Below are 56,205 nucleotides of genomic sequence, written 5' to 3'. Positions count from 1 at the left end.
GAATTCTTTGGCGGCAGTTTTTGCCACTTCGGCATCGACAGCGGCCAGGAACGCAGGCATCGCTTCGAGGATGGTGACTTCGGCGCCTAGACGCTTCCACACACTTCCAAGTTCCAGGCCGATCACGCCGGCACCGATCACCGCCATGCGCTTGGGGACTTCGGTGAAGTCCAGCGCGCCGACGTTGTCGACGATGCTTTCGCCATCGAATTTGGCGAACGGCAGTTCGATCGAATCCGACCCGGCGGCCAAGATCACGTTGGTGCCCTTGAGCGCGATTTCTTCGCCTTCGTGTTGCTTGACCTTGACGATGTTGCCCGGTTGCAACTGCGCGAAGCCGTAGAACGGGGTGATCTTGTTCGCCTTGAACAACATGGCGATGCCGCCAGTGAACTGTTTGACGATCTTATCCTTGCGCCCGACCATCGCTTCGACGTCGATTTTGGCGTCCTTGAAGCTGATGCCGTGCTCGCCGAACAGATGTCCCATGTTCCAGAACTGGCGCGATGAATCCAGCAGCGCCTTGGACGGGATGCAGCCCACCCGCAAGCAGGTGCCCCCCAGGGCCGGCTTGCCGTCCTTGCCCAGCGCCGCGTCGATGCAGGCGGTTTTCAGGCCCAACTGCGCGGCACGGATGGCTGCGTGATAACCGGCAGGACCGGCACCGATGACGACGACGTCGAAATGTTGTTCAGACATGTTGCGCGAGTCCTGTGTTGTACGCGAGTCGGGAGTCGGAGGCGGCAACACGCCGACGCACTGCCGGCATGTTGCCTCTCTTCGCGTGTTTGGCTAGCCGAGTTCCGCGTCCCGAGTCTCCCGCGTCCCAGCCACTGGAGGTTACAGGCCGAACAGCATCCGGCCCGGGTTTTCCAGTTGATTCTTGATGTCCACCAGGAACTGCACCGAATCCTTGCCGTCGATGATGCGGTGGTCGTAGGACAGCGCCAGATACATCATCGGCGCGATCACGACCTGGCCGTTCTCGGCGATCGGACGTTCCTTGATCGCATGCATGCCCAGGATCGCGCTCTGTGGCGGGTTGATGATCGGGGTCGACAGCAGCGAGCCGAAGGTGCCGCCATTGGTCACGGTGAAGGTGCCGCCCTGCAGTTCTTCCAGGCTCAGCTTGCCGTCGCGCGCTTTCTTGGCGTAGTCGGCGATGCCTTGTTCGATGTCGGCAAAGGACAGGCGCTCGACATTGCGCAGCACCGGCGTCACCAGACCCTTGTCGGTGGACACGGCGATGGAGATGTCGCTGTAACCGTGGTAGATGATGTCCTCGCCATCGATCGAGGCGTTGACCAGCGGGAAGCGCTGCAGCGCGTTGGCCGCGGCCTTGACGAAGAAGCTCATGAAGCCGAGCTTGATGCCGTGGACCTTCTGGAACTCGTCCTGCAGTTCCTTGCGCGCGGCCGAGACCTTGGCCAGGTTGACCTCGTTGAAGGTGGTCAGCATCGCGGTCGAATTCTTCGACTGCATCAGGCGTTCGGCGATGCGCTTGCGCACGCGGGTCATCGGTACGCGTTCTTCCGGACGCGCGCCGGATGCTTTGCCGGCACCGCCGTTCTTGGCGTAATTGAGAATATCTTCCTTGGTCACTGCACCGCGGCGGCCGGTACCTTCGACCTGTGCCGGGTCCACGCCCTGGGTGATCGCGCTGAAGCGCGCGCCCGGCGGCAGGCTGGACACGTCGCCGGAGGCTTTCGGCGTTTCCACCTTGGCCGCCTTGGGCGGCTCCGCGGCGGCGGCCTTGGGCGCACTCGGTGTCGGTGTGGCGGTGTCCTTGGCTGCGGCCGGGGCCGCAGCGGCGCTTGCGCCTTCCTCGATGATCGCCAAGACCTGCGAACTGGTCACGCTGGCGCCGGTCTCGAACTTGATCTCCTTCAACACGCCATCGACGGGCGAGGGGACTTCCAGCACGACCTTGTCGGTTTCCAGGTCCACCAGGTTCTCGTCGCGCTTGACCGCGTCGCCGGCTTTCTTGTGCCAGCTGGCGATGGTGGCATCGGATACGGATTCGGGCAGTACCGGAACTTTGACTTCGGTGGCCATTGCAGGAGCGTCCTAGTGGTGTCTTTTTGAAATGTGAGAGGAGGTTTATTCAGCGACTTGGTCGTTGAACGGATTCAATAGCGCATCGGCGACCAGCTTCAGCTGCTCCTCCTGGTGCTCGGCAAAATGGCCGGCAGCGGGAGAGGGCGAACGCGGCCGACCGGTGTAGTGCAGGCTTTGCCCGTCGGCCAGACAGGCTTGCAGATGATGCTTGATCTGATACCAGGCGCCTTGGTTCTGCGGTTCTTCCTGGCACCAGACCAGGTCGGTGGCATTGCCGTAACGCTTCAACTCGGCCGCCAGCAGTGCGCGCGGGAACGGATACAACTGCTCCACGCGCAGGATGGCGACATCCTCTTGGCCGCGCTTGAGTTGATCTTCGAGCAGGTCGTAGTACACCTTGCCCGAGCAAGCGATGACTCGCTTGACCTTCTTCGGCTCGGCCTTGGCGTCGGGAATCAAATGCTGGAACTCGCCGTCGGCCAGTTCCTTCAGACTCGAGACCGCCAGCTTGTGGCGCAGCAGCGACTTGGGCGTCATCACCACCAGCGGCTTGCGCGTGGACATGCGCATCTGCCGGCGGATCATGTGGAATGCCTGCGCCGGAGTGGTGGGCACGCAGACCAGCATGTTCTCCAGGGCACACAGTTGCAGGAAGCGCTCCAGGCGCGCGGAGCTGTGCTCTGGACCCTGGCCTTCGTATCCGTGCGGCAGGAACAGCGACAGGCCAGCGATACGTCCCCACTTGGCTTCGCCGGCGGCGATGAACTGGTCGATCACCACCTGCGCGCCGTTGGCGAAGTCGCCGAACTGCGCTTCCCAGATGCACAAGGTATTCGGGTCGGTCGTGGAGTAACCGTACTCGAAGCCCATCACCGCTTCCTCGCTGAGCAGCGAGTCGATCACGGTGGCGTCTTCCGGGTTCTCCACCAACTGACGCAGCGGCAGGTAGTAGCTGTCGTTCTTCTGGTCGTGCAGGATCGCGTGACGGTGGAAGAACGTGCCACGGCCGGCGTCCTGGCCGACCAGGCGTAGCTTATGGCCTTCTCCGAGCAGGGTGGCGTAGGCCAGATTTTCGGCGAAGCCCCAGTCGCCCGGCAGCTCGCCGTTGGCCATCTTCACCCGGTCCTCGTAGATCTTGGCGACGCGCGGATGCAGTTCCACACTGTCGGGGATGGTGGTGATGATCTTGGCCAACTGGTCCAACGTCTTGCGCTTGACCGTGGTGTTCACCTTGTCCGATAGCTTGCCGGACAGGTACTTGGACCAATCGATGGCGAATTCGTCCTGTTTGCGAGTCGCCAGTTCGGTGGTGTACTCGCCCGAGTCGAGCTTGTTGCGGTACGCATCGACCAGCGCCTGTGCTTCACCGGCCTGGAGGACGCCTTCGCTTTCCAACTGCGCGGCGTACAGTTCGCGGGTGGTCTTGTGCTTGCGGATGGTCTGGTACATCACCGGCTGGGTCGCCGCCGGTTCGTCGGCCTCGTTGTGGCCCCAACGGCGGTAGCAGACCAGGTCGATGACCACGTCCTTTTTGAACTTTTGCCGGAAGTCGTAAGCGATATCGGCCACGAACGCCACCGCGTCCGGATCGTCGCCATTCACATGGAACACTGGCGCGCCGATCATCTTCGCCACGTCGGTGCAGTACAGCGTGGAGCGTGCATCGTCGCGGGCGCTGGTGGTGAAACCGATCTGGTTGTTGATCACGATGTGGACGGTGCCGCCGACCGCGAAGCCGCGCGCCTGCGACATCTGGAACAGTTCCATGACCACGCCTTGACCCGCGAACGCGGCATCGCCGTGGATGATCACCGGCAGCACCGATTTGCGCGTGGCATCGCCGTAGCGCTCCTGGCGTGAACGCACGCTGCCGGCCACCACCGGGTCGACGATTTCCAGGTGCGAGGGGTTGAAGGCCAGCGCCAGATGCACCGACTTGCCGTCACCCACCGCCACATCGGCGGAGAAGCCCATGTGATACTTCACGTCACCGGTATGGGCACGGTCGTCGTGAGCGTGTTCGAACTTGCCTTCGAACTCGTCGAACAGTTTGCGCGGGTTCTTGCCCAGTGTATTGACCAGCACGTTCAGGCGGCCGCGGTGGGCCATGCCGATCACGATGTCCTTGACCGCGTCGCCGCCGCCGCGTTGCACCAGCACGTCCATCAGCGGGATCAGCGCGTCGCCGCCTTCCAGCGAGAAGCGCTTCTGGCCCACGTACTTGGTATGCAGGTAGCGCTCCAGGCCCTCGGCGGCGGTGATCCGCTCCAGGATCCGGCGACGACTGGCGACGTCGGCGGCGATCTGGCCACCGACGTTCTCCAGGCGTTGGTAGATCCACTGGCGCTGTTCGAACTCGGAGATGTGCATGAATTCGCTGCCGATCGACCCGGTGTAGGTCGCCTTCAGCCGTGCCAGCAGATCGCGCAGTTTCATCCGCGGCTGTCCGCCCAGGCCGCCGGTGCTGAACTCGCTGCCCAGGTCGCTTTCCGACAGGCTGTGGAACGGCAAGCCCAGGTCTGGCGGATTGATCGGTGGGGTCAGGCCCAGGGGGTCCAGACGCGCGCCGAGGTGGCCGCGCGAGCGGTAGGCGGTGATCAGGCGGCCGACGTGGCGCTCGCGCTCGTCCCCGCTCTGGCTGGTGCCGCTGTTGACGGCCTGGCGCGCGGCGCTGGCGATGTGGGCGATGACCGCAGAATGGGGAACGTCACCGGCATCGCGGCCTTGGAAGCCGTCGAAGTAGGTTTTCCACTTGGGGTCGATGCTGTCGGGAGAGACCAGGTATTGCTCATACAGGTCTTCGATATAGGCGGCATTGCCGGCGGCGAGTTGCGATGACTGCGCAAACTGCTTGAGTAGATTGTCCACGATGGTGGGGTCAGCTCGTTTTTGATGGGTGCTTAGTAGGAGCCGCGGACACGAGGCCGCGCGCGGGTGTAATCAAACGTAAAAATTATACTCTCATGAACCACCCAGGGTGTGCATTGGCTGGCCGTCGGTCGGATGCTGGTTCATGCTTGGCTCCTTTCCGGTGTCGGTGCGCGGGTCTTACCAGCCCAACGCACGCAGTTCGGTGCAGACCCGTGCACGCTCCCAGACCGGTGCGAACGCGCTGCGCAGCTGACGTGCGCGACCATCGCCGATCAGGTCGGCCTCCCCCTCGTAGCGGTGGCCGAGCGGACGAAAGTAATAGCCGCCGGCCTCGTTGACGAGGTAGGCGGTGGCGTCGTTGCGGTCCACCGGATCGGTCACCGCGCGGAACTGGAACACGCTCGGGAGTCGCTGCGCCATCGCCAGCAGTGGCGCGCTGGCGCGTTGCGCGGTGGCTGCATCGTGCAGGAGCACGCAGACCTGCTTGGCATGCGGCGCGACGGCGAAACGGCGCAGTTGCGCCAGGACTTGCGGGATGTCCAGCAGGCCAGGGTCCAGTGCACGGCTGTGGATCAGCACCTGTCGCCGGGCCTGGGCGAGGATCCCGGTGCAGGCCGCGATGGCCCCAGCCACGTCTTCCACCGCGCTGGCGCCGAGCTGCCAGCGTAGCCGCTGGTCGCCGTTGTGGTCGTGATCGGCCAACGGCTGTGGCAGAAAGCCATGGCGTGCATAGAAGGCCAGGGCCGTCGGCGGCGTCAGCAGCTCCAGTTGTGTCCATTGCCGGCGTTGCGCTTCTTGCAGCAGAGCTTGTAGGAGCGCGCTACCGACGCCGCGGCCACGCCAGGACGGCAGTACCGCCATCGCGCCGACGCGTCGATCGGCACCAAGCCGCGCGCTGCCAATTGGCTGTCCGTCGTCGTTGCGCGCCAGCAGGTGGTAGCCCAACGCATCGACGGCGGCATCCGTCGGGTCCTCGATACATCCGGCCTGGGCGCGCAGCGCGCGCAGTTCTGCGCCCTGCCGGGCGGGGTCCAGGACATCCAGACGGAAAGAGGGCGTGGGCATCGGGGGTCAGTGCTCGCTGTCGTCCTCGTCCTGGGTATCCAATGTCTGGTAGAAACCGTTTTCGATCAGTTGCAGCAGGGTTTTCCGACCGGTTACCGACAGCGCTGCGTAATCGGTTGAGTCGAAGTGTTCGGCTGCCGCCAGACGCTTGGCGTCCTGGATCGGCAGCGCGAATTCCATTCCGTTGCAGAATAGGACGGCGCCACGGCTGGCCCGGCGCCAAGCCAGCCTCGCCCATGGATGCCGCTGCAGGATCGTGCCCTGCGCGAGTGCCGCGGCAGTCTCCTCGGCCGATGGCTGATTGTGCGTTGGCAGGATCTCGCCGCCCGCACGGTAGGTGGTGATGAAGCGGCCGAACCAGGCGCCGAGGCGGTCCGGATCGTTCATCCGCAGTGCGTTCAATGCCTCGACCACTCGGCCCATCGCCGCCGCGTCGATCTCGTAGGGATCGGTCGGTGCCTTCAGGTCCTCGTCGTGGTAGCGCAGTGCTTCGTCGGCATCGTCGATCAGCGTGTCGAGATAATCAGCGATCAGTTCGGCCGAGGAGGGCGCGCGCATGCCCACCGAGAACGTCAGGCAGGCGTCCTCGGCGACGCCATGGTGCGGCACCATCGGCGGCAGGTAGAGCATGTCGCCTGGTTCCAGCACCCAGTCGTGGGTCGGGGTGAATTGGCGCAGCAGCTTCAGTTCCACATCGTCGCGAAACTCGGTGGGCGGCGGTGCGCGCCCCATCGCGGCGCTGGCGTCGATCTGCCAGCGGCGCCGGCCATGCGCCTGCAGCAGGAAGACGTCGTAGTGGTCCACATGGGCACCGACCGAACCGCCGCGCGCGGCGAAGCTGACCATCACGTCGTCCACGCGCCAGCGCGGCAGGAAACTGAACTGCGCAAGCAGGGCGCGGATATCCGGGTCCCATTTGTCCACATCCTGTACCAGCAAGGTCCAGTCGTGATCGGGCATGCCGGGGAATTCGTGTTCCTGGAACGGTCCGTTGCGCACGCTCCAGCGGTCGCTCGCGCGCTCGTGCACCACCAAGCGCGATAGCGCGGCTTCCTCGCAGGCCAGCCCGGCCAGATCCTCCGGCTCGATCGGTGAGACGAAGTCGGGGAAGGCATTGCGGATCAACAGCGGACGTTTTTGCCAGTAGTCGCGCAGGAAAGTCGCGGCGGACATGCCCAGCGGATGTTGCCGGGTGGCATGGCGTTCGATCGGGAGCGAGGCGGTTTTTTTCATGATGGCATTCGGCAGGGGAAAGGCGGCGAGGGAGCCGACGATGACGCATTGTCGCCCAATCGACGCACGCCGCGTCGCGCATGCTCAAGCAGGTGCAGCGAATCTGCTGGAGCTTGAGCGATGGGATGCGAAACATGGCCGATGCGGCGCATCGCGGGGCGCAGCGTCGCGATTTCGGCCTAGTCGATGTCGTGGTCGTATGCCGGCAATGCGCGCCCGTGCATGGAGCCGATGGTCTTATCGAGACAGCGTCATGTCAGTGAATCGGGGCCATCGCCAGGCGCGATGTCTGGCCTGTCCTAGCGTCTCATTGGCCGGCGATGCGATTGTCGCTACCGTCATTGTCGATCACCGCGGTGCCGCTGTCTTGGACGATTTGGTTGTGGTTGCCGTGCAATGCGATCTTGTCGATTACGGTCGCATGCAGTTGATTTTCGTCCCCGAATACTTCCAGTGTGGCGATGTGCTGCATCTGCAGGTTACCGATGCGTCCGAGCAACATCACCCGTTTGGCATCGCCATGCATGGTGACCTGGGCGTTGTCGCCGAGTACACGCAGTGCGTCTGCTTGTTCGATCTGCAAGCTGTCGTTGCGGCCGAACAGGGTCACTTTGTTGCAATGCCCGCGCAGCACCAGATCCGCATCCGGGCCGACGATGTTGAGATCATGGCCGTCGCAGTCGATGTCGCCGTTGAGCGCGCTGACCATATTGATCGTAAGTTGCTCATCGCGTGCATCGTTGTCCATGTCCTTGGTTGTCTGCGCCGAGGAGGTGTTGTTCAGGGAGGCGGTGTCGCCGGCAGTCGATGGCGCCTGCTGCACGCAGCCAGCCAGCGCAAGGAGCGGGAGATGCCACAATGGAGTGCGTTTCATCACTTGGCGCCTGAGTTTGTTTCGGGATGCCGGTGCCTGATCGCCTATTGTCCAGGTGCTATCGGCTGGCTCAAATCGAGCGCGCCAGGGGTTCTGCCAAGCCGATGTAGCTGGCCGGTGTCAGTGCGCGCAGGCGCTGCTTGGCGTCCTCGGGCAGATCCAAGTTCTCCACGAAGGCGCGCATCGAGTCGGCGGTGATGCCCTGACCGCGGGTCAGCGCCTTCAATTGTTCGTAGGGATTGGGCAGGCCGTGGCGGCGCATGAGCGTTTGCACGGCTTCGGCCAGCACTTCCCAGGCGGCATCCAGATCGTCTTGCAGGCGCTGCGGATTCACCGTCAGTTTGCCCAGCCCCTTGGTCAGCGAGTCTAGTGCGACCTGGGTATGACCGAAGGCGGTGCCGAGTGCGCGCAACACGGTGGAGTCGGTCAGGTCGCGCTGCCAACGGCTGATCGGCAGCTTGGCCGAAAAATGTTCGAAAAGCGCGTTGGCGATGCCGAAGTTGCCCTCCGCGTTCTCGAAATCGATCGGGTTGACCTTATGCGGCATGGTCGAGGAGCCGACTTCGCCTTCCTTCAATTTCTGCTTGAAATAGCCCAGCGAAATGTAACCCCAGATGTCGCGGGCCAGGTCGATCAGCACCGTGTTGGCGCGGCGGGTGGCATCGCTCAGTTCGGCGACATTGTCATGCGGCTCGATTTGGGTGGTATAGGGGTTGAACACCAGGCCGAGGCTCTCGACGAAGCGCTGTGCGAAGCCCGGCCAGTGCACGTCCGGGTAGCTGACCGCGTGCGCGTTGTAGTTGCCGACCGCGCCGTTGATCTTGCCAGTCAGTTCCACTGCGGCGATCTGCTTGCGCTGGCGTTCCAGGCGCGCGACGACATTGGCCACTTCCTTGCCCAGGGTGGTGGGCGAGGCGGTCTGGCCGTGGGTACGCGAGAGCATCGGCTGCGCGGCCTGGGCATGGGCCAGTGCGCGCAGCGAGGCGATCACTCTGTCGAGCGTCGGCAGTAGCACGTCGCGTCGGGCCTGCTCCAGCATCACCCCGTAGCTGAGGTTGTTGATGTCCTCGCTGGTGCAGGCGAAATGGACGAATTCCAGCGCCGGGCCGAGCTCGGCGTCGTCCTTGAGCTGCTCCTTGATGAAGTATTCCACCGCCTTGACGTCATGGTTGGTGGTGCGCTCTATCTGCTTGACCCGCGCGGCGTGTTCGACGCTGAAGCGCTCGGCCAGGGCGCGCAGTCGCTGCGCGGCGGCCGGCGAGAACGCGGCCAGTTCGACCACGCCCGGTTCGGCACCCAACGCCAGCAGCCATTCGATTTCCACTTTCACTCTTGCCTTGATCAGACCATATTCGGAGAAGATCGGTCGCAGGGCATCGACCTTGCCGGCATAGCGGCCATCGAGCGGGGACAAGGCGAGCAGGGCGGAATCGGACATGGCTGGGCGTGGGGTGGTGACGGCTGGGCCGCCATTCTACGTTGCTGCGATTGCTGTCGGCGTTGCGGGTCGGCATGGGATTGGTGGCGATGTCGCTGCCCAGCATGTCCTGGGCCAGATGGGTGGGAGCGAAGTGGCCATCAGGCGGGAGGGCGGGTCGCCCTGGCCGCTGCCGCGACGTGCCTCAGAGCGTATTGTGTGGGGGTGTCAGCGGCGTATTGCGTTACCCCTCATCACTGAATCCGGAGATTGCGCATGAGCGAAAAGTATCGCGTCGAACACGACAGCATGGGCGAACTACAGGTCCCCATCGATGCCCTGTGGGGCGCGCAGACCCAGCGTGCGGTGCGGAATTTTCCGATTTCCGGGCGGCCGATGCCGCGCGGTTTCATTCGCGCGCTGGGATTGATCAAGGCCGCCGCCGCTGGCGTCAATGCCGAACTGGAGCTGCTGCCCAAGGCGCTCGCCAAGGCGATCCAGGCCGCCGCACTGGAGGTGGCCGAGGGCCGCCACGACGCGCATTTCCCGATCGATATCTACCAGACCGGCTCGGGGACCTCGTCGAACATGAACGCCAACGAGGTCATTGCCACGCTGGCTTCGCGTGCGCGCAAGTCCGCTGCCAAGGCCACATCGGCGGTGCATCCCAATGACCACGTCAACCTTGGTCAGAGTTCTAACGACGTGGTGCCCACCGCGATTCGCGTGTCGGCGTTGCTGGCCGCGCAGGAGCACTTGTTGCCGGCGCTCAAACACCTGCGCAAGGTCATCGACAAGCGCGCCAGGCAGTTGCAGCACGTGGTCAAGACCGGACGCACGCATCTGATGGATGCGATGCCGCTGACCTTTGCTCAGGAATTCGGCGCCTGGTCGGCGCAATTGGCATCGGCGCAGGAGCGGGTGAGCGATAGCCTCAAGCGGCTGCGCCGGTTGCCGCTGGGCGGCACCGCGATTGGCACTGGCATCAATGCCGATCCGCGCTTCGGCGGTAAGGTTGCCAAAGCGCTGTCGACGCTGACCGGGTGCAAGTTCGAAAGCGCCGACAACAAGTTCGAAGGATTGGCTGCGCAGGACGATGCGGTGGAATTGTCCGGCCAACTCAATGCGCTGGCGGTGGCGCTCATCAAGATCGCCAATGACCTGCGCTGGATGAATGCCGGGCCGCTGGCAGGCCTCGGCGAGATCGAGCTGCCTGCGCTACAGCCGGGCAGTTCGATCATGCCGGGCAAGGTCAACCCGGTGATTCCCGAGGCCACGGTGATGGTGTGCGCGCAGGTCATCGGCCACCATACCGCGATCACCGTCGCCGGGCAGACCGGCAACTTCCAGTTGAACGTGACCTTGCCGCTGATCGCGGCCAATCTGTTGGAATCGATCCACTTGCTGAGCAATGTGTCGCGGCGATTGGCCGACAGCGCCATCGCCGGCCTGCGCGTGCGCGAGGAGCGGGTGCGCGAGGCGCTGGAGCGTAATCCGATCCTGGTCACTGCACTGAATCCGATCATCGGTTACGAGAAGGCGGCGGCAATCGCCAAGCGCGCCTACAAGGAAAACCGTCCGGTGCTGGACGTGGCTGCACAGGACAGTGGCCTGGGCAAGGATGCACTGCGCCGTTTGCTGGATCCGGCAGCACTGACAGAAGGTGGTATTCATGCCGGTGCGAGCGGGAGCGGTTGAGTCGCGTGTGCGTTGACGAACGCGGTTAGCCGGTGTCGCCGGATTCAGTGCCGCTCGGCCTGAAGGTTGTCGAAGCTCTCGCGATACGCTTGCAGCGGCGGAATGTCGCGCAAGAGTGTCTCCTGCAACGCGTGGATTTCCGGTGTGGACGGGAAGCCCACCGAGCGCATGTTCGGATCCGCCGGTGCGCTTTCCAGGGTGCGCTGGCGTTGCATCTGCAATTGCATGAACAACTGCTGCAACTGAGCGCGTTGTGCCTCGGGTAATGGCAGTTGGATATCGTCGACGCGCAAGCTGCCATCGGGGCCGATGCTGGCGTTGGCGGCCGGTGCGCGGCGTAGCATCACGGTCATGCTGTCCACCGCCACGCGCGGCTTGCTGCGCTCGGCGCGCGCGGATGCGGCCTCGCCACCGTGTCCGCCACAGGCGGCCAGCAGCAGAGATAGCGAAAACAGACAAAGCCAGGCGAGCGGTGTTTTCTTCATTGGTCGGCGATGGTGCGGGAAAGTGTCGCCTATCTTAGAGGGTGCTAAGCCAGATGCGTTGTTCTTCAGCGCCGTGCAGAGGGTTTTGCTTTGGCGCCAAGGCAAACCGGTGGGCTGGCATCGTGATGCTGATGGCCAGCCCGGTGCCGATTACTTGTTCGCATCCTTGCAGCGTTGGATGTCGCTTTGCTGCAAATGGGCATACGGACGGAACTGCGGCAGTTTCTCTGCGAGTAGATTTTGCACCGTTTTGAGTGCCCCGATCTGACCACAGATTTGCATGGTTGCCTGTTTCACCTGCTCGGCCTGGGCAGTGATGCTATCGCCGGTGTGGCCGGCATTGCCGCTGAAGACGTTGGATACCGCCTCGCCAGCTGCCTTGACTCCCAGTGCCGCGCCTTGCTTGCCGACCTCCATGCCCTGTTTGCCGAGCGCTTGGATTTGCCCTCGATACGCCATCAGCAGCGCACTCTGCTCGGGGTTAAGCGCGACGTGTTTGCCGTCGATCGACAAGCTGCCGTCGTGGCCGATGATGGCCGGTGGTTGGCCTGGGGCATTGAGCATGATGTCGCCGTCTGAGGTCATCGTGCTTTGCACGTCATTGCGATCTGCGTCTGTGTTGTCGACCGGGGTCGAGGGATGGCAGGCGGACAGCATCAGTAAGCAGGCCAGCACGATGGCGGACATAGGTAGTGAGGAGGAGTGCTGCATTAGTCGTGTTCTCGTATGGTGTGGAGCGTGGTGCATAGGGGCGCTAGATTAACGTGGTTTGGGCAAGTGGACGCTGCCGCTTACTCCGCGCTGGTGGATGTCGCCGCTGCCGGTTCGTTGCACGCTCAGATTGCCGCCGATGTTGTCGACGCTCACATTTCCAGAGCCGATGCTATGGAGCGCGACATTGCCAGTGACATCATTCAACCTTACGTCGCCTGGGCCGACGCTGTCGATCTGCACATTGCCATGTACGCCATGTACGCTCAGCTCGCCCGAGCCGACGTTGCCAATCCTGACGTCGCCGACGACCTGATTGACCGTGCTGTTGCCCGAATTGAGCGTCGGCATGGTCAGGCTGCCGATGCCGTGCAACTCCACGTCCCCCGATCCAACAGTGACGGTGACGGGGCCATTGATGGCGTGCGCATGTAGGTCGCCGGAGCCGACCCTGGCTTCGAGCGATGCAACGCTGCCGATGTCGGCATTGCCGGAACCCAGGCGCAGTTGCACTTGCAGATTCGCGGGAACGCTGCCGGCCATGTTCAGATAGGCATAGCGGTTGCCCTGGTTGATGCCGTGAATCTTGCCTTCATGCTGCAGGTTCACCACCAGCGTGTCGCCATCGCGCCGTTGATGTACGGTGAGTTCCTTCAGCATGTCCGCATCGGAAGCACAGGCGCTGCCGCGCAATTCGGAGATGCCGTTGGCATTACCGGTGAGCTTGATGGCGTTTTGTTGTACGTCCAACAGGACCGACTTGATGCCGTCCAGTTTTAGCTTCAGTTCGCGCGGTTCGGAATACTTGCACTCCTCGGCCATGGCCACGGCGGGCACCAGCAGCGCGCACAGGACGAAGGTCTTGCGCATGGCGGAACTCCTTGTTGATCAAAAAGCACAGACGGGGCAGAGCAGCGCTCAGGCTTCGTCGCGCCAGCGACGCAGATAGATCGCGGCACCGATGAAGGCGACGCCGATCACGGCACCGATCCAGATATCGGGTTGCTGGAAGATGCGCCAAGCGCCACTGAGCTGGATCGTGTTGGCCAGGTCCTGTGCACTGTCGATTTGCGTCGGCGGCGCGCTTTCGCGCAGCACCGGCAGCCAGGTTCCGGGCATCACGCTCAGCAGGCCGCGGTAGATCACCGTGTACCAGATCAGGTTGTTGTTCAAATGCAGCATCGGCAGGATGTTCATCATGCTGGCGGTGACGCAGCTGAGGATCGGGATCAGCACCGCCCACAGGAACGGCTTGGAACGTGCCCAGGCCGAACAGAACATCAGCCAGCCGATTGTCGGCAGCGACCACATCGCGTAGATCGGCAGGTTGGACAGCACGCCGCCGATGATCTGCAGTGGATGCGAATGGGTGAAGACCGCGCCGCTTTGTTGGACGCCGTTGAACGACATGGTCAAGGCGGTGACCAGCCACAGCAGCAGACCAAACAGCAGGCCGATTCCCAGCGCCAGGATCGGTGCCAGCACTAGCGCCCACGCGACCTTGGACAGCACCGTGCTCAGGTCCGACACCGGCAGCGATTTCCAGAACAGCACGCTACGGTCGCGGCGGTCATCGTACAGCGTGCCCAATGCGTAGAAGAACACCACGAAAGCCATCACGATACAGGCTAGTAGCACGCCTGCCAGCATGGTGCCGTCGCCGATCTTGCCGATGATTTCGTTGGCATTTTCCGCAGCATCTCTCCAATGGATGTCGTTGCTGCCGCGATCATGGCCTGCCACGCTGCCGACCATTGCCAGCAGCGCGTACAGCGCGGCGATGATGCCGCCGGTGATGACCGGCGCCCATAGAAAGCCGCCGCGATGTTCCCAAAATTCGCGCTTGAGTAGCCACTTGAACGTGGACATGGACGTGATGGTCTTGACTGGAGCATTCATGCGTAGGTGCCTTTCATGATGGCGACGAACAGATCGGCCAGGCCGGGGGTGCGGGTTTCGCCGAGTGCGACGAGGTCTGTTTGCGCCACGCCGTCGTACAGGAAAACCGATTTGCCGAACGGCAGGCTGCGCTCGTCGATGGGGTGCAATGCACGTGCCTGCTCGCTGCGTTCGGCCGGAACCAGCAGTTCGGTGTAGCGCGTGGCGATGTGTTCCATCTCGGCGCTGAGTACGATGCGACCGTCGCGGATGAACAGCACGTCGGTGAGGATGTGTTCGACTTCTTCCACCTGATGGGTGGTGATGATGATGGTCTTTTCCGCGTCGAAGTAGTCTTCCAGCAGGCGCTGGTAGAACTCTTTGCGATACAAGACGTCCAGCCCCAAGGTTGGTTCATCCAGCACCAGCAAGCGCGCGTCGATGGACATCACCAGCGCCAGGTGCAATTGCACGATCATGCCCTTGGACATTTCGCGCACGCGCAGTTTGGGCGAGAGTTTGGTGTTGGCGAGGAAACGCTCGCATTTGCCACGGTCGAAGCGTGGATGCACGCCGGCGACGAAGTCGATCGCCTCGCGCACCCGCATCCAGCGTGGCAGCACCGCGACGTCGGCGATGAAGCACACCTGGTTCATCAGCGCGTCGCGCTGCTTGCGTGGATCCAGGCCGAGCACGCGCAGTTCGCCTTCCACTGAGCACAGGCCGAGCATTGCCTTCAATGCGGTGGTCTTGCCGGCGCCGTTGGGGCCGATCAGGCCAATGATGCGTCCGGGTTGGATGACGAAGGAGGTCTGTGCCAGTGCTGGCGCGTTGTTGTAGGTCTTGCGTAATCCTTGTGCGAAGACGACGGGTTCGGATGCGGCGACAGCGGCGTTCATGGTGTTCTTCCCTCTGACAAAAGGTCTTCTAACGTCAGGCCAAGACGCTGGATGCGTTCCAGTATCAAGGGCCAATCTTCGGTGAGAAAGCGTTCGCGTTCGCTGCCGCGCAGCTTCTGTGCCGCTGCCTCGGTCATGAACATGCCCAGCCCGCGGCGCTTTTCGACCAGGGCATCGTCGGCCAATTCCTGGTAGGCGCGCGAGACGGTGATCGGGTTGAGCTTGTACTCGGCGGCGACCTGGCGCACCGAGGGCAGCGCGTCACCGGGTTTGATGAGGCCGTCGAGCATCATCGCGATGACCTTGTCTTTTAGCTGCCGGTAGATTGGAGCGCCGTCGCTCCAGTGGATATCGCTCATGCTTAGCTCCGTGAGTGCAGTGCGCGTGCGAAGGAGAAATAAGGCATCGACAGCGAGGTACGTAGCTGTCTGCTCGTCGGTGTGGTGACGGCCGGGGCCTCGTCGGCGTTGTCGGTACGAAGGGGGCTGCCGCCATCAGCTGGCAGCCGTCCCAGGCTGTGCAGGGTGCCGATCCCGCCAGCCAGGAGCACAGCGCCGACGATCAGTGTGGCCGGGAAGTGGTGCCGGAGACGTTCGTTGCGCATCGCTTCTGTACTGTTTGTGTGGTGTTGTATTAAACTATAGCACTATGGCGCGACATGTCAACCCACCTCATCTCAACCTTCGGTATGGTCGCAGCTGTCTTCCATCTCCTCATACTCTGATGGTGTTCTGATGAAAGCTCCCAAGCGATTGTTTTTCATGGTGATTATGGCTGCTGCCGGTGTCGTCGGTAGCGCCTGGGCGGCCTCTTTGCTGGATGTGGATTACCGTCCGCTGGCCGGCAAGGACACGATTAATCTGAACAAAACCTATGGCGGCAAGGTGTTGTTGGTGGTCAATACTGCGAGCAAATGCGGCTATACCCCGCAATACGAAGGCCTGGAGAAGTTGCAGCAGCGCTACGCGGCACAGGGCTTCAGCGTGCTGGGTTTCCCGTCCAACGACTTCATGGGGCAGGAGCCGGGATCGGAAAAGCAGATTCAGGAGTTCTGCACGCTGACGTATGGGGTCAAGTTTCCGATGTTCGAGAAAGTGCATGTGGTCGGTGCCGAGGCCACGCCGTTGTACCGGCAATTGACCCAAGCCACCGGCGTTGCGCCAGGCTGGAACTTCCACAAATATTTGATCGCCCGCGATGGGCACGTGGTGGCGCAGTTCCCGAGTAAGGTCAAGCCGGACGATCCGGCATTACGCAGCGCCATCGAGCGCGAACTGAAAGCGCAATCGGGTTCACATTGAATGCGAAGCAACATCTCTGCCGCGCGTGCGACAATGCGGCTCTTGCGCCATCCTGGCGCGTGCAATTCACTTCTAGGAAAGTAAGCGAATGAAGATGGCAATACGCGGCGCCGCGGCGTCACTGATGATGGGGATGGTGGTGTTGATGGGGAATGCGTTCGCGGAAGGGCCGGCGGTCAACAAGGCAGCGGCACTGACCAGTGAGAAACAAAAAGTCAGTTATGCGATCGGCATGGATGTCGCGCGTTCGTTCGAGCCGATTGCCCAGGATATCGACCTGAATGCGTTGCAGCGTGCGATCGAGAATGCGTTCAAGGGCGGCAAGCCGTTGCTGTCGGACGAGCAGACCAAGGCGACCGACACGGCGCTGCGCACCCAGTTGGCCGCGCGTAGCGGTCAGCCATTGCCTGGCGTGGCGCCGGGTAGTAAGCCGCCGCAGGTGTCCAAGGAGAATGTCGGGCTGATGCTGGGCGACCGTGCGGTCGGCCCGTCGCTGGCGCGCATCCAGAGCGATATCGACCTGCCGACGCTGATGGGGGCGGTGCGCACTGTCTTTGCCAAGGGCGAGACGGTCATGACCCAGGAGCAGTCGGCAGCCATTCTGCAGGCCTTCGGCACCTCCAAGCAGGCCGCGATGGCCACGGAGAATCGCGAGAAGGGCAATGCTTTCCTGGCGCATAACAAGACCCAGAAAGGCGTGATCACCACGCCGTCGGGGCTGCAGTACATGGTGTTGCGTCAGGGCAGCGGCGAGCGGCCGATGCCGACCAGCAAAGTGCGGGTGAACTACGAAGGCAAGCTGCTGGATGGCACCGTCTTCGATAGTTCCTACAAGAACGGCCAGCCGGCCGAGTTCATGCTGAACCAGGTGGTTCCGGGCTGGAGCGAGGGCGTTGCGCTGATGCCGGTCGGCTCCAAGTACCGCTTCTGGATTCCTTCCAACCTTGGCTATGGCCCCAAGGGGACGCCGGGTGGTCCGATCGGTCCGGATGCAACGTTGACTTTCGACGTGGAACTGCTGAGCATCCTTAAGTAAGCGAAAGGACATTGCGTGCGTGTCGCGATATTCGGAACCGGCTATGTCGGCCTCGTCACCGGAACCTGTCTGGCCGAGGTCGGCCACCATGTGGTCTGTGTCGACATCGACCAAGCCAAGGTAGATGCGCTCAACGCGGGCTTGGTTCCGATCTATGAGCCTGGCCTCTCGCCGATGGTCAGGGCCAATCACGCCGCACGCAGACTGTCGTTCACCACCGATGCGGCAAGCGCCATCGCGCATGGGGACATCGTGTTCATCGCCGTCGGCACGCCGCCGGACGAGGATGGAAGTGCCGATCTGCAGTACGTGCTGGCGGTGGCGCGTACCATCGGCCAGCACATCCAGGTGCCGACCATCGTGGTCAATAAATCCACGGTCCCGGTCGGCACCGCCGACACGGTGCGCGAGGCTATTGCTGCGGAGTTGCAGGCGCGTGGCGTGGCGGTCGAGTTCGATGTGGTGTCCAACCCGGAGTTCCTCAAGGAAGGCGACGCGCTCGCCGACTGCATGCGCCCGGACCGCATCGTGATCGGTAGCAGCAAGTCGACCTCGGCGAGCCGCTTGCGCCGTCTCTATGCGCCGTTCAACCGCAACCACGACCGTATCGTGGAGATGGACGTGCGCTCGGCAGAACTGACGAAGTACGCGGCCAATGCGATGCTGGCGACCAAGATCAGTTTCATGAACGAGATCGCCAACATTGCCGAGCGGGTCGGTGCCGACGTGGAGCGAGTGCGCCAGGGCATCGGTTCGGATCCGCGCATCGGCTGGCACTTCATCTATCCGGGTGCCGGCTATGGTGGCTCGTGTTTTCCCAAGGACGTGCAGGCGCTGGCGCGCACCGCGCAGCAGCATGGCCACACGGCAAAATTGCTGGAGGCGGTGGAGGCGGTCAACGAGGCCCAGAAGGGCCACTTGTACGCATTGATCCAGCGCCATTACGGTACCGCGCAGGGCGTGGCCGGTAAGACCTTTGCGGTGTGGGGACTGGCGTTCAAGCCCAATACCGACGATATGCGCGCCGCCTCCAGTCGTCGATTGCTGGCGCAGTTGTGGCAGGCTGGTGCCAGTGTGCGCGCCTACGATCCTGAGGCGACCGAGGAGGCCAAGCGTATCTTCGGCGAACGTGCCGATCTGACCTTCTGCCGCGATGCTTTCCAGGCCCTGGAAGGTGCCGATGCGTTGGTGGTGGTCACCGAATGGAAGCAGTTTCGTAGTCCCGATTTCATGCGGATGAAGGAAATGATCGCCGACGCAGTGGTGTTCGACGGCCGTAATCTCTACGATCCGCAGGAAATGGAGGGTTTCGGCTTGGCTTATTACGGTATCGGCCGTGGACGTTCGATCCATGCAGCATGATGTCTTTACCCAGGAGAGGCTGTTGGAAAACCGTCTGATCGAATTGGAGACGCGCCTTTCCTTCCAGGAACAGGCGTTATTCGAATTGAGCGATGCGTTGGCCGAGGCGCGTGCCGAAAGCCAGCGTAACGCGGCGTTGCTGCGTCATTTGCTTGAAGATTTGGGCAAAGTGCGCAGCACGCTATATGCCGATTCCTCCGATGAACCGCCGCCGCCGCATTACTGATCCCCCCGAATCGATCCGATCCCGTCCCGATGAGCGATACCCTCCGCGACCAATTGCTTGGCCTGGGTTTTAAGCCCGCGCCCAAACCCGAACGCCAGGCTCCGTCTGCCGCAACGCCGTCGTCACGTGGGCGGTCGGGGCAGCGACCGGTGCCTGCCGGAGGGCGCGGCGAACGTGCGTCCGGTGCGGCACCCGCCACCGGCAAGCCCGGCAGTAAGCCGGGGCGGCCGCATGCTGGCGGCAAGGTACACGCGCTCAGCCAGCCATCGCGTCGTCGCGAGGACATCGATCTGGCCAAGGCCTATGCGATTCGCGCCCAGCGTGAGAAGGACGAGCGCATCGAGGCGGAGCGGCGCAAGCAGGAAGAAGCGCGGCTGCGTCGCGAGGCCCGGGCCAGGCTCGACGAGCTGCTCAAGGGTCAGGCCCTGAATCAGGCCGAGGCCGAGATCGCCCGGCATTTCCCTTATGGCGGCAAGATCAAGCGCATCTACGTCACCGCCGATCAGCTCAAGTCGCTCAACGCCGGTGAATTGGGTGTGTTGCAGCAGAATGGCCGCTATCTGTTGGTGACCGCGGCACTGCTGGACCAAGCGGAGGCGATCTTCCCGGCGGCGGTGGCGCTGCGTGTGGACCCGAACGCAGCGGCCGAGGAAGACCCTTATGCCGATCCGAAGTATCAGATCCCCGACGATCTGGTCTGGTGACCTCGGCGTTTGCTGGTATGAGATGCGCGGTCGTAGAACGCTGCCGCACGCGGTCGGCAGCCGGTGACATGGACGAAGCCCTGCATGCGCACATCGCTCAGTTCGGTGTTCGTGCCGCACTTGCAAGTCGCGCCTGCTCAGGTCCCGGATATGGCGTATGCCGCGATAGCCGCATGACCTGAGCAGAACGCTGCTGTCATGACATCGCTGATCAATGCTTGCCGACGGCTTTCTCGAAGCGTGCGTTGACCTGATTCCAGTTCACCACCGACCACCATGATTTGATGTAGTCGGTGCGTTTGTTCTGGTATTGCAGGTAGTAAGCGTGTTCCCACACATCCAGTGCCAGCAGCGGCGTACCGTGCTCGGCGGCGACGTCCATCAGTGGGTTGTCCTGATTGGCCGTGGTGGTGATGGCGAGCGAGCCATCGGGTTTGAGGATCAGCCATGCCCAGCCAGAGCCGAATACTTTCCCCGCCGCTTCGGAGAATTTGGTCTGGAAGGCGGCTTCCGAGCCGAATGTCTGCACCAACTTGGCTTTGAGTGCGGGCGAGGGACTGCCGCCTTTGCCGACCGGTGCCATCAGCGTCCAGAAGAGGCTGTGGTTGTAGTGACCGCCGGCGTTGTTGCGGACTGTCGTGTCGTAACGCGAGATGTGAGCCTGGATGTCCTCGAGCGAGGTCGTCGCCAGGTCCGGATAGTCTTTCACCTTTTCATTGAGATGGTCCACGTAAGCCTTGTGATGGCGGTCGTGGTGGATTTCCATCGTTCGCGCATCGATGGCTGGCTCCAAGGCTGCGTTCGCATACGGTAGTGGTGGAAGCGAGAACGGTGCCTTGCCGGTATCTGCGGCGAATCCAAGGTTGGTGGTGGCCAACAGCGCGGTCATGCATAGGGTTTTCAGGGTGAAGTGTTTCATCTTCTGTCTCTTCTCCATTGGCTGGGCGCGGACTGCCGTGGTGCCCAAGGTCTGTCGCTGTCATGCGTATCGTTGCGATATTCTGCGTGAGCCAGTTCTGTGCCGGTAGACGATTCGACACGCCGACGAGCAATAGCAAAAGCACGGTGGACGACCATCAAAATGACGATCACGCGAAAACGCCGATCAGGCGTGCATCGTGGATGCCGGATTACGGCTGTAGAGCGGTGTTATTTGTCCGCGGATTCGTGAAGGCGATGCCTGGCGATGCACTGCGGTGTCGCAGTGCTCAATGCAGCCAGATGTCCGCCAGCAGCTTCACGTTCAACGCCACAATCAGTCCGGCGATGGCCCAGGACAACCAGCCCAGCCAGCGCCGTACCACCAATGGGCCCATCTTGCGTTTGTCGGTGACGAAGCGCACCAGCGGAATGACCGCGAACGGCAGTTGCATCGACAGTAATACCTGACTGAGCACCAGCAACTTGGCGGTGCCCTGTTCGCCATACAACCAGGTGACCACGATCACCGGGATGATCGCCAGGCCACGGGTCAGCAGGCGCCGTGCCCAGGCCGGCAGGCGCAGATGTAGGAAGCCTTCCATGACGATCTGTCCGGCCAGCGTGGCCGTCACGGTGGAGTTGATGCCCGACGCCAGCAGTGCCACTGCAAACAGCGTGGAGGCCAGGCCGACGCCGAGCATCGGCGCCAGCAGTTGATGTGCTTGTTCGATTTCTTCGACGTCGGTGCGGCCATGCGCATGGAACACGGCGGCGGCCAGGATCAGGATCGCGGCGTTGACGAACAAGGCCAGGCTCAGCGCGATGGTGCTGTCGGTCAGCGCCCAGCGCAGCGCGGAACGGCGACCCTGATCGCTGCGCTCGTAAGCGCGGGTCTGCACGATCGACGAGTGCAGGTACAGGTTGTGCGGCATCACCGTCGCGCCGATGATGCCGATGGCCAGATACAGGGCGGCGGGGTCGGTGACCACTTGCGCGTGTGGGACGAAGCCGGCCAGCACTTCGCGCAACGGCGGCGCGGCCAGCGCGATCTGCGCCAGGAAACAAACGAAGATCACCCCCAGCAAGGCGATCACGAATGCCTCCAGGGCGCGGAAGCCACGACGCATCAAATGCAGCACCAGCAGCGCGTCGATGGCGGTGATGATCGCACCAACAGTGAGCGGGATGCCGAACAGCAGCTTCAGCGCGATCGCGGTGCCGATCACTTCAGCCAGGTCGCAGGCGACGATGGCCGCCTCGCAAGCCAGCCACAGCAGGATGTTCACCGGCCTGGAGTAGTGCGCGCGACAAGCCTGTGCCAGGTCGTGGCCGGTGGCGATGCCAAGCCGCGCGGCCAATCCTTGCAGCACGATCGCCATCAGGTTGGAGAGCAGGATCACCGAGAGCAGCAGGTAACCGAAGTGCGAGCCGCCCGCGATGTCGGTCGCCCAGTTGCCGGGGTCCATGTAGCCGACGGAGACCATGTAGCCCGGTCCCAGGAAGGCCAGGAAACGCCGCCATCCGCGTCCGTTCCCAGGTACGGCGACGCTGGCATGCAGGTGGCCCAGCGTGGGACGCGCATCGCCGCTTGTCGCGGGCAATGGGCTGGCGGAGGTGGGCAGGGAGAGGGGGTCGGCCATGGCAACGGGCGCAGCGACGGAGTATGCGTCATTATATAGCGGGTGCTATATGCTTTAGCATTGGTAAATCAAATCGCTGCGATAGCCGCGATTTCGGCCAGAATAGACAGGTGGCCGGCATGCGCCGGCACCGGACAAGGGCGTTGCGATGCAGAAAAGCGGGAAGTCGATGGTGCCGGTGGCGGCGCTGCTCGATGCCGAAGTGCAGGTCGAAAGCTTCCGTCAGGTGCGGCAGGCGCACCGCCTGGAGCTGATCGAAGACTATGTGGAACTGATTTCCGATCTGCTCGCCGATGGCGGCGAAGCGCGGCAGGTGGATATCGCCGCGCGCCTGGGCGTGGCCCAGCCGACGGTGGCCAAGATGCTCAAGCGCCTGGTCAAAGGTGGTTGGGTGGTGCAACGGCCCTACCGTGGGGTGTTCCTGACCGCCGAGGGCGAAGCGCTGGCCGCAGCCAGCCGGCAGCGGCATCAAACGGTGGAACAGTTTCTGCTCGCGCTGGGCATCGATGCGGATACGGCGCGCCGTGATGCAGAAGGCATCGAACATCACGTCAGCGAGGCGACGCTGGCGGTGTTCGCCGAGTTCGTGCGCAGCCACGGCGCGTTGCGATGAGCGACGGCGAGCAGGCGCGCGACGAACGCTGGATGCGCCATGCACTGGCGCTGGCCGAGCGCGCCGAGCGCGAATTCGATGAGATCCCGGTCGGTGCGGTGTTGGTGTCGGCCGAGGATGCGGTGCTGGGCGAGGGGTGGAATCTCAACATTGCCGAGCACGATCCCAGTGCGCATGCGGAGATCGTGGCGTTGCGACAGGCGGGCCGCCGGCTGGGCAACCATCGTTTGCCTGGCAGCACGCTCTACGTGACCCTGGAGCCGTGCGCCATGTGTGCGATGGCGCTCGTGCACGCACGCGTGGCGGAACTGGTTTACGCCGCCGCCGACCCGAAGACTGGCGCCTGCGGCAGCGTGTTCGATCTGCTGGGCGATCCACGCCACAACCACCGTGTACAGGTCCGCAGTGGCGTGCTGGCGGCGGCGGCCAGCGTGCGGCTGACCAACTACTTCCGCGCTAAACGCGGCAAGCCGCTCGTCGGCGGCTGAGCCTGCGCGCCCCTGCCGGTGTCGCAGGCCACGCGGTATCATGAAAGAACGATACGTACACTCTCGCGCGGCAGTGCCGTTGCGAACGATAGGATGGTGATATGGCGCAAACCCACGCGGCGAACGATCCACTGATCTGGATCGATCTGGAAATGACCGGTTTGGATACCGAAGGCGATTCGATCATCGAAATCGCCACGGTGGTCACCGATGCGCAACTCAACGTGTTGGCGGAGGGGCCGGAGTTCGCCATCGCGCATCCATTGCAGACGCTGGAAGCGATGGACGAGTGGAACCGCAATCAGCACCGTCAGTCCGGGCTGTGGCAGCGTGTGCTCGATAGCCAGGTCGGTCTGGCCCAGGCCGAGGCGCAGACGATGGCGTTCCTGACACAGTGGTGCAAGCCTGGCGTCTCGCCGATGTGCGGTAACTCGATTTGCCAGGATCGGCGCTTCCTGCACCGGCAGATGCCACGACTGGAGCGTTTCTTCCACTATCGCAATCTGGACGTGTCCACACTGAAGGAACTGGCGCGGCGCTGGGCGCCGACGGTGTCCGCCGGGCTCGTCAAGACCTCCTCGCATACCGCGCTCAGCGACGTGCACGACTCCATCGCCGAACTGCGTTACTACCGGCCGTTCATGGGCACGTTGGGCGGGCAGGACATCGCCTAAGAGTCGCTTCGCGACGTTTTGTTAGCCACGCTAAGGCCTGCTTCGTATCGGCAGGTCCGCGCGATCTAGGCGCAGTTGTCGTTTTTGTGTCCAGATCAGGGTGTCTGTGGCGGCTCGGCCGTGCTGCCGCCTTGATCGATGACGCTCCTGCGCAACAGCTCGGCGATCATAGCCCCGTCGGCGGCGTGGTGATACACGTGCAAGTCACGCTGTGGGTAGGGAATGCTGAGGCCGTTCTCCAGCAGTTGGTTGCGGATCTGTTCCACATCGCCTAAGAGTCGCTTCGCGACGTTTTGTTAGCCACGCTAAGGCCTGCTTCGTATCGGCAGGTCCGCGCGATCTAGGCGCAGTTGTCGTTTTTGTGTCCAGATCAGGGTGTCTGTGGCGGCTCGGCCGTGCTGCCGCCTTGATCGATGACGCTCCTGCGCAACAGCTCGGCGATCATAGCCCCGTCGGCGGCGTGGTGATACACGTGCAAGTCACGCTGTGGGTAGGGAATGCTGAGGCCGTTCTCCAGCAGTTGGTTGCGGATCTGTTCCAGGGTGGTGCTCTTGGCGGTGCCGAAGTCGCTGTTCTTGGTATAGGCGAATAGCGTCAGATCGACCGTGCTTTCGCCGAGCTTGGCGATCTGGACGAACGGTGCTGGCGTTTTCAGGATGGCGGGATTGTTCTCGGCGATCTGCACAAGCAGGTCTTGCGCTTTCTTGAGGTCGTCGCCATACCCGACGCCGACGGTGATCTCCAGACGCCGATTGGGCAGGGTGCTGTAGTTGACGATCGGTGCGGTCGTGATCGTGCTGTTGGGCAGGGTGACCATGCGCTCGTCGAATGTGCGCAGGCGGGTCTGGAAGATCCGGATCTCTTCCACCACGCCTTCCTGGCTGGCCACGACCACATGATCGCCGTCGCGTATCGGCCGCAGGACGATCAGCATCACGCCCGAAGCGATGTTGGACAGTGAATCCTTCAGCGCCAGGCCGACGCCCAATCCAGCGGCGCCGAGTACGGTGAACAACGAGGTCGGCGGTACCCCGATTTTCTGTAGTGCGCTCACCAGCACCAGCACCAGCATCAAGGCATAGCTGAGGTTGCGCAGAAATTTACTGAGCGTGCTTTCCACTCCAGCGCGTAGCAGCGCATGTTGCAACCACAGACTCAGCCGTTTGGCGATCCACATCCCGGCGATCAGGATGAGCAACGCCACAGCTAGGTCGAGCGCATATCGAGCCCAATCCAGTTGTGTCCAATCGAACGTGGGCGTCGCTGGCGCAACCGAAGAAGCGCCCGTGGCCGCTGCCCATGCCATCCTCCATCTGCCTGCCATTGCCTTAACCTTCGCGCTTGCGCTTGGCCAGTCGCAGCCAGGTATCGACCACCGTGTCCGGATTCAGCGACAACGACTCGATGCCTTCCTGCATCAGCCACTCCGCCAGGTCGGGATGGTCCGACGGACCCTGACCACAAATGCCCACATACTTGCCCTTGGCTCGTGCGGCCTTGATCGCCATCGATAGCAGCTTCTTGATTGCTGGATTGCGCTCGTCGAACAGGTGCGCCACGATCGAGGAATCGCGGTCCAGTCCCAGGGTGAGCTGGGTCAGATCGTTGGAGCCGATCGAGAAGCCGTCGAAGATGTCGAGAAATTCCTCGGCCAGCAAGGCGTTCGATGGCACTTCGCACATCATGATGATCTTCAGGCCGTTCTCGCCCCGGCGCAGTCCGTTACCAGCCAGAACCTCGATGACCTTGCGGCCTTCTTCCAGGGTGCGCACGAATGGAATCATCACCCACAGATTGTCCAGGCCCATGGTGTCGCGCACCTTCAGCACCGCTTCGCATTCCAGTGCGAACGCGGCGGTGAAACTCGGATCGACGTAGCGGCTGGCGCCACGGAAGCCGATCATCGGGTTTTCTTCGTGCGGTTCGTAGTGGGTGCCACCGATCAGGTTGGCGTACTCGTTGGATTTGAAGTCCGACAGGCGCACGATCACCGGGTGCGGCGCGACCGAGGCGGTCAAAGTGGCGATGCCCTCGGCCAGGCGGTTGACGTAAAAGCTGACCGGGTCGGCGTAGCCAGCGATCTTTGCATCGATCTTTTGCCTGGTCGCCGCGTCCTGCTTGGCGTAGTTCAGCAGTGCGTTGGGGTGGATGCCGATGTGCGCGGCAATGATCATCTCCAGTCGCGCCAGGCCGATGCCGGCATTGGGGAGTTGGCCGAAATCGAACGCGCGCTCCGGGTTGGCCACGTTCATCATGATCTTCAAGGGGGCCGGTGGCATGTTGTCCAGATCGGTGCTGATGCGCTCGAACGGCAGGCGTCCGTTGTAGATGTAACCGGTGTCGCCCTCGGTGCAACTGACGGTGATGTCGCTGCCGTCGGCGATCAAGCCCATCGCGTTGCCGGTGCCGACCACCGCCGGCACGCCCAGTTCGCGCGCGATGATCGCCGCGTGGCAGGTACGCCCGCCGCGGTTGGTGACGATGGCCGAGGCGCGTTTCATCACCGGCTCCCAGTCGGGATCGGTCATGTCGGCGACCAGCACGTCGCCGGGCTGCACCCGATGCATGTCCTCCAGGCTGCGCACCACGCGCGCGACACCAGCGCCGATTTTCTGGCCGATGGCGCGGCCTTCGGCAATCACGTCGCCGCGCTGTTGCAACACGAAGCGTTCGATCCGGGTGGCATGTCCGCGCGATTTCACCGTCTCCGGGCGCGCCTGCACGATGAACAACTTGCCGCTGACGCCGTCTTTGGCCCATTCGATGTCCATCGGGCGCTGGTAGTGCTGCTCGATCACCAACGCCTGCTTGGCCAGTTCCTGCACGTCCTCGTCGCTGATCGAGAAGGTGTTGCGCAGTGCCGCCGGTGTGTCTTCGATGCGCACGCGCTCGCCGGGCACCTCGGAATACACCATGCGGATCGCCTTACTGCCGAGCGAGCGACGCAGGATCGCTGGCTTGCCGGCCTTCAGTGTGGGCTTGTAGACGTAGAACTCGTCGGGGTTGACCGCGCCTTGCACGACCATTTCACCCAGGCCGAAGCTCGCGGTCACGAACACCACCTCGCGAAAGCCCGATTCGGTGTCGAGCGTGAACAGCACGCCGGATGCGCCGACGCCCGAGCGCACCATCAGTTGCACGCCGGCGGACAGGAACACGTCCTCGTGCTTGAAGCCATGATGTACGCGATAAGCGATGGCGCGGTCGTTGTACAAACTGGCGAACACCTCCTTGACCTTCTGCACGACAGCGTCGGCGCCGCTCACGTTGAGGAAGGTTTCCTGCTGACCGGCGAAGCTGGCATCGGGCAAATCTTCGGCGGTGGCCGAGGAGCGCACGGCCACCGCGACCTCGCCACCACCGTTTTCGTTGCATAGCTTGAGATAGGCGTGACGAATGGCCTGATCCAATGCGGGTTGCAGCGGCGCGTCAATGACCCAGTCGCGGATTTCCTTGCCGGTGGCGGTCAGCGCAGTGACGTCTTCTACATCCAAGGTGGCGAGCTTGTCGAAGATACGTCGATCAAGCGCGTTGTGTGCGACGAACGCCTTGAATGCGTCTGATGTGGTGGCGAAACCGCCCGGCACCGACACACCCAATCCGGCCAGATTGCCGATCATTTCACCGAGAGAGGCGTTCTTGCCGCCGACGCGGGCCAGATCGGTCAGGCGCAACTCATGCAGCCAAAGAATGTTCTCGTTCAAGTGCCAGGCTCCGTCTTGGCCATCGCCCGAGGCGGGCTGAACAGCCGCATCCGTGAGAAAATACGCCGTATCATGCAGCGCATCCGCACATCCGCACAAGCGCAATGGAGCGTGTCCTTTGCGTGACAGCCAGGAACATGCAGACCATGTCGACGATCCGGCCGGTGTTCTACGTCTCCGATGGAACCGGTATCACCGCTGAAACCATTGGGCATAGCTTGCTGACCCAGTTCACTGGTTTCAACTTCGTCACTGACCGCATTGCATTCGTCGACGATGCGGAAAAAGCCCGCGAGGCGGCGCAGCGGATCCATGCGACGGGCGAGCGCTATCAGGTGCGGCCGATCGTGGTGAATTCCTGCGTCGACCCGCGGTTGAGCATGCTGCTGGCCGAGAGCGGAGCGCTGATGCTGGACGTGTTCGCACCGTTTATCGAGCCACTGGAGCGCGAATTGAACGCGCCACGGCACGCGCGGGTGGGGCAGGCGCATGGCATGGTGGATTTCGAGACCTATCACCGCCGCATCAATGCGATGAATTTCGCCTTGACCCATGACGATGGCATCGCGCTGACTTACGACGAAGCCGATCTCATCCTGGTGGCCGTCTCGCGCGCGGGCAAGACACCGACTTGCATCTATCTGGCGCTGCACTATGGCGTGCGTGCGGCCAATTATCCGTTGACCGATGAAGATCTGGATCACGACCGTCTACCGCCGCGTCTGCGCGCCTATCGCAACAAACTGTTCGGGCTGACCATCGACCCGGAGCGCTTGCAGCAGATCCGCCAGGAACGGCGGCCAAATTCGCGCTATGCCAACCTGGAGACGTGCCGGCGCGAAGTCGCCGCGGCCGAGAGCATGTTCCGCATGGAGCGGATCCCGACCTTGAGTACGACGCATACCTCGATCGAGGAGATTTCCAGCAAGGTGCTGACCACGTTGGGGCTGCAGCGCGAGATGTTCTGAGGGCAGGTTCAGCGATACGGGCCGGGCCTGAGCGGCGCAGAATCTTGCTGAACCGGCGTACTCGCGTTCGCGAAGTGGGTTTCCACGGTAGGCCGGCTGGTCCGATCCGTCAATGCTGCCGCTTACACCCTCCAGCGTGTACGATCGGGACCATGCCGCACGCCCTGACCCGTAGCGAACGTATCCCCCGGCTGAGCCGATTTGCCTGGTTGATGGGGTTGTATGCCGAGAATTATCAGCATCTCAATCGCCTGTTCGCGCCGGCCGATCTGGTCGTGGGCAGTTATGTCTCCAGTATCGGCGACGGTCTGGACCTGCGTCTGGACGTGATCGAACACCATCGCTACACCGTGGAACTGCGCATCACCTACGACCTGTGCGATCCGTTGACTGGCGAACCGGATCCGTCGGCCTATGTGCGCCTGTATCGCGACGCACGCCAGGCCGAAACCACCCATTGCTATGTCGGTCGTCGCTGGCAGGACGTCATGGGCTTGTATCCGCCGCCAGCGGAACTGATCAGCCACCGCATGCGCATGAATACGTTTCTCAGCAAGTGGCTGGACTACCTGGCCGAGCGCGGCCATGGCGTGGCCACATTGAAGCCGGTGCCGCCGCTGCCACGCCTGCGACACGATACGGCGGCTCCCGCAGTCTAAACGCCGATACGGCATACTGCGCCACAGCCCATCGCTCCGCCCGCGCATGCCTTATACCCCGATCGTCGCCACCCTCGGCTACGTGCTTTCTCCCGACCGCTCCCAGGTGCTGCTGGTGCATCGCAATGCGCGGCCCGGCGACCAGCACTTGGGCAAGTACAACGGCCTCGGCGGCAAGGTCGAGGCGGACGAGGATGTCTTGGCCGGAATGCGCCGCGAAATCCGTGAGGAAGCCGGCATCGAGTGCGAAACCTTGCAGTTGCGTGGCACTATCAGTTGGCCGGGCTTCGGCAAGCAGGGCGAGGACTGGCTGGGCTTCGTGTTCCTGATCGATGCCTACAGCGGCGAACCGTATTGCGAAAATGCCGAGGGCAGCCTGGCCTGGGTGCCGGTGGCGCAGATGGCGACGCTGCCTTTGTGGGAAGGCGACCGCCATTTCTTGCCGTTGGTGTTCGACGACGATCCGCGTCCTTTCCATGGCGTCATGCCTTATCGCGATGGACGCATGCTGTCCTGGCGCTATTCGCGGGTGTGAGCTGCACATCGGTGTCGGCGCGCGCTGGTTGTCCACAACGGCTGTGGATCGATGCCGGACAAGGTTGTGGGCAACGTCGACAAGTAGCTGAAATTGCTGGTCATATGCGCTGAGTGGCGAAAAAATCGGCAGGCATTGGCGTGGTTCTCCACAGCGGTTGTGGATGGAATCGCCGCAAGTCTGTGGATAAGCACTGGCCGGGGTTGCTGCGCAAGGCGGGTGTCGACGTTGGCGAAAATAGCGCCAGGGCGGCCACAAGAGCGCGGCCGCCTTCCCCACAGCGACGGGGATGAGTGCAACTACTGCGCGGTCCAGCCACCATCGATGGCGATGGTTTGTGCGGTGATGTTGCGCGCGGCAGGCGAGGCGAGGAACGCCACGCAACCGGCCAATTCGTCGTAGTCGATGAACACGCCCTTGGGCATCGGCTTGAGCATCACTTGCGCGACCACGTCGGCTTCGGAAATGCCGCGGGTGCGGGCCTGGTCGGCGATCTGCTTGTCCACCAGTGGCGTTTTGACGTAGCTGGGGCAAAGCGTGTTGATGGTGATGTCGGTATCGGCGGTTTCCAGTGCGATCGCCTTGGAGAATCCGACCAGCCCGTGCTTGGCCGCGACATAGGCGCTCTTGTAGGGGCTGGCGACCAACGAATGGATGCTGCCGATATTGACGATGCGGCCGAAACCGCGCGCGCGCATACCCGGCAACACCGCCTGGGTCAGTCGCGCCACGCCGGTGAGCATCACGTCCACCAGCAGGCTCCACTTGTCCATCGGGAAGTCCTGCAAGGGTGCCACGTGCTGCAACCCGGCATTGTTGACCAGCACGTCCACCGGTCGCGACAACGCGGCCAGCGCCGCCGCGATGCTGGCCGCGCTGCCGACGTCCAACGCCACCGCTTCGGCCGAACCGCCAGCCTCACGCAATTGCGTGGCCACGCTGGCAGCGGCGTCGGCGTCGAGGTCACTGACCACGATGTGACGGCCACTGCTGGCGAGTTCGCGGGCGATGCCAGCGCCGATGCCGCTGGCGGCGCCGGTGATCAGGACAGTCTGCATGGGGCGTACCTGTGCGGGAGTAGGGCGTCCAGCGTAACAGCGCAGCGCGACAAGCCGCAGCGGCGGCGCTCGCCAGTGCGGCGGCGGCACGCTACTCTGTATTGGTCCATTAGGACGCCTACGTCGAATCCGCCCTACATGCCAATGACATGTCGATGAAACGTCATTTCTCGATGTTGCGCGAGTTCCGGCTGGCCGATTGGTTCACCCTCGGCAATGCTTTCTGCGGGACTGGCGCGGTGTTCGCGGCGATGCGTTTTCTGCAGGATGGCCGATGCAGCGACCTGCTCTTCGGCATGACGCTGATTCCATTGGCGTTCGTGTTCGATGCCCTGGATGGCCGGGTGGCGCGTTGGCGCAAGTCGGCCTCCACTCTGGGGCGCGAGTTGGATTCGCTGGCCGACGTGATTTCCTTCGGCGTCGCTCCGGCGGCGTTGGCCTACGCCTGCGGCATGCAAGGCGCCTGGGACTGGCTGGTACTGAGCTTCTTCGTGTGTTGCGGAGTCAGCCGCCTGGCACGCTACAACGTCACCGCCGAGCAACTGGCCGGCGATGACGACAAGGTCCCGTATTTCGAAGGTACCCCGATTCCCAGCAGCCTGGGCTTGGTGATCGTGCTGGCGATCGCCGCGCATCTTGGCCGCATCGGCGATGCACTGTGGTGGGGCCAATGTCGCCTGGGCCCTTGGTTACTGCACCCATTGGTGCTGCTGTTCGCGTTGTCCGGGTCCCTGATGATCAGTAAGACCCTGCGCATTCCCAAGCCTTGAGCGGCGACGTATTGCTATCATCGCGAACCTGCTTGGGAGAGTGGCGATGAAAGCTAGCGGCGGCACGAGCCCCGGCGATTTCGAAGCAATGGCACGGCAATACTGGGGCGCCTGGAGTGCCATGTTGCAACAGGGGAGCGCCGCGGCGGCGGCGGCGCCCATGCGCGAGAGCGGGTCCTGGCGCGAGGCCATCGATGCCTGGGCGCAATGGCTGCCGGGTGGCACGTCAACGCAGGCAGAGGACGCGGTTGCAAAGTTCCAGCAGCACGCCGGCGCTTGGCTCGGCGCGATGCAGCAAGTGGCCGCCAGCTTCGCCGGGCGCGATGCCAGCAGTGCCGAGGTGGCCGATGCCTGGAAGCTTCAGGTGCAGAGCCAACGCGAGCAATGCCTGCAGTGGTTGCTCGGTTCGCTGCGTGGCGCTGGTCAGGCCACGCTCGACCCGTGGCTGCAGCAAACGGCGCAGTGGATGCAGGGCCTGCGACGCGATAGCAGCCCATGGCTGCAGATGCCTGGATTCGGCCCCGCCCGCAACCATCATGCGCGTTGGCGGGCGCTGACCAAGGCGCAGCAGGAGTATCTGGCACAGTCGCAGGCTTATCTGGCGCTGCTGCATGCGGCCATCGACCGTGCGTTCGTTGTGTTCGAGGAGAAATTGCGCGCACACGAGGACCCAGGCCGGCAATTGACCAACGCGCGGGCGATGTTCGACCTGTGGATCGACGCCGCCGAAGAGGCCTATGCGGCGGCGGCGTTGTCGCCGCAGTTCCAACAGGTCTACGCCGATTTCGCCAATGCGCAGATGCGGTTACGGGCGTTGCTGCAACGCGAGCTCGAGCAGGTCTGCGAGCAAATGGGCCTGCCGACGCGTACCGAGCTGGATGCCGCGCATGGCCGCATCGCCGATCTGGAGCGGCGTCTGCGTCGGCTGGAGCGCGGCGCGGGGCAGGGCGCTGGCACGGCGCATCCGCCAGCGGCGGAGAGTGCCTCAGCCGCCGCCCTCTCGACACCTCCGGCCGCGCCGGCTAAACGCGCCGCATCCAAGAAGGCCCCGGCGAAGACGGCTCAGGCCATGCCGTCGGCAACGGCCAAAGCGCACCGTGGCCTCGGTGCGTCGCCGCCACGACGGAGCCGTGCATGAAGGGGCCGTTGAGTTTCAGTAGCGACGATCTGCTGCAGGAAACCCTGGAACTGCAGCGCAAGCTGCTCGAAGGCATGCGGGTACTGCCCGGCCTGGACGAGGTGCAGTACGGGGCCACTGCACGCCAGCAGGTATGGCGCGATGGCAAGGTCGTGTTGTACCGCTTCCTCGGCAGTCAAGCACCGACGGCCAAGGTGCCATTGCTGATCGTGTATGCCTTGGTCAACCGCCCGTACATGGTGGATTTGCAGGCTGATCGTTCGCTGGTCCAGGGTCTACTGGCCCTGGGCGAGGATGTGTATGTGCTGGATTGGGGCTACCCTGATCGATCCGAGCGCTACCTGACCCTGGAAGATTACTTGCTGCGCTACATCGACGGTGCGGTGGATCATCTGCGCGGCAGCAATGCCTGCGCGCCGGTGAATGTCCTGGGTATTTGTCAGGGCGGCACGTTTTCGCTGTGCTATGCCGCATTGCGACCGGAGAAAGTGCGCAATCTGGTGACGATGGTGACTCCGGTGGATTTCCACACGCCGGACAACATGCTCTCGAACTGGGTACGTCAGCTCGACGTGGACCTGCTCGTGGATACCTTGGGCAATGTGCCGGCCGATATGATGAACGTCAGTTACCTGATGCTCAAACCATTCCGGCTGAATCTGCAGAAATACGTCGGCCTGCTCGACATCCTCGACGATCCGCAGGCGCTGGAGGATTTCCTGCGCATGGAGAAGTGGATCTTCGACTCGCCGGATCTGGCGGGCGAGACGTTTCGCGAATTCGTCAAACAGTTCTATCAGGACAATGCGCTGGTGCATGGCCGTGCACGGATCGGTGAGCACACGGTGGATCTCGGACAGGTGACGATGCCGGTGCTCAACGTTTACGCCGAGCAAGACCATCTGGTGCCGCCGGACGCCTCGCGTGCGCTGCGCGGGGTGGTCGGTAGCCACGACTACGCCGAACTGAGTTTCCGTGGTGGACATATCGGCATCTACGTCTCTGGCCGCGCCCAGCGTGAAGTACCGGCAGCGCTGCATCGCTGGTTGGCCGAGCGCGACGGCGGACACTGAGTTTGCCGTCTACCGTGGTTCGCCCATTCGGCAGCGCCCCGACCAGCGTTTCATGCCGAAATGACCGACTTGCGCCGTCGCATCACCACGTTGGCCGCACTCGCCCCGGCGGTGAACACGCCAGGTGGACGGTGACGATATGGTCCAGGTCCTTCCAGAGAAGTTGTTGGCTTGGTTAATTTCATGTGATTTTTGGAGGTTCGCCCGTAGAGCAATATCCCTGGATGGGCTTTGGTGCAGAACTTCCTCACATGGCGCTGTGTAGTGTGCATGTCGGCTCCACTGAGTTCCCGTTAGAAGAAACGTGATCTCTGGTTGCTGTTGATATCGGCCGTAGCAATGGTGGTGAGAAGCAACTGGTACCTCGGCACTTGCGCATGACTTGCGCATGTCCATGAAAGAAACCAAGCGTGGATCTGAGATTGACGTCGAGTGTCTGCTGTAGCTGAGCAACCGGCAGCCAAGGATCATGGCGCCGGAGTCGTTGCAAGACGATATTCTGGCGGAGCGTTTGCATAGGTATGATTCGCGTTGACCCCGGCGTGCGAACCCTGGGGTGGTCGCCCGCCTAGTCGGGCCAGCGATGGTTCGCATCGACCTGTCCCGACCATGACCGCATCCGACTCCAGCTCCGCCCATTCGTTGCCTGTAAGCGTCGACCCGGACTCACCTGCTAGCGTGTCCAACCGGCGCAGCGATATCTTCTTCGCGGCGGTGCAGACCACGCGCATGCCGATGATCGTCACCGATCCGCACCAGCCGGACAACCCGATCATCTTCGTCAATAACGCGTTCCTGGAGATGACCGGCTACAGCCATGAGGAGCTGATCGGCAATAATTGTCGCTTCCTGCAAGGGCCCGACACCGACCGCGAAACCGTGCGCAGCGTGCGCGATGCCATCGCCGCGCACACCGAAGTGGCCGTGGAGATCCTCAACTATCGCAAGGACGGTTCCAGTTTCTGGAACGCGTTGTACATCTCTCCGGTCTACGACGAGCGTGGCGAGCTGGTTTACTACTTCGGTTCGCAATTGGATGTCAGCCGTCGTCGCGATGCCGAGGATGCCTTGCGTCAGGCGCAGAAGATGGAGGCTTTGGGTCAGCTCACCGGTGGTATCGCGCACGACTTCAACAACCTGCTGCAGATCATGTCCGGTTATCTGGAGCTGATCGAGAATGCGGTGCAGAGCGAGCCGGTCACTTCGCCATTGTTGTCCAAGAGCGTGGAGCGTGCCCGCGATGCCGCCAGCCAGGCGGCGCGGTTGACCCAGCAATTGTTGGCGTTCGCGCGCAAGCAGAAGTTGGAAGGACGCGTACTCAATCTCAATACGCTGGTAGCCGGGATGAGCGATGTGGCAAAGCGCACCCTCGGCGACAGCATCGCATTTTCGCTGGAACTGGCCTCGGATTTGCGCAACTGCCGGATCGATCCGACCCAGGCCGAGGTCGCGTTGCTGAACATCCTGATCAACGCACGTGATGCGATGGCCGAGCAGCCCGTGCCGCGCTTGGTGATCCAGACCCGCAACGTGTCGGTGCGGGTCAACGAACCGACGACCTACGATAATTTGCTGCCCGGTCACTACGTGTGCGTATCGGTTACCGATAACGGCAGCGGCATGCCGCCGGAGGTGCTGGCCCGTGTGCTGGATCCGTTCTTCACCACCAAGGACGAAGGCAAGGGCACTGGCCTGGGCCTGTCGATGGTGTATGGCTTTGCCAAGCAATCCGGCGGTGCGGTGCGCCTGTATTCCGAGGATGGCCATGGCACCACCGTGCGCTTGTATTTCCCGATCGACGACAATGTCGAGAACATGGCGCCGCGCGACTCGCGCACACGCCGTCCATTCGATCGCCAGGGCGACGAGACTATCCTGATCGTGGAGGATCGGCCAGACATCGCCGACTTGGCGCGCCTGTTCCTGGAGGACCAGGGCTATGTCACGCATGTGGTGTACAACGCGCGCGAAGCGCTGGCGCTGATCGATACCGGCATCCATGTGGACTTGCTGTATTCGGACTTGATCATGCCCGGCGGCCTCAATGGGGTGATGCTGGCGCGCGAGGTGCGACGCCGAAGGCCGTGCATCAAGGTATTGTTGACTACTGGCTATGCGGAGTCCTCGATCGAACGCACCGATGCCGGTGGCAATGAATTCGAAGTGCTGGCCAAGCCCTACAACCGCCAGGAGCTGACCCGCAAGGTCCGCATGGTGTTGGATGGTCCGAACGGAACGGAGTGAGTTGAGCGCGACAGGTCCGCGCGCGCCTGTCAACGGGTTCCCCGGTGGCGCGCGCACTGCGAAAATAGGGCCTTTCCGCAAGGCGGCTTCGGCCGGACGCAATGCACGACACTCAGCTCGCCCAGCAGATCGCCCACACCATCGCCGCCGAGATCGGTGCGCAGCCAGCGCAAGCGCGCGCCGCCATCGCGCTGCTCGATGAAGGTGCCAGCGTCCCGTTCATCGCGCGCTACCGTAAGGAGGTCACCGGCGGCCTGGACGATACCCAGCTACGCAATCTGGAAGTGCGTCTGCTCTACCTGCGCGAACTGGAGGAGCGCCGCGCCGCGGTCCTGAGCAGCATCGCCGAGCAGGGCAAGCTCAGCGATGAACTGCGCGCGGAAATCGTCGCCGCCGACACCAAGTCGCGTTTGGAAGACCTCTACCTGCCATACAAGCCCAAGCGCCGCACGCGTGCGCAGATCGCCCGCGAGGCTGGGCTGGAGCCGCTGGCCGATGGGCTGCTGGCCGATCCGTCGCAGGTGCCGGAAACGGTTGCCGCCTGTTTCGTCGATGCAGACAAGGGTGTGGCCGACGTCAAGGCGGCGTTGGAGGGCGCGCGCGCGATCCTGATGGAACGCTGGGGCGAAGATGCGTCGTTGGTCGGCGAATTGCGTACCTGGTTGAGCGAGGTCGGGGTGATCCGCGCTCGCGTCGCCGAAGGCAAGGAGCAGGAAGGGGCCAAGTATCGCGATTATTTCGATCACGCCGAAGCCCTGGCGAAAATTCCCTCGCACCGCTTGTTGGCCCTGTTTCGTGCGCGTCGCGAAGATATCGTCTCCCTGGAACTGGATCCTGGCAGCGACGCCGACGCTGGCCACCAGTACGCCGAGGGGCGGGTCGCATTGCGTGCGGGGATCGCCAACCAGGGCCGGCCTGGCGATCGCTGGCTGCTCGATGCCTGCCGCATGACCTGGCGTGCCAAGCTGCACATGCATCTGCTGCTGGATCTGTTCAACCAGGCGCGCGAAAAAGCCGAGGCCGAGGCCATCGCCGTGTTCGGCGACAACCTGCAGGATCTGATGTTGGCCGCGCCGGCCGGTCCGCGCGTGACCTTGGGGCTGGACCCGGGCATCCGGACCGGCTGCAAGATCGCGGTGGTCGATGCCACCGGCAAGCTGCTCGCCACCGAGACGATTTATCCGCACGAGCCGCGCCGGCAATGGGATCAGGCGTTGCACACCCTCAAGCAGTTGTGCACCCAGCATGGCGTGGAGTTGATCGCCATCGGCAACGGCACCGCCAGCCGCGAGACCGACAAGCTGGCGGCGGATTTGATCAAGCGCAATCCGCAACTGTCGCTGGAAAAGATCGTGGTCAGCGAGGCAGGGGCATCGGTGTATTCGGCCTCGGAATTTGCGGCAAAGGAATTTCCGCAATTGGACGTATCGTTGCGCGGAGCGGTGTCAATCGCGCGGCGTTTGCAGGACCCGTTGGCGGAACTGGTCAAAATCGAGCCGAAAGCGATCGGCGTGGGCCAGTACCAACACGACGTGGACCAGTACCGCCTTGCGCGGGCATTGGATGCCAGGGTGGAGGACTGCGTCAACGCGGTGGGCGTGTACGTCAATACCGCCTCGGCGGCACTGCTGTCGCGGGTGTCGGGGCTCTCCTCCAGCGTGGCCGAGAACATCGTGCGTCATCGCGACGACAATGGTCCGTTCAAGCGTCGCAAGGAGCTGCTGAAAGTGTCGCGGCTGGGCGAGAAGACCTTCGAACAGTGCGCCGGCTTCCTGCGCATTGCCGATGGCGAGGAACCGCTGGATGCCTCGGCAGTGCATCCGGAAGCCTATCCGGTGGTGGAGCGCATCGTCAGTGCCACCGGCAAGCCGATCAAGGCGCTGATCGGCGATGGCAGTTTCCTGCGCAGCCTCAAGCCGGATCAGTTCACCGACGCGACGTTTGGTCTGCCGACCGTGCGCGACATCCTCAAGGAACTTGAAAAGCCGGGGCGCGACCCGCGTCCGGAGTTCAAGGCCGCACGTTTCGCCGACGGCGTGGAGGACATCAAGGACCTCAAGCCGGGCATGGTGCTGGAGGGGGTGGTCAGCAACGTCGCCGCTTTCGGTGCATTCGTCGATATCGGTGTGCACCAGGACGGCCTGGTGCATATCTCCGCCTTGTCGGATAGCTACGTCAAGGATCCGCGCGAGGTGGTCAAGGCCGGTGACATCGTCAAGGTCAAGGTGCTGGAAGTGGATGTGGCACGTAAGCGCATCGCACTGACCCGCCGCCTGGACGACACACCGGCGCCGACGCGGACAGGCGAACGCGACGGTGGCGCACGCGTGCCGGCCGATGCGGCGCGTCGCGAGCAACGCGATGGCAACAGGGGCGGCGGTAACGCCAAACCGCGTCCAGCTGCAGTCGTACCGGCGAACAACGCACTGGCCGACGCGTTCGCGCGGGCAAAGCGCGGTTGAAGTGAAGACGCTGGCTGCCGAGTGATCTCGGCAGCCAGACTCAGGCCGGTTCGGTCTTGGAGTTGGAACCTTGTTCGGTCACTGGCTGTGGCGTCACCAGCGAAGCCGCCAGTTCGATCAACTTCACCGGATCCACGGGTTTACCCAGGTGTGCATCGAAGCCGGCCTCCAAGGCCAGCGCACGATCTTCGCTGCGCACGTAGGCGGTCAGTGCGATTGCGGGAATGCGGCTGGTCGGTCCGGCCCCGCGTGCGCGGATGCTGCGAATCAGGCTGTGTCCATCGCGGCGCGGCATGCCCACGTCGCTGATCAATAGCGCATAAGGGCGCTCGCGCAACAGTGCCTCGGCGTCGTTGGCGGATACTGCGGTTTCCACTGTTGCACCGGCTTCCTGCAAAAAGCGCTGGGTGACGCCGCGAGAATCCATATCGTCGTCGACCACCAACACGCGGACTCCGTCCATACGAATGCCGCCAGGACGCAATCCACCACTGGTGATCGCGCTGCCGTCTTGGCTGCTGATGTGATCCAGCCCATGCAGATCGTTGCGCGGCAATAGCAGGGTAAAGGTCGAGCCGAGGTCCAGGCCATCGCTGCTGACCGACAATTGCCCATGATGCAGTTCCGCCAATTGCTTGGCGATGGCCAAGCCCAGGCCGAGTCCACCGGCACTGCGGGTACTGCTGGCATCGGCCTGACGGAAGCGATCAAACACGTGCGGCAGAAACAGCGGTTCGATACCCAAGCCGGTATCGCTAACTTCGATGCGCATATGGGTGCTGCTGTTGCTCAGCGTCACCGTGATCTTGCCTGTGCTGGGAGTGAACTTGATCGCATTGCCGATCAAATTGGTCAACACCTGCTGCAGGCGTACCGTATCGCCCAGATACGGGGGGAGAGGCGCGCTATGTGGGATCAGCACGATATCCACGCCCTTGTCTTCGGCGCTGGGCCGGGCCGCGTCGATCGTTTCGCCGATCAGAGCGTGCAGATCCAATTCTGTCGGTTCCAGGCGGACCTTGCCGGAAAGAATCGCGCTCATGTCCAGCAAGTCGTCGATGATCTGCGCCTGGGTATGGGCGCTGCGCTCGATCACTTGCAGGCCTTTGCTGAGATCTTTTTCGCGCACCGCCGTCTCCTGCATGAGTCGCGCCCAGCCCAGGATTGCATTGAGTGGGGTACGCAGTTCGTGACTCAATGTGGTTAGGAATTCGTCCTTCATGCGGCTGGCGCGTTCGGCTTCGCTGCGCGCATTCTGCTCGGCGTCGAGCAGTTGCTGCAGGCGCAGGTCGGTTTTACGACGTTCGATGATAATGCCGGCTAGGCGCGAGGCCGAGCGGGCCAGTTCTTGTTCGTTTGCATTGGGGTAGTGCACGAATGGGAAATACAGCGCGACCACGCCCAACACATCGCCATCGCTGGCGATGATCGGGGTGGAGCAGCAAGCGATGATGTCGGCTTCGACGGCCACGGTCAGATACTCTTGCCAGTGCGAATCCAGGCGTACATCGCTGCACAGTACCTGCCGGCGCAAGTGGGCCGCGCGTCCGCAGGAGCCTGTGTTGGCATCGATCGGTAGGCGATGGATGGCCTTGCGGAATCCGTCCGGCATGCTCGGCGCCGCGCCCACCAACAGGCATTGCTGGTGTTCGTCGACGAGCATGATGGTGCAGCGCAAGCCGACATCGCTCTGCGCTTCGATACCCCGCGTGATTGCTTCCAACACCGCGTTCAAGGGTTTCCCGGTAGTGATCATCTCCAGCACCGAGCGCTCGGCGGCGGTAGCGTGCTCGATGCGCTTGCGTTCGGCGATGTCCATCAACGAGCCGATGAAGCCAAGGAACTGGCCCGATGAACTGAAACGTGGGCTGGCGGTATCCACGCACCAGCGGTACTCGCCGTCGTGGCGGCGCAAGCGGTATTCGACCGTGTAGGCGCGGCGGTCGTTTGACGCCCGCGCCAGCATGCGTCCGGTCGCGGCGACGTCGTCGACATGGACCTTTTCCAGCCAGCCAGTCCCCATTGCCTCCTGTTCGCTCTGGCCGGTGTAGAGGTACCACTGGCGGCTGATGTATTCGTAATCGCCATCGGCATTGGACATCCAGATCATGACCGGCGCGTTGTCGCATAGGTTGCGGAAGCGCAAGTCGCTTTCCTGCAGGCGCTGTTCGACCATGCGGCGGTCGTGAATGTCGGTGTTGGTGCCGATCCAGCGCACGATCTGGCCAGTCTCGTCGCGGATCGCCAGGGCGCGCCCAAGGTGCCAGCGATAGTTGCCGTCATGACGGCGCAGCGGATACTCGATTTCGTAGGGTTCGCCGCTACGCAAGGCTTCCGGCCACACCTGCATTACCCGCGCCAAACCTTCTGCGGTATGGATCTTGCGCCAACTCTCGTAGCCCGCTTCGCCGACCGGCAGGCCGGTGTACTCGTACCAGCGTTTGTTGAAGTAGTCGACATGGCCGTCGGGCGTGGCGGTGAATACGATCTGCGGCATTGCATCGGCCAACTTGCGCAGGCGTGCCTCGCTGCTGGCCAGTTCCGCTTGTGCGCTCGCCCGTTCGATTGATTCCCAGCAGCGTGCCGCTACCAGCCGCACCAGTTCGATTTCCGCCGACGTCCACACGCGTGGATGCGTTTGGTGCACGCTGATGACCGCGACCAGGCGTCCTGCCTTGTGTAGCGGTGCGGTCAACACCGCGCGCAGTTCCAGCCGCTGCTGGTCGAGATCGTCCAAGCGCAGCGCAGGAGTGTGGGTTTGGGTATCGGCCACGACCCAGGGGCGGTTCTCGCGCAGGCAGTCGAGCAGATCGCTACCGAACTCGCTCAGGCACGCGCGTCCGGTGCGGTGAGCGGCACCGTCGACGTAGTCAGCGCGTATATCGAAGGTGTCTTCGTCGGGGTCGACGATCGCGTAGGCGCAGCGGTTCGCGCGCAGATGCTTGCCGAGCATCGCCGCGCCGGTTTCGCAGATGGCCTCGGCGTTATCCAAATTCTGCAGCGTGTCTTCGAGCATCAGCAGGAAACTGTCGTGCGCCTGAGCACGAATCTGCTCGGTACGATCAATGCCGTGCACCAGCACTCTGGTGACGTTGCCATCGGCATCGCGGATGGGCTGATAGACACAGTCCATATTGGTTTCCGACATCGCCCCGTGTGCGGTGCGGCACAGGTTGAAGGTCATCGACTTGCCGGTGAACGGCATGCCGCTGGCACGCACGCCGTCCAGCAATTCCAGCAAGCCTTGCTGGTGAACCTCCGGGATCGCCTCGGCCAGCGGTCGGCCGACCAGTTCGCGTGGCCCGATCAGTTCCTGATAGCGTGGGTTGACGCTTTCGATCACGTAGTCGGGGCCGCGCAAAATCGCCAGCGCGGCGGGGGATTGCTCGAAGGCATCGGCCATCTGGGTGCGTTGCACGTCCAGAGCCCTCAGCAGGCTATCGCGCTCGCGCTCCAGGGTGAGGTGCGTGGTGTCTTCCATGCAAACGCACAGCACACCGCCGATATCGCCGTGGTCGTCGTAGAGCGGGCTATGGGAAAAGGTGAAATACACCTGTTCGCTGTAGCCGTTGCGCAGCAATGTCAAAGGTATGTGTGCGTTCCAAGTGGATTGGCCGGTAGCGAAGGCCTGTTCGGCCTGCGCCTTCATTGCTGGCCACACGTCCGGCCATGCCTCTTCAGCTGGGCATCCGAATGCAGCGGGATGGCGTTGTCCCAGAAGCGGGATGTAGGCATCGTTGTATAGGCTGCTCATCCGCTCGCCCCAGCGGATCACCATCGGGAAACGCGACGTCAGGCAGATGGACAGGGCGGTCCGCAGGCTTTGCGGCCACTCTTCCATCTGGCCCAGTGCGTGGTTGGACCAGTCGATTCCGCGCAACAGTTCCCCCGTGACGCTGTCGGCAGGGAGCCTGACAGTAGGCGGTGAACGTTCGTGTGCGTTGATGGCGATGTTCCTCGAGTCGAGCTTGCCACGATGACAAACTAGCAATCAAGGATTCTCAAGGTCTAGTGGTCATCTTGGTGTGAGCGTCTCCCAATGCCTTGATGAGCTGCTCGGACAGATAGGGTTTGGTCAGCACCACCCCAGTGGCGAAACTAGCCGGAAGGGACGCGGCGGCCACCCCAGTGGCCAGCACGTAGGGGATGGCGCGTTCGCTCAACACCCGGGCGACTGGCTCACTGGTTTCGCCGGCGGCCAATCGGAAATCGAGGACCGCTCGATCTGGGCGTTCGCTGTCGATCAAGGCCAGGGCCTGCTTCACCGACGCGGCGATACCGACGACATCGGCACCGGCTTGGGCAAGCTGTAACTCCAGCAGCGTCGCGTTCATTTCGTCGTTCTCGACCACCAAGATACGCAGGCCCCCCAATGCCGACATCGCTTGCTCGTTAAAGTTTCAGAAATGAGAGTATAGCGGCAGCGTCAATCCTAGCGCGTAGACTTGCATCCTGCTGCAGGATTGAAGTTGGTGCCTATGGTGTTCTGGCAGCCAAGTCAGCTATACTCGTCGGCCGCGCCGAAGTGGCGGAATCGGTAGACGCAGCGGATTCAAAATCCGCCGCAAATCCGCCGCCCTTAAAAGCGTGTGGGTTCGAGTCCCACCTTCGGCACCAGTGTATTGTTTCATGACGTCCGATGACGTACAGAAACTTCAACTAAACCCGCAACTTAGCGGGTTTTTTTGTGCCCGTTAATCCGGTGATGTCCAGGGGTGTGCGTTGAAATCCGGTGTCAATTGGCGGTAGCTTTGGCGGTAACAGCGGTCGTTACCGCACGTTGAGGCCAAGAGTTACCGCCATGCAGCTGACGGATACCGCCATCCGCAAGACCAAGCTTGGAGTTGCCCCGCTTAAACTGCGCGATGGCGGCGGCCTGTACCTGCTGATGCGGCCGGATGGTGCCCGCTGGTGGCGCTGGGATTACCGCCGACCGAACACCGGTAAGCGCAACACGCTGAGCCTTGGCACCTATCCCGATACCGGCCTTGCCGATGCACGGGATAAGCGCGACGCCGCGCGCAAGCTGCTGGCTGCTGGTGTGGACCCAGGTGAGCAACGGAAACGGGCCAAGGAGCAGGCGGCCATGGTGGCTCCCGCTGGGGAGACGTTCGAGACCGTGGCCCGCGCGTGGATGGCCCGCCAGACCGTCGCGCGCGTCACGGCGGAGAAGAATCGCTGGTTGCTGGAAACCTTCCTGTTCCCCGAGATCGGGCGGGTTTTTTTGTGCCCGTTAATCCGGTGATGTCCAGGGGTGTGCGTTGAAATCCGGTGTCAATTGGCGGTAGCTTTGGCGGTAACAGCGGTCGTTACCGCACGTTGAGGCCAAGAGTTACCGCCATGCAGCTGACGGATACCGCCATCCGCAAGACCAAGCTTGGAGTTGCCCCGCTTAAACTGCGCGATGGCGGCGGCCTGTACCTGCTGATGCGGCCGGATGGTGCCCGCTGGTGGCGCTGGGATTACCGCCGACCGAACACCGGTAAGCGCAACACGCTGAGCCTTGGCACCTATCCCGATACCGGCCTTGCCGATGCACGGGATAAGCGCGACGCCGCGCGCAAGCTGCTGGCTGCTGGTGTGGACCCAGGTGAGCAACGGAAACGGGCCAAGGAGCAGGCGGCCATGGTGGCTCCCGCTGGGGAGACGTTCGAGACCGTGGCCCGCGCGTGGATGGCCCGCCAGACCGTCGCGCGCGTCACGGCGGAGAAGAATCGCTGGTTGCTGGAAACCTTCCTGTTCCCCGAGATCGGCAGCCGGCCCATTGGCGAGATCACGCCCCGTGAGTTGCTGGATGCCCTGCGCGCGCAAGATTGAAGCCACCGGCAAGCTGGAAACTGCTGGCCGTGCCAAGATCAAGGCCGGCCAGGTGTTTCGTTACGCCATGCTGGAAGGCAAGGCCGAGATTGATCCCACCGCCAGCCTGCGAGGCGCGCTCAGATTGAAGCCACCGGCAAGCTGGAAACTGCTGGCCGTGCCAAGATCAAGGCCGGCCAGGTGTTTCGTTACGCCATGCTGGAAGGCAAGGCCGAGATTGATCCCACCGCCAGCCTGCGAGGCGCGCTCAAAACCGTAAAGGCCCGCCACCATGCCGCCATCACCGATCCAGTTAAGATCGGACAGTTGTTGCGTGCCATCGAGGGTTTCATTGGGCAACCCGTGACCCATGCGGCATTGAGGCTTGCTAAACCGTAAAGGCCCGCCACCATGCCGCCATCACCGATCCAGTTAAGATCGGACAGTTGTTGCGTGCCATCGAGGGTTTCATTGGGCAACCCGTGACCCATGCGGCATTGAGGCTTGCTCCTACCGCTGGTGTTCGTGCGTCCCGGTGAGCTACGGGCGGCGGAGTGGGGGGAAATCGACCTGGATGCCGCCATGTGGCGTATCCGCCCCGAGCGCATGAAGATGAAGGCGGCGCATCTAGTACCCCTGTCCAGCCAAGCCGTGGCGATCCTGCGCGACCTGCATGCACTGACCGGTGGTGGCCCCCATGTATTCCCCGGCCTGCGCCCGAACCGCCCTATGTCGGGTGAGCTACGGGCGGCGGAGTGGGGGGAAATCGACCTGGATGCCGCCATGTGGCGTATCCGCCCCGAGCGCATGAAGATGAAGGCGGCGCATCTAGTACCCCTGTCCAGCCAAGCCGTGGCGATCCTGCGCGACCTGCATGCACTGACCGGTGGTGGCCCCCATGTATTCCCCGGCCTGCGCCCGAACCGCCCTATGTCGGAAAACACCATCAATGCCGCGCTGCGCGCACTGGGCTATTCCGGTGATGAGATGACGGGTCACGGCTTCCGCAGCATGGCGGCGACGCGGCTTAATGAAATGGGCTGGAATGCCGACGCCATCGAGCGACAACTGGCCCATGCCGAAACCAACAAGGTTCGCGAGGCATACACGCACGCGGCGCAGTACCTGCCCGAGCGCATTCGTATGATGCAGGCTTGGGCTGATTACTTGGACGGCCTATGCGCTGGCGGCAATATCGTGCCCCTGAGAGCCACGGCTATATGATTTCTTGACTACGCCCCGCGCCAACATTGAGTGCGAGGATTTCTTGGCAGCATGGAGGTGCGCAATGACCGAGCAACCAAAGAGCCCGCTTATTTCTCTTTTGGCCCTGTCTGGTGGGCCAAATTTGGCCGAAGCAATTGAACACGAGAAAGTGGCAATTGAACGCGAGAAGATGGAAAAGGCCAGTCAGGAAGCTGAGGATCGTAGGTTTGAAAGTTATTGTTACAAACGGCTTGCACGAATCAAACGGTGGGGGATGACGCAGGAGAAGGAGACGCTAGCGGAGCATCTATCGCTCGCCGCGCTGCTGTTGATTGAAAAGAAAAAGACCGAACGCCATGTCGAGCGGGGAGTGAAGGCCCGCGAAAAAGTGATCGCGCGATGGGAGGCAATTAGCGCCGAAACAAAAATGCAGGAGGCTGCGATGAGAAGCGTGGCTGAGAAATACGTCGCTAGAGCCCTTGCCAACAGGGCTGACCGTAGGCGTGGCGCCGCTGCAAAATTGGCAAACGACAGGGACGGAAAACAGGCGGCCAAGGCTGCTGCACTTGAATTGTGGAAGGAGCGCCACGCAGGCAAGCATCCGACGCTGCGAACCGTCGAACAATTCGCAATTGAAGTCATGCGCCGCTGGCCGGTACTTACTAGCAGCAAAGTTATTTGCGGATGGTCTACCAAGTGGTCGAAGAGCGTAAGGGAAGGCCGTCCCCCAGCCTGCTAGCGCGCTTCCCAACGTGCTAGCGCACGGACGCAGCCCGGACTTAGAGAGATAAATCATTTGTCGGCCGAGGGCATCCAGCCCCATAGTAAGGCGGCCGATACATGACTAGCTCAAGTAACTATTTGCCCGCCACGGGCTTCCTGCGACTCCCCCAGATCGTCGGTCGCGCTGCCGATCCCGACACCAACACCACTGCTATCCCGGCACTGATCCCGGTTTCCCGGTCGACCTGGTGGGCCGGCGTGCGGTCCGGCCGCTATCCGCAGCCTGTCAAGCTGGGCGAACGCTGCACGGCCTGGCGTGTGGAGGATATCCGCGAGCTGATCGAACGCACTGCCACTGCAAAGGTGGCGCCATGACCCAAAAACGTCGCAGCCCGCGCAAGGCGGCCCACGATGCACACGCTGGCGCGCTGGGTGCATGGCGAGTGTACGGCCAGGCCGACAGGGGCGGCGCGTCCCTGCCGGACAACTGGCGCGACCGGCTGCCGGACCCTGCCGATTACTACCGCCAACATGTTGCCAAGCTGGGCAGACCGAATGGGAGCGGCTGGGCGCAGGGTGTTTCCCCCTTCCGGGATGAGCGTGAGCCGTCTTTTTCCGTCTGCCAGAGCAATCCGCGCGGTCCCTGGCGGGACTTCGCCACGGGCGAGACCGGTGATCTGGTGAGCTTCCACATGCGCCTGACCGGCAAGCCGTTCAAGGAAGCCGTGGCCGACCTGCTGGCTGGGGTGCGCCGATGAACGCGATTCCTGTTGAGACTCCGCATGCCGCCGCACCCCGCATCTTGGGCCGCTTCCTGGCCGAGGGCTACCTGCTGACTGGTCTACACGAATACCGCGATGCTCAGGGCAATCCGGTGTTCTGGCGCGCGCGCTGCAAGCACCCCGATGGCCGGAAGGAAATCCGGCCCTTTCGTTGGAACGGGACGCGCTACGTCCACGGCGAACCGCCCGCGCCACCGGAGGGCAAGGTGCTGTACAAGTTGCCCGAACTGCTGGCCGCCAATGTCGAGGCCATCGTCTACGTGGCCGAGGGCGAAGCCTGCGCCGATGCCTTGACCGCCCTGGGCCTGCTGACTACCACGTCCGGCAGTAGTTCCAGCGCCGGGGGAACAGACTGGACGCCACTGCGCGGTCGTCGAGTGCGCCTGTGGCCCGACAACGACGCGCCGGGGCGCAAGTATGCCGTCGATGTGGCCGAGCGATTGCGCGCGCTGGGCTGCACGGTGGAGGTGATCGACATTGCAGCCATCGTCCCGCCCTTACCCGATAAGGGCGATTGTGTGGACTGGCTGTCCGTCAACCTGGAAGCCGATGCAGTCGCGATAGGTTCACTGCCACTGTTGCAGACCACGTCGGATGCAGCGTGCGCGGATACATGCCACAGGTCACATGTCGAATTGATACGCGGCAACAGGCTGATACCTGAGCCAGTCAACTGGCTGTGGAACGGTTGGCTGGCCGCCGGCAAGCTGCACATTCTGGGAGGTCAGCCGGGGACAGGTAAGACGACCATCGCCATGGCGATGGCTGCAACCGTGACCATGGGAGAGAGCTGGCCGGACCACTCACCCAGCCGGCGAGGGAATGTGGTGATCTGGTCCGGTGAGGATGACGCACGCGACACACTGGCCCCGCGCCTGCTCGCCATGGGCGCGGACATGGCCCGCGTCTATTTCGTGCAAGGTGTGCGGGAAAAGGGCGAACGACGCGCATTCGATCCGGCGATAGATAGCGATGTACTGCAGGCGGAACTAGACAACATCGGTGACGTGGTGCTGCTGGTCATCGATCCCATCGTCTCTGCCGTGGCTGGTGACTCGCATAAAAACGCCGAGGTACGGCGTGGATTGCAACCGCTGGTCGATCTTGCCCAGAACCAACGCTGTGCCCTGTTGGGTATCACCCACTTCACCAAGGGCACGGCGGGCCGTGAGCCAGTGGAGCGCATTACCGGGTCGCTGGCTTTTGGTGCATTGGCCCGGTTGGTCATGGTGACGGCCATAACCCAAGCGAGAGACGGCGAGGCGGCCAAGCGGTTCCTGGCGCGAGCCAAGTCGAACATTGGCCCTGACGGTGGCGGCTACGTGTACGACTTGCAACAGGTGGAACTGCACGATTTTCAAGGCGTCATTGCATCCTCAGTGCGATGGGGCGCAGCCCTGGAAGGAACGGCGCGGGAGTTGCTAGACGATGCCGAGCGGCAGGATGACGGCCAGGGTCAGGATGCCGTGGGTTTCCTGCGCGAGCTATTGCGCGATGGGATGCAATCGGCGAAGGACGTGTATCGGGAAGCGGGCGAGGCAGGGTTTTCGGTCGATGCGATGAAACGGGCAAAGCGGAAAATTGGAGCGGTAGCGGTCAAGCGTGGCGGCCACTTTGGTGGTAGCAGGCAGGAATGGGCATGGCAGTTACCGGCTGACAACTGCACTGAAGGGAGTGAAGGGAGCGCGCAAAATAATGCGCCCCCTTCAACCCCTTCAGGCGATGAATGAAGCGCTCCCTTCATGGAATCAATGAACGCCATCGGGTTGCCCGAACTCCCCCGCAGGCATCGTGTCGCCATGGTGACGGATGGGCTTTTCACGACGTTGCTGCTTGCATGCATGCAGATCGAACGTGAAGCCGCCAACACAAAGCAAGACATCGGACGCTAAAGAATCTGGTTGCCAGTGTCGTGTTGGTACGAAGCGAAACTGTAGGAAAATTCCTACAGTAAGACAGTCAAATTCCATGATTTCCATGGCCTGCCAGCGACGAAAGACGACGCATGCCGGACGCGGAGCCAAGATGGCCGCTCACCCCGCGTGGCGCTTGAGCAGCGTCAACCCGGCACCGCGCTATCGCGATCACGTCCTGGGCAGTAGGCTGTCTCTCTCCCTTCCCACAGGTGAAACCATGGCTGTGCGACCTCTGTTTGTCACACCGTCCCGTGCAGCGCTTCCCCTACTGCTGACCGCCGTCTTCGCTCACTCTCTGACTGGATGTTCGCGCATGAACACGCCGACCAACGCTCCGATCAATCTCCCTCCTGGCATCCACCTGATCGGGAATCTTCCCGTCGATGCTCATGGCACCGTGCATATCGATACCAGTAAGCCGATTCCATTCGCCGACCATGCGTTCGGGGCGATGTGTTACGACACCTATGGCTGCAAGGTGCTGTACGACGGCAGATACGAGGCTAACGATCCCGACGATGTCAAACAAATCTCGTCAGCATCGCTAGGGAATGGCTACCCCGACAACCTTGATGCCCATACGATCGGCATCCGCAACTTCCCACACTTCCCCCCACCGGCCGAGGTGACATGGCGCTCCAAGGACGGCCAGCCGCACCATGCCCTGGTCGATCTTGAAGCCATCTTCAAGGACAAGGTGATTCTGCATCACGTGCCGCAGAATCAGTTGCCGCCGATTCTGCAGGCAGATATCTCTCCTCATATCATCCTGGAAGTGAACGACCGCACCATAAATGTGTATATGCGAGCAATGGTGTTCACAACGGTGTTGCAAGAGCCGGGTAACAAATATAGCGATTTTCGTGATGACCTGATCCTCGCCTACACCGCGCTCCCTTCATGGAATCAATGAACGCCATCGGGTTGCCCGAACTCCCCCGCAGGCATCGTGTCGCCATGGTGACGGATGGGCTTTTCACGACGTTGCTGCTTGCATGCATGCAGATCGAACGTGAAGCCGCCAACACAAAGCAAGACATCGGACGCTAAAGAATCTGGTTGCCAGTGTCGTGTTGGTACGAAGCGAAACTGTAGGAAAATTCCTACAGTAAGACAGTCAAATTCCATGATTTCCATGGCCTGCCAGCGACGAAAGACGACGCATGCCGGACGCGGAGCCAAGATGGCCGCTCACCCCGCGTGGCGCTTGAGCAGCGTCAACCCGGCACCGCGCTATCGCGATCACGTCCTGGGCAGTAGGCTGTCTCTCTCCCTTCCCACAGGTGAAACCATGGCTGTGCGACCTCTGTTTGTCACACCGTCCCGTGCAGCGCTTCCCCTACTGCTGACCGCCGTCTTCGCTCACTCTCTGACTGGATGTTCGCGCATGAACACGCCGACCAACGCTCCGATCAATCTCCCTCCTGGCATCCACCTGATCGGGAATCTTCCCGTCGATGCTCATGGCACCGTGCATATCGATACCAGTAAGCCGATTCCATTCGCCGACCATGCGTTCGGGGCGATGTGTTACGACACCTATGGCTGCAAGGTGCTGTACGACGGCAGATACGAGGCTAACGATCCCGACGATGTCAAACAAATCTCGTCAGCATCGCTAGGGAATGGCTACCCCGACAACCTTGATGCCCATACGATCGGCATCCGCAACTTCCCACACTTCCCCCCACCGGCCGAGGTGACATGGCGCTCCAAGGACGGCCAGCCGCACCATGCCCTGGTCGATCTTGAAGCCATCTTCAAGGACAAGGTGATTCTGCATCACGTGCCGCAGAATCAGTTGCCGCCGATTCTGCAGGCAGATATCTCTCCTCATATCATCCTGGAAGTGAACGACCGCACCATAAATGTGTATATGCGAGCAATGGTGTTCACAACGGTGTTGCAAGAGCCGGGTAACAAATATAGCGATTTTCGTGATGACCTGATCCTCGCCTACACCAAAACCTACTGATGGTGTTCTTGCCAGGGAGCATGTAATGAGCAACGAGCATAACGATGCAAAGACATGGCCGGATGAGGTGGAAACGTATCCAGCAACGGCGCAAGACTTGGCGACATATGCACACAGCCGCCATGTATTGGCGCAGTTCCATGCGCCGCTGCTAGAGCGCCAATCCTGCATCACGCTATCGCGATCACGCCCTGGGTAGTAGGCTGTTTCTCTCTCTTTCCATAGGTAGAACTATGGCTGTGCGACCTTCTTTTGCCACGCCGTCCGGTGCAGTGCTTCCCCTGCTGCTCACCGCCGTCTTCGCCCACTCTCTGACTGGATGTTCGCGTATGAACACGCCGACCAACGCTCCGACCAATGAACCGCCCGGCATCCACCTGATCGGGAATCTTCCCGTCGATGCTCATGGCACCGTGCATATCGATACCCGTAAGCCGATTCCATTCGCCGAACATACGTTCGGGGCGATGTGTTATGACACTTATGGCTGCAAGGTGCTGTACAACGACAGGTACGAGGCCAACGATCCCGACGATGTCAAACAAATTTCGTCGGCGTCGCTAGGGGGGCGCTACCCCGGCAACCTTCACGCCGGCACCATTGGCATCCGCAACTTCCCACACTTCCCGCCTCCTGCGGAAGTGACGTGGCGCTCCAAGGACGGCCAGCCGCACCATGCCCTGGTCGATCTCGAAGCCATCTTCAAGGATAAGGTGATCCTGCATCACGTGCCGCAGAATCAGTTGCCGCCGATCCTGCAGGCCGATATCTCTCCGGACATCATCCTAGAAGTGAACGACCGCACCATCAATGTGTATATGAAGGCGATGGTGCAGACGACCGTACTACAGAACCCTGACAATGAATATAGTGATGCACGCAACGACCTGATCCTCGCCTACACCAAAACCTACTGATGGCGTTCTTGCCAGGGAGCATGTAATGAGCAACGAGCATACCGATGCAAAGACATGGCCGGATGAGGTGGAAACGTATCCGGCGACGGCGCAAGACTTGACGGTATATGCACACAGTCGCCATGCGCTGGCGCAGTTCCAAGCTCCACTCCTGGTCAGTCAACAGAATCCGCACACCCGCTTGTTCGTGGCCTGTTTCGATGGCACCGGTAACGACAAGAACAAAGATCCTCAGCACATCACCAATATCGGCATCCTGTACGATCAGGTGCAAACGGCAGCAAAGAAAGGCTTTGAAAATATCGGTGGCTACTACGTCCCCGGCGTAGGCACCCAGGACGATGCATTGACCCGAATTGCCGACGGCGCCATGGGTTATAGCTACGGCCCACGGATGGAAGAGATGTATTGGAAGTTCATCAACCAAGCCAAAGACTGGAAGATACAAGATCGGCAAGCCGAAATCAGCATCGTATCCACCGGCTTCAGCCGTGGCGCGGTCACTGCGGCCATGTTCACGCGCATGGTCCACGAGCGCGGCATCCAGAACCCGATTGACATGAAGATCGACCGTGACTCACACGGCCAAATCCTCAAACTCACTCCCACGCATCCGCCGCTGGTGCCGCCTGGCCGCACCGCGCAGACCGTCGGCTTGCTGGACCCCGTCGCCACCGGCGACATGAATCTGCACGATGTGCGCTTGCCGCCCTCGGTGGTGTCGGGTTTGCAACTCACCGCACGCGATGAACGCCGCGATCTCTTTCCGGCCAAGGACATCTTGCATCCCGGCCATTCCCACGACGGGCGGGCGATTCCTCAATCTGGTCCATCCTGGCGCGCATTCGGATATCGGTGGTTCCTATCGGCTCGATGGTTTGTCGGTACGCAACGGCAATCTGTTGGCCGATTATGTCAACAGCCTCAGCGATAAACCTTTCCTGCAACCGCGCACTGTGCCCAGCGCGCCGGAAATGAACGTCATCCATCGCTCCGAACAGCACGGCTCCTATTACACCACCGGCATGGCGACGACGCTCGGGCATCGCGTGCATGTGCATAACCTGGATGGCACGGGCATTACCCTGGCCCCAAACGACGCCCAATCCCTGGATGCCGGGTTGCGCACACACCTGCCCATGCGCCCGGTGGTGGTGTCGCCTGAGCGCACCGATCCAGCGCTGCCGGCGTTCTTCCGGGATAGACCGCATCCGCATGCGTCAACGGCACCGCCGTTGCCGGCATACTTGCAGCAAGGCGCAATGCCACCCAAGGCTACCCCGCATGCGGCGGCAGAGCAGGCGAAGACAGTCGAAGCGCCGCCACGGGCACATTCGCCGGAATATCTGGTCGCCTTGGCTCGGATACAGCGCATTACGACGGCGATAGAAAACGGCGACATGGAAACCTTAAGCAAGTACAGTGAAGCGTTCACCAACTCCCCACGGGGCCAAGCCATCATGGCGAAGGCAAGCGCGATCGTGCAGCGGGAAGAACAGGAGCGCGCACGGCAGGAGGCACAACGACCACCGCGTGATCCGCGCGAAGCCAGCCATCCCGATCATGCCTTTAACCAAAGCATCCGCGCGCAGGTCGAGAGGCTGCATACACGCAATGGGATATGCCCGACGAACAAGACGCTCGATCACCTGACCGCAAGCGTGGCATTGAATGTGCGGGAAAGTGGGCTGACGCGCGTGGATCAGTTGCACTTCAACGCCGACAAAAGCGCCATTTTGGCCGAGAGAAAAAGTGATGGCTTCGACTTTCTGACCCGGTTCAGCAGCACGAACATCCAGCAAGCGATGCAGACTCCCCCCGAGCAGGCGTATCAACAGATGGCAGCTGAAACGCAACGTCAAGCGGATGCGCAGCAGATGATCCAACAACAAATTGCACAGTCCCGACAGGGGCCATCGCAAGGACGTTAACTGAGATTGACAAGAAGGATTACCTGCATGCACGACGACGAACAGGCCGATTTGGACATCCACATTGCGGCGATGATCAAGCGGTTCGATGCACGCTGCGACCTGATCGAACACCGTCTTGGCGCCTTGGCGGAGCAGTTGCCATCGCAGGCCCAGGAACATCTGGCGCGTTGGTTGCAGAGCGCTTCGGGTCAAGTGGAAAGTATCACGCGTACCGGACTGGAGCCGCCCCTCGCCGAGGCGCGAGACAGGGTGCAGGGGATTACCACGGCGGCGGATCAGACGGTGCGTGCATTGCAGCTCACCCGCCGCGACATGACCTCCATCGTGCGTTGGGTGTGGATCGGGGCCGGCGTGTCGTTGCTGTTTGCACTCGTGGCTCTGATGGGAACGTATAAAATGCTTTATGGCGATTACGCGACCCGTTATGACGCACTCAAGGTGCAGTTGAATTACATGGAGGCGATCAACCGCTCGGATATCGTGCCCTGTGGTGATGGTCGGTTATGCGTCAATATCGACGACAAGGCACCAAAGTTTGGCGACAAGAAACAGTATCGGCTGGTGAAGCCGAGGCCATAACGCCGACAATCTCATGGCCTGCTGCAGTGATTCGCATCAGTGCAGCGACGGAACTCGCTCGGGCCATCGAGGCGGTTAGCTCGGGCTCTCGCTATCTGGACAGCCGCATAGATCTGGACAGCATCAAGGCGCACCCTTGGATGTCGTTGACGTATGCAGATTGGCCAAGCTCGGGTTGCGCGATGGCAATGACCTGCTCACGTACCTCTACGTGAACGGGGGTGAACCCTGGGAGGTTCGGTACGCTTCTTGTCGAAAAGAAACTTAGGAGGATGAGATTAGATCGATTTATCGCGGGTATTAACCCAGGTGTGAGCAAGCATCGGTGAACCCGTGCTCAACGAGTATCTCCGCCAGTTCATGGCATTGGACATCAGTCAGGATAGGGAACAGCTGCGAAGACATCCGCGGGCTAATGGTACATGCGTTGTTGCCGTTCCAAGTGGCGGACGTGATCCCCAGTGCAGCCCAGAATCGTGCAAGCCGGAGGTCCCCGGTGCACAGTCCAAGCGTTCCCGGCCTCAATAGCGCGCTCACGGCAAGCATCTCGACTGCGCGCACGTCCGACAACGCATTGTGCGCGGCCATGGGGCCATACTTCGGTTTAGGCTTGATGACACCCCTGGCCGGTGACGCGGCTGCCTCGGTCGCACCCTCGTATAAGCAGGAAAGGGTGGCAATGAGTACAAGCGAGGCGCCTAGGCGCCTACGTTGCGCCGCGTCGAAGATACGGTTCCGGATCGCGATGAGTTCGCGTCGCTGGTGTCGTTCGGCGATCTCGGGGGCGATCTCGCACAGGAAGTCCACCTCCGCGCTATGTCGCGCGTGCAGGCCGACGACATTCTGGTATATCTGTAGGAAGTCGTCGTCCTGGTGCCGGAAGATCCTGGCGCTGCGGAAGTACGCGCCGATCTTCTCGCAGGAGCGCCGGTACTCGTCCTTGAACTCGTCTAGCGTCGGAATCCGTCTCTTGTTGCCCTCGAACGCACACAGCACAGGGTTGATCGACTGGGTCGGCGTGTCCAGGAACTTCAGCCACCAGCGCATGGCGGCGTCGCGCGGGCTGTCCGGTTCACCGCGAAGCTCTCGGCCGATCCAGCTGACGACGTTCCGATCGAGCATGTGGATGACCGCGCTGGTCATGGCCAATGGCGAGACGCCACCGGGGACCAGCGAATAGACAGTGATCGGATGCCTGAATTTCAGGGTCATCGACAGCTGCAGGGTGGGTTCCGAAGTCACGTGTCTCGGGTTCGCCAAGGAGAATGACGAGCATGTCTAACAGTATGCAGCCGACAGGTTGTCAACAACAATCTCAAACTGACCCACTGTAATGCGACGTCCCCCGCCTTGAGTAGCGCTCGGGTTTAGAGTCGGGGGTTGATGATATAGCTGTTGGCCAACTGTTGGGCATAGGCAGTCGGTGTCATGCCGCCGATCGCTTTCTTGGGCGGTGCTCGTTGTAGTCGCGTCGCCAGTTTTCGATCTCGGTGGACTGGCCTCCCTTTCGTAGACATTCGTGACCTCCCCCCTATAATTTGGGCCGGCCAGAACCAGAAAATTCGGCGACACTTAGGCCTAAGGAGGCCCGTCGCCATGAAGAAGTCAAAGT

General features: G+C 62.2%; 51 protein-coding genes, 1 tRNA gene and 4 pseudogenes (1 of these 56 only partly in view). 31 read left to right on the top strand and 25 right to left on the bottom strand.

Features of this window, described 5'->3' with window-relative positions; translation table 11 throughout:
* From lpdA to purB, 7 genes are all read right to left on the bottom strand, one after another.
* Nucleotides 1-699, bottom strand: the 5' end (the start) of a protein-coding gene (lpdA, locus tag XANALMUS060_RS12660; protein ID WP_045738760.1) for a dihydrolipoyl dehydrogenase. Its footprint begins 741 nt before the window's first position; 699 of the gene's 1,440 nt are visible here — the first part of the coding sequence; the start codon lies at nt 697-699; the stop codon falls past the left edge of the window.
* 141 nt (nt 700-840) lie between these two features.
* Nucleotides 841-2,055, bottom strand: a complete 1,215-nt coding sequence (gene sucB / locus XANALMUS060_RS12655; protein ID WP_045738732.1) for a dihydrolipoyllysine-residue succinyltransferase — start codon at nt 2,053-2,055, stop codon at nt 841-843.
* Between the two features lie 45 nt (nt 2,056-2,100).
* Nucleotides 2,101-4,926 (bottom strand): 2-oxoglutarate dehydrogenase E1 component, encoded by a 2,826-nt coding sequence (locus tag XANALMUS060_RS12650; protein WP_045738731.1) that lies wholly within the window; start codon nt 4,924-4,926, stop codon nt 2,101-2,103.
* Nucleotides 4,927-5,106: 180 nt separating this feature from the next.
* Complete coding sequence (locus XANALMUS060_RS12645; protein WP_045738730.1) at nt 5,107-5,994, bottom strand: GNAT family N-acetyltransferase; 888 nt, start codon at nt 5,992-5,994, stop codon at nt 5,107-5,109.
* A 6-nt stretch (nt 5,995-6,000) separates the two neighbouring features.
* Nucleotides 6,001-7,227 (bottom strand): cupin domain-containing protein, encoded by a 1,227-nt coding sequence (locus XANALMUS060_RS12640; RefSeq protein WP_045738729.1) that lies wholly within the window; start codon nt 7,225-7,227, stop codon nt 6,001-6,003.
* Nucleotides 7,228-7,534: 307 nt separating this feature from the next.
* Entirely contained in the window at nt 7,535-8,101 is a 567-nt protein-coding gene (locus tag XANALMUS060_RS12630; RefSeq protein ID WP_052688162.1) for a DUF3060 domain-containing protein, read from the bottom strand.
* A gap of 70 nt (nt 8,102-8,171) precedes the next feature.
* Entirely contained in the window at nt 8,172-9,539 is a 1,368-nt protein-coding gene (purB, locus tag XANALMUS060_RS12625; RefSeq protein ID WP_045738727.1) for an adenylosuccinate lyase, read from the bottom strand.
* Nucleotides 9,540-9,794: 255 nt separating this feature from the next.
* On the opposite strand from purB, the gene XANALMUS060_RS12620 reads away from it, so the two are divergent.
* Nucleotides 9,795-11,216 (top strand): class II fumarate hydratase, encoded by a 1,422-nt coding sequence (locus tag XANALMUS060_RS12620; protein WP_045738726.1) that lies wholly within the window; start codon nt 9,795-9,797, stop codon nt 11,214-11,216.
* Nucleotides 11,217-11,260: 44 nt separating this feature from the next.
* Here XANALMUS060_RS12620 and XANALMUS060_RS12615 read toward each other — a convergent pair whose 3' ends face one another.
* The 7 genes from XANALMUS060_RS12615 to XANALMUS060_RS12585 form a co-directional block, all read right to left on the bottom strand.
* Nucleotides 11,261-11,701: a hypothetical protein gene (locus tag XANALMUS060_RS12615; RefSeq protein ID WP_045738725.1), complete on the bottom strand. Its 441-nt coding sequence runs from the start codon at nt 11,699-11,701 to the stop codon at nt 11,261-11,263.
* 150 nt (nt 11,702-11,851) lie between these two features.
* Entirely contained in the window at nt 11,852-12,412 is a 561-nt protein-coding gene (locus XANALMUS060_RS12610; protein WP_045738724.1) for a DUF2884 family protein, read from the bottom strand.
* A 48-nt stretch (nt 12,413-12,460) separates the two neighbouring features.
* A complete protein-coding gene (locus tag XANALMUS060_RS12605; protein WP_045738723.1) occupies nt 12,461-13,282 on the bottom strand; it encodes a DUF4097 family beta strand repeat-containing protein in 822 nt (273 codons plus the stop codon).
* A gap of 48 nt (nt 13,283-13,330) precedes the next feature.
* Nucleotides 13,331-14,281 (bottom strand): ABC transporter permease, encoded by a 951-nt coding sequence (locus tag XANALMUS060_RS12600; protein ID WP_235430479.1) that lies wholly within the window; start codon nt 14,279-14,281, stop codon nt 13,331-13,333.
* A gap of 26 nt (nt 14,282-14,307) precedes the next feature.
* Nucleotides 14,308-15,189, bottom strand: a complete 882-nt coding sequence (locus XANALMUS060_RS12595) for an ABC transporter ATP-binding protein (protein ID WP_045738721.1) — start codon at nt 15,187-15,189, stop codon at nt 14,308-14,310.
* A complete protein-coding gene (locus tag XANALMUS060_RS12590; RefSeq protein ID WP_045738720.1) occupies nt 15,186-15,548 on the bottom strand; it encodes a GntR family transcriptional regulator in 363 nt (120 codons plus the stop codon). Before XANALMUS060_RS12590 ends, XANALMUS060_RS12595 begins: the two co-directional genes overlap by 4 nt.
* Nucleotides 15,549-15,550: 2 nt before the next feature.
* Nucleotides 15,551-15,793: a hypothetical protein gene (locus XANALMUS060_RS12585; RefSeq protein WP_045738719.1), complete on the bottom strand. Its 243-nt coding sequence runs from the start codon at nt 15,791-15,793 to the stop codon at nt 15,551-15,553.
* Between the two features lie 157 nt (nt 15,794-15,950).
* On the opposite strand from XANALMUS060_RS12585, the gene XANALMUS060_RS12580 reads away from it, so the two are divergent.
* The 5 genes from XANALMUS060_RS12580 (at nt 15,951) to XANALMUS060_RS12560 (ending at nt 19,818) form a co-directional block, all read left to right on the top strand.
* Nucleotides 15,951-16,490 carry a glutathione peroxidase gene (locus XANALMUS060_RS12580; protein WP_045738758.1) on the top strand — a complete coding sequence of 180 codons (540 nt, stop codon included), beginning with the start codon at nt 15,951-15,953 and terminating at the stop codon, nt 16,488-16,490.
* Between the two features lie 88 nt (nt 16,491-16,578).
* Nucleotides 16,579-17,526 (top strand): FKBP-type peptidyl-prolyl cis-trans isomerase, encoded by a 948-nt coding sequence (locus tag XANALMUS060_RS12575; protein ID WP_045727594.1) that lies wholly within the window; start codon nt 16,579-16,581, stop codon nt 17,524-17,526.
* 15 nt (nt 17,527-17,541) lie between these two features.
* Nucleotides 17,542-18,888, top strand: coding sequence for a UDP-glucose/GDP-mannose dehydrogenase family protein (locus XANALMUS060_RS12570; RefSeq protein WP_045738718.1), 1,347 nt, complete (start codon nt 17,542-17,544; stop codon nt 18,886-18,888).
* Entirely contained in the window at nt 18,878-19,114 is a 237-nt protein-coding gene (locus XANALMUS060_RS12565) for a SlyX family protein (RefSeq protein ID WP_045738717.1), read from the top strand. Before XANALMUS060_RS12570 ends, XANALMUS060_RS12565 begins: the two co-directional genes overlap by 11 nt.
* 29 nt (nt 19,115-19,143) lie before the next feature.
* Nucleotides 19,144-19,818, top strand: a complete 675-nt coding sequence (locus tag XANALMUS060_RS12560) for a DUF2058 family protein (RefSeq protein WP_045738716.1) — start codon at nt 19,144-19,146, stop codon at nt 19,816-19,818.
* Between the two features lie 211 nt (nt 19,819-20,029).
* On the opposite strand, the gene XANALMUS060_RS12555 is transcribed toward XANALMUS060_RS12560, so the two are convergent.
* A complete protein-coding gene (locus XANALMUS060_RS12555; protein ID WP_045738715.1) occupies nt 20,030-20,737 on the bottom strand; it encodes a superoxide dismutase in 708 nt (235 codons plus the stop codon).
* 289 nt (nt 20,738-21,026) lie between these two features.
* Nucleotides 21,027-22,379, bottom strand: a complete 1,353-nt coding sequence (locus XANALMUS060_RS12550) for an Nramp family divalent metal transporter (RefSeq protein WP_045738714.1) — start codon at nt 22,377-22,379, stop codon at nt 21,027-21,029.
* Between the two features lie 148 nt (nt 22,380-22,527).
* Between XANALMUS060_RS12550 and mntR the strand changes: the two genes are divergently transcribed.
* The 3 genes from mntR (at nt 22,528) to orn (ending at nt 24,154) form a co-directional block, all read left to right on the top strand.
* Complete coding sequence (gene mntR, locus XANALMUS060_RS12545) at nt 22,528-22,992, top strand: manganese-binding transcriptional regulator MntR (protein WP_045727588.1); 465 nt, start codon at nt 22,528-22,530, stop codon at nt 22,990-22,992.
* Complete coding sequence (gene tadA / locus XANALMUS060_RS12540) at nt 22,989-23,480, top strand: tRNA adenosine(34) deaminase TadA (RefSeq protein ID WP_045738713.1); 492 nt, start codon at nt 22,989-22,991, stop codon at nt 23,478-23,480. The genes mntR and tadA overlap by 4 nt, the downstream gene beginning before the upstream one ends.
* A gap of 101 nt (nt 23,481-23,581) precedes the next feature.
* Entirely contained in the window at nt 23,582-24,154 is a 573-nt protein-coding gene (orn, locus tag XANALMUS060_RS12535) for an oligoribonuclease (RefSeq protein ID WP_045738712.1), read from the top strand.
* 95 nt (nt 24,155-24,249) lie between these two features.
* Here orn and XANALMUS060_RS19910 read toward each other — a convergent pair.
* The 3 genes and pseudogenes from XANALMUS060_RS19910 to ppsA form a co-directional block, all read right to left on the bottom strand.
* Nucleotides 24,250-24,420, bottom strand: a pseudogene (locus XANALMUS060_RS19910) (mechanosensitive ion channel family protein); the annotation flags it as partial.
* Nucleotides 24,421-24,524: 104 nt separating this feature from the next.
* The gene (locus tag XANALMUS060_RS12530) at nt 24,525-25,460 is read right to left on the bottom strand and encodes a mechanosensitive ion channel family protein (protein ID WP_045738711.1); all 936 of its coding nucleotides are present in this window, start codon (nt 25,458-25,460) and stop codon (nt 24,525-24,527) included.
* A 22-nt stretch (nt 25,461-25,482) separates the two neighbouring features.
* Nucleotides 25,483-27,858: a phosphoenolpyruvate synthase gene (ppsA, locus tag XANALMUS060_RS12525; RefSeq protein WP_045738757.1), complete on the bottom strand. Its 2,376-nt coding sequence runs from the start codon at nt 27,856-27,858 to the stop codon at nt 25,483-25,485.
* 146 nt (nt 27,859-28,004) lie between these two features.
* On the opposite strand from ppsA, the gene XANALMUS060_RS12520 reads away from it, so the two are divergent.
* The 3 genes from XANALMUS060_RS12520 to XANALMUS060_RS12510 all read left to right on the top strand — a co-directional run bounded on the left by XANALMUS060_RS12520 (nt 28,005) and on the right by XANALMUS060_RS12510 (nt 30,020).
* A complete protein-coding gene (locus XANALMUS060_RS12520; protein WP_045729042.1) occupies nt 28,005-28,826 on the top strand; it encodes a pyruvate, water dikinase regulatory protein in 822 nt (273 codons plus the stop codon).
* 152 nt (nt 28,827-28,978) lie between these two features.
* Entirely contained in the window at nt 28,979-29,485 is a 507-nt protein-coding gene (locus XANALMUS060_RS12515) for a DUF1249 domain-containing protein (RefSeq protein WP_045738710.1), read from the top strand.
* Between the two features lie 46 nt (nt 29,486-29,531).
* Nucleotides 29,532-30,020 (top strand): 8-oxo-dGTP diphosphatase, encoded by a 489-nt coding sequence (locus tag XANALMUS060_RS12510; RefSeq protein WP_045738709.1) that lies wholly within the window; start codon nt 29,532-29,534, stop codon nt 30,018-30,020.
* A gap of 299 nt (nt 30,021-30,319) precedes the next feature.
* On the opposite strand, the gene XANALMUS060_RS12505 is transcribed toward XANALMUS060_RS12510, so the two are convergent.
* Complete coding sequence (locus tag XANALMUS060_RS12505; RefSeq protein WP_045738708.1) at nt 30,320-31,078, bottom strand: 3-hydroxybutyrate dehydrogenase; 759 nt, start codon at nt 31,076-31,078, stop codon at nt 30,320-30,322.
* A gap of 155 nt (nt 31,079-31,233) precedes the next feature.
* Between XANALMUS060_RS12505 and XANALMUS060_RS12500 the strand changes: the two genes are divergently transcribed.
* The 5 genes from XANALMUS060_RS12500 to XANALMUS060_RS12480 all read left to right on the top strand — a co-directional run bounded on the left by XANALMUS060_RS12500 (nt 31,234) and on the right by XANALMUS060_RS12480 (nt 38,765).
* Nucleotides 31,234-31,848: a CDP-alcohol phosphatidyltransferase family protein gene (locus tag XANALMUS060_RS12500; protein WP_045738707.1), complete on the top strand. Its 615-nt coding sequence runs from the start codon at nt 31,234-31,236 to the stop codon at nt 31,846-31,848.
* Nucleotides 31,849-31,894: 46 nt separating this feature from the next.
* Nucleotides 31,895-32,986, top strand: a complete 1,092-nt coding sequence (gene phaE, locus XANALMUS060_RS12495) for a class III poly(R)-hydroxyalkanoic acid synthase subunit PhaE (protein ID WP_045738706.1) — start codon at nt 31,895-31,897, stop codon at nt 32,984-32,986.
* Complete coding sequence (locus XANALMUS060_RS12490) at nt 32,983-34,059, top strand: class III poly(R)-hydroxyalkanoic acid synthase subunit PhaC (protein WP_045738705.1); 1,077 nt, start codon at nt 32,983-32,985, stop codon at nt 34,057-34,059. The genes phaE and XANALMUS060_RS12490 overlap by 4 nt, the downstream gene beginning before the upstream one ends.
* Before the next feature lie 609 nt (nt 34,060-34,668).
* Nucleotides 34,669-36,303, top strand: a complete 1,635-nt coding sequence (locus tag XANALMUS060_RS12485) for a hybrid sensor histidine kinase/response regulator (protein ID WP_045738704.1) — start codon at nt 34,669-34,671, stop codon at nt 36,301-36,303.
* A 101-nt stretch (nt 36,304-36,404) separates the two neighbouring features.
* Nucleotides 36,405-38,765, top strand: coding sequence for a Tex family protein (locus XANALMUS060_RS12480; protein ID WP_045738703.1), 2,361 nt, complete (start codon nt 36,405-36,407; stop codon nt 38,763-38,765).
* A 40-nt stretch (nt 38,766-38,805) separates the two neighbouring features.
* Here the strand turns inward: XANALMUS060_RS12480 and XANALMUS060_RS12475 are convergent, their stop codons facing one another.
* Together XANALMUS060_RS12475 and XANALMUS060_RS12470 are read right to left on the bottom strand one after the other, a co-directional pair.
* Nucleotides 38,806-42,606 carry a PAS domain S-box protein gene (locus XANALMUS060_RS12475; RefSeq protein ID WP_235430478.1) on the bottom strand — a complete coding sequence of 1,267 codons (3,801 nt, stop codon included), beginning with the start codon at nt 42,604-42,606 and terminating at the stop codon, nt 38,806-38,808.
* A 160-nt stretch (nt 42,607-42,766) separates the two neighbouring features.
* Entirely contained in the window at nt 42,767-43,147 is a 381-nt protein-coding gene (locus XANALMUS060_RS12470) for a response regulator (protein ID WP_045738702.1), read from the bottom strand.
* Between the two features lie 137 nt (nt 43,148-43,284).
* On the opposite strand from XANALMUS060_RS12470, the gene XANALMUS060_RS12465 reads away from it, so the two are divergent.
* The 3 genes and pseudogenes from XANALMUS060_RS12465 (at nt 43,285) to XANALMUS060_RS18685 (ending at nt 44,582) form a co-directional block, all read left to right on the top strand.
* Nucleotides 43,285-43,382: transfer RNA gene (locus tag XANALMUS060_RS12465), tRNA-Leu, on the top strand.
* Nucleotides 43,383-43,566: 184 nt separating this feature from the next.
* Nucleotides 43,567-43,911 (top strand): annotated as a pseudogene (locus XANALMUS060_RS12460) (Arm DNA-binding domain-containing protein); the annotation flags it as partial.
* Between the two features lie 194 nt (nt 43,912-44,105).
* Complete coding sequence (locus XANALMUS060_RS18685; RefSeq protein WP_255352373.1) at nt 44,106-44,582, top strand: Arm DNA-binding domain-containing protein; 477 nt, start codon at nt 44,106-44,108, stop codon at nt 44,580-44,582.
* A 60-nt stretch (nt 44,583-44,642) separates the two neighbouring features.
* On the opposite strand, the gene XANALMUS060_RS20970 is transcribed toward XANALMUS060_RS18685, so the two are convergent.
* Complete coding sequence (locus tag XANALMUS060_RS20970) at nt 44,643-44,933, bottom strand: hypothetical protein (protein ID WP_162484719.1); 291 nt, start codon at nt 44,931-44,933, stop codon at nt 44,643-44,645.
* Between the two features lie 363 nt (nt 44,934-45,296).
* Between XANALMUS060_RS20970 and XANALMUS060_RS18680 the strand changes: the two are divergent.
* The 11 genes and pseudogenes from XANALMUS060_RS18680 to XANALMUS060_RS22085 form a co-directional block, all read left to right on the top strand.
* A pseudogene (locus tag XANALMUS060_RS18680) lies at nt 45,297-45,785 on the top strand (site-specific integrase); the annotation flags it as partial.
* A 64-nt stretch (nt 45,786-45,849) separates the two neighbouring features.
* Nucleotides 45,850-46,506: a hypothetical protein gene (locus tag XANALMUS060_RS12445; RefSeq protein ID WP_045738701.1), complete on the top strand. Its 657-nt coding sequence runs from the start codon at nt 45,850-45,852 to the stop codon at nt 46,504-46,506.
* A 101-nt stretch (nt 46,507-46,607) separates the two neighbouring features.
* Complete coding sequence (locus XANALMUS060_RS12440; protein ID WP_045738700.1) at nt 46,608-46,865, top strand: AlpA family phage regulatory protein; 258 nt, start codon at nt 46,608-46,610, stop codon at nt 46,863-46,865.
* Complete coding sequence (locus XANALMUS060_RS12435; RefSeq protein WP_045738699.1) at nt 46,862-47,248, top strand: CHC2 zinc finger domain-containing protein; 387 nt, start codon at nt 46,862-46,864, stop codon at nt 47,246-47,248. The genes XANALMUS060_RS12440 and XANALMUS060_RS12435 overlap by 4 nt, the downstream gene beginning before the upstream one ends.
* Nucleotides 47,245-49,002 carry an AAA family ATPase gene (locus XANALMUS060_RS12430; RefSeq protein WP_152640495.1) on the top strand — a complete coding sequence of 586 codons (1,758 nt, stop codon included), beginning with the start codon at nt 47,245-47,247 and terminating at the stop codon, nt 49,000-49,002. Before XANALMUS060_RS12435 ends, XANALMUS060_RS12430 begins: the two co-directional genes overlap by 4 nt.
* A 499-nt stretch (nt 49,003-49,501) precedes the next feature.
* Nucleotides 49,502-50,101, top strand: a complete 600-nt coding sequence (locus XANALMUS060_RS12425) for a hypothetical protein (protein ID WP_045738698.1) — start codon at nt 49,502-49,504, stop codon at nt 50,099-50,101.
* Between the two features lie 474 nt (nt 50,102-50,575).
* Nucleotides 50,576-51,163: a hypothetical protein gene (locus XANALMUS060_RS12420; RefSeq protein WP_045738697.1), complete on the top strand. Its 588-nt coding sequence runs from the start codon at nt 50,576-50,578 to the stop codon at nt 51,161-51,163.
* Nucleotides 51,164-51,492: 329 nt separating this feature from the next.
* On the top strand, nt 51,493-52,080 hold the full coding sequence (locus XANALMUS060_RS12415; protein ID WP_045738696.1) for a hypothetical protein: 588 nt from the start codon (nt 51,493-51,495) through the stop codon (nt 52,078-52,080).
* A gap of 25 nt (nt 52,081-52,105) precedes the next feature.
* On the top strand, nt 52,106-53,014 hold the full coding sequence (locus tag XANALMUS060_RS22090; protein WP_152640494.1) for a DUF2235 domain-containing protein: 909 nt from the start codon (nt 52,106-52,108) through the stop codon (nt 53,012-53,014).
* Nucleotides 52,959-54,011 (top strand): XVIPCD domain-containing protein, encoded by a 1,053-nt coding sequence (locus tag XANALMUS060_RS12405; RefSeq protein WP_045738695.1) that lies wholly within the window; start codon nt 52,959-52,961, stop codon nt 54,009-54,011. Before XANALMUS060_RS22090 ends, XANALMUS060_RS12405 begins: the two co-directional genes overlap by 56 nt.
* A gap of 27 nt (nt 54,012-54,038) precedes the next feature.
* Nucleotides 54,039-54,593 (top strand): hypothetical protein, encoded by a 555-nt coding sequence (locus tag XANALMUS060_RS22085; RefSeq protein ID WP_235430477.1) that lies wholly within the window; start codon nt 54,039-54,041, stop codon nt 54,591-54,593.
* 300 nt (nt 54,594-54,893) lie between these two features.
* Here XANALMUS060_RS22085 and XANALMUS060_RS12395 read toward each other — a convergent pair whose 3' ends face one another.
* Both XANALMUS060_RS12395 and XANALMUS060_RS19895 read right to left on the bottom strand, forming a co-directional pair.
* On the bottom strand, nt 54,894-55,805 hold the full coding sequence (locus XANALMUS060_RS12395) for a hypothetical protein (protein ID WP_152640493.1): 912 nt from the start codon (nt 55,803-55,805) through the stop codon (nt 54,894-54,896).
* Between the two features lie 155 nt (nt 55,806-55,960).
* Nucleotides 55,961-56,085: pseudogene (locus XANALMUS060_RS19895) on the bottom strand (integrase core domain-containing protein); the annotation flags it as partial.
* Nucleotides 56,086-56,205: the final 120 nt, after the last annotated feature.

The sequence above is a fragment of the Xanthomonas sp. MUS 060 genome, from assembly GCF_000963215.1.
Lineage (GTDB): Bacteria > Pseudomonadota > Gammaproteobacteria > Xanthomonadales > Xanthomonadaceae > Xanthomonas_A.
This window is presented reverse-complemented; position numbering and strand designations above follow the sequence as displayed.

What these genes read in the sequence shown, in the direction of transcription:
- sucB (WP_045738732.1), bottom strand. Translation starts at nt 2,055, where the DNA reads ATGGCCACCGAAGTCAAAGTTCCGGTACTGCCCGAATCCGTATCCGAT.
- XANALMUS060_RS12645 (WP_045738730.1), bottom strand. Translation starts at nt 5,994, where the DNA reads ATGCCCACGCCCTCTTTCCGTCTGGATGTCCTGGACCCCGCCCGGCAG.
- XANALMUS060_RS12640 (WP_045738729.1), bottom strand. Translation starts at nt 7,227, where the DNA reads ATGAAAAAAACCGCCTCGCTCCCGATCGAACGCCATGCCACCCGGCAA.
- XANALMUS060_RS12630 (WP_052688162.1), bottom strand. Translation starts at nt 8,101, where the DNA reads ATGAAACGCACTCCATTGTGGCATCTCCCGCTCCTTGCGCTGGCTGGC.
- purB (WP_045738727.1), bottom strand. Translation starts at nt 9,539, where the DNA reads ATGTCCGATTCCGCCCTGCTCGCCTTGTCCCCGCTCGATGGCCGCTAT.
- XANALMUS060_RS12620 (WP_045738726.1), top strand. Translation starts at nt 9,795, where the DNA reads ATGAGCGAAAAGTATCGCGTCGAACACGACAGCATGGGCGAACTACAG.
- XANALMUS060_RS12615 (WP_045738725.1), bottom strand. Translation starts at nt 11,701, where the DNA reads ATGAAGAAAACACCGCTCGCCTGGCTTTGTCTGTTTTCGCTATCTCTG.
- XANALMUS060_RS12610 (WP_045738724.1), bottom strand. Translation starts at nt 12,412, where the DNA reads ATGCAGCACTCCTCCTCACTACCTATGTCCGCCATCGTGCTGGCCTGC.
- XANALMUS060_RS12605 (WP_045738723.1), bottom strand. Translation starts at nt 13,282, where the DNA reads ATGCGCAAGACCTTCGTCCTGTGCGCGCTGCTGGTGCCCGCCGTGGCC.
- XANALMUS060_RS12600 (WP_235430479.1), bottom strand. Translation starts at nt 14,281, where the DNA reads ATGTCCACGTTCAAGTGGCTACTCAAGCGCGAATTTTGGGAACATCGC.
- XANALMUS060_RS12595 (WP_045738721.1), bottom strand. Translation starts at nt 15,189, where the DNA reads ATGAACGCCGCTGTCGCCGCATCCGAACCCGTCGTCTTCGCACAAGGA.
- XANALMUS060_RS12590 (WP_045738720.1), bottom strand. Translation starts at nt 15,548, where the DNA reads ATGAGCGATATCCACTGGAGCGACGGCGCTCCAATCTACCGGCAGCTA.
- XANALMUS060_RS12585 (WP_045738719.1), bottom strand. Translation starts at nt 15,793, where the DNA reads ATGCGCAACGAACGTCTCCGGCACCACTTCCCGGCCACACTGATCGTC.
- XANALMUS060_RS12580 (WP_045738758.1), top strand. Translation starts at nt 15,951, where the DNA reads ATGGTGATTATGGCTGCTGCCGGTGTCGTCGGTAGCGCCTGGGCGGCC.
- XANALMUS060_RS12575 (WP_045727594.1), top strand. Translation starts at nt 16,579, where the DNA reads ATGAAGATGGCAATACGCGGCGCCGCGGCGTCACTGATGATGGGGATG.
- XANALMUS060_RS12565 (WP_045738717.1), top strand. Translation starts at nt 18,878, where the DNA reads ATGCAGCATGATGTCTTTACCCAGGAGAGGCTGTTGGAAAACCGTCTG.
- XANALMUS060_RS12560 (WP_045738716.1), top strand. Translation starts at nt 19,144, where the DNA reads ATGAGCGATACCCTCCGCGACCAATTGCTTGGCCTGGGTTTTAAGCCC.
- XANALMUS060_RS12555 (WP_045738715.1), bottom strand. Translation starts at nt 20,737, where the DNA reads ATGAAACACTTCACCCTGAAAACCCTATGCATGACCGCGCTGTTGGCC.
- XANALMUS060_RS12550 (WP_045738714.1), bottom strand. Translation starts at nt 22,379, where the DNA reads ATGGCCGACCCCCTCTCCCTGCCCACCTCCGCCAGCCCATTGCCCGCG.
- mntR (WP_045727588.1), top strand. Translation starts at nt 22,528, where the DNA reads ATGCAGAAAAGCGGGAAGTCGATGGTGCCGGTGGCGGCGCTGCTCGAT.
- tadA (WP_045738713.1), top strand. Translation starts at nt 22,989, where the DNA reads ATGAGCGACGGCGAGCAGGCGCGCGACGAACGCTGGATGCGCCATGCA.
- orn (WP_045738712.1), top strand. Translation starts at nt 23,582, where the DNA reads ATGGCGCAAACCCACGCGGCGAACGATCCACTGATCTGGATCGATCTG.
- XANALMUS060_RS12530 (WP_045738711.1), bottom strand. Translation starts at nt 25,460, where the DNA reads ATGGCATGGGCAGCGGCCACGGGCGCTTCTTCGGTTGCGCCAGCGACG.
- XANALMUS060_RS12520 (WP_045729042.1), top strand. Translation starts at nt 28,005, where the DNA reads ATGTCGACGATCCGGCCGGTGTTCTACGTCTCCGATGGAACCGGTATC.
- XANALMUS060_RS12515 (WP_045738710.1), top strand. Translation starts at nt 28,979, where the DNA reads ATGCCGCACGCCCTGACCCGTAGCGAACGTATCCCCCGGCTGAGCCGA.
- XANALMUS060_RS12510 (WP_045738709.1), top strand. Translation starts at nt 29,532, where the DNA reads ATGCCTTATACCCCGATCGTCGCCACCCTCGGCTACGTGCTTTCTCCC.
- XANALMUS060_RS12505 (WP_045738708.1), bottom strand. Translation starts at nt 31,078, where the DNA reads ATGCAGACTGTCCTGATCACCGGCGCCGCCAGCGGCATCGGCGCTGGC.
- XANALMUS060_RS12500 (WP_045738707.1), top strand. Translation starts at nt 31,234, where the DNA reads ATGAAACGTCATTTCTCGATGTTGCGCGAGTTCCGGCTGGCCGATTGG.
- phaE (WP_045738706.1), top strand. Translation starts at nt 31,895, where the DNA reads ATGAAAGCTAGCGGCGGCACGAGCCCCGGCGATTTCGAAGCAATGGCA.
- XANALMUS060_RS12490 (WP_045738705.1), top strand. Translation starts at nt 32,983, where the DNA reads ATGAAGGGGCCGTTGAGTTTCAGTAGCGACGATCTGCTGCAGGAAACC.
- XANALMUS060_RS12485 (WP_045738704.1), top strand. Translation starts at nt 34,669, where the DNA reads ATGACCGCATCCGACTCCAGCTCCGCCCATTCGTTGCCTGTAAGCGTC.
- XANALMUS060_RS12480 (WP_045738703.1), top strand. Translation starts at nt 36,405, where the DNA reads ATGCACGACACTCAGCTCGCCCAGCAGATCGCCCACACCATCGCCGCC.
- XANALMUS060_RS12475 (WP_235430478.1), bottom strand. Translation starts at nt 42,606, where the DNA reads ATGGAAGAGTGGCCGCAAAGCCTGCGGACCGCCCTGTCCATCTGCCTG.
- XANALMUS060_RS12470 (WP_045738702.1), bottom strand. Translation starts at nt 43,147, where the DNA reads ATGTCGGCATTGGGGGGCCTGCGTATCTTGGTGGTCGAGAACGACGAA.
- XANALMUS060_RS18685 (WP_255352373.1), top strand. Translation starts at nt 44,106, where the DNA reads ATGCAGCTGACGGATACCGCCATCCGCAAGACCAAGCTTGGAGTTGCC.
- XANALMUS060_RS20970 (WP_162484719.1), bottom strand. Translation starts at nt 44,933, where the DNA reads ATGGGTCACGGGTTGCCCAATGAAACCCTCGATGGCACGCAACAACTG.
- XANALMUS060_RS12445 (WP_045738701.1), top strand. Translation starts at nt 45,850, where the DNA reads ATGACCGAGCAACCAAAGAGCCCGCTTATTTCTCTTTTGGCCCTGTCT.
- XANALMUS060_RS12440 (WP_045738700.1), top strand. Translation starts at nt 46,608, where the DNA reads ATGACTAGCTCAAGTAACTATTTGCCCGCCACGGGCTTCCTGCGACTC.
- XANALMUS060_RS12435 (WP_045738699.1), top strand. Translation starts at nt 46,862, where the DNA reads ATGACCCAAAAACGTCGCAGCCCGCGCAAGGCGGCCCACGATGCACAC.
- XANALMUS060_RS12430 (WP_152640495.1), top strand. Translation starts at nt 47,245, where the DNA reads ATGAACGCGATTCCTGTTGAGACTCCGCATGCCGCCGCACCCCGCATC.
- XANALMUS060_RS12425 (WP_045738698.1), top strand. Translation starts at nt 49,502, where the DNA reads ATGAACACGCCGACCAACGCTCCGATCAATCTCCCTCCTGGCATCCAC.
- XANALMUS060_RS12420 (WP_045738697.1), top strand. Translation starts at nt 50,576, where the DNA reads ATGAACACGCCGACCAACGCTCCGATCAATCTCCCTCCTGGCATCCAC.
- XANALMUS060_RS12415 (WP_045738696.1), top strand. Translation starts at nt 51,493, where the DNA reads ATGAACACGCCGACCAACGCTCCGACCAATGAACCGCCCGGCATCCAC.
- XANALMUS060_RS22090 (WP_152640494.1), top strand. Translation starts at nt 52,106, where the DNA reads ATGAGCAACGAGCATACCGATGCAAAGACATGGCCGGATGAGGTGGAA.
- XANALMUS060_RS22085 (WP_235430477.1), top strand. Translation starts at nt 54,039, where the DNA reads ATGCACGACGACGAACAGGCCGATTTGGACATCCACATTGCGGCGATG.
- XANALMUS060_RS12395 (WP_152640493.1), bottom strand. Translation starts at nt 55,805, where the DNA reads ATGACCCTGAAATTCAGGCATCCGATCACTGTCTATTCGCTGGTCCCC.